The following is a 56335-nucleotide window of genomic DNA, read 5'->3' on the forward strand; positions in this document are numbered from 1 at the left end:
CTGGCGGTGGCGACCAATTGCGGTCAGATCAAGACCGGCTCACTGGCGCGCTCCGACCGGCTGGCCAAGTACAACCAACTGATCCGCATCGAGGAAACGCTGGGCGAAACCGCAAAATACGCCGGAACATCCATCCTGCGCGGATAAAACCTGGACCTGCAGAACACCAAAGCTCCAGGCAGATCCGGGGGCTTTCTTTTGCCCGGTCGCGGCTGCGCAATGCGCTATTGAGGAATCGGGAAACCGTTTGAACGGGGCCGTTCAGCGTGCCGCCGCGTCACAGAAAAACTTGATCAGGATCAAGGACCTGATAGTGCCTGAAGGGGCAGATATTGTGCACATCTTTTAAAGAAAGGAAGCGCGAATGACCCCCTTTGCAAAATCTCTGTTTGCGGCGGTTGCCACACTTGCTCTGTTGGGCGCCTGTACTAAGGAAAATACCTATCCGGTCACCGGCGAACAATGCGGTCCCGAAGATCCGGTCAAGACATTGGATGCAGCGGATTGTTACGTCCCGCCTGCCGGTGTCTAAACGGTAAGCGACGGTCGAATCGGATCTGTCACCCAAGCACCCGGCTCATGAGCATATAGCGGTCCCGTGCTTTGAACCCGCTGCGCAGATATAGTTTCTGCGCAGCGGCGTCTTCGCGGTCGACCTCAAGATGGACCGCCTTGATCCCTCCGGTCGCAAGCGCCTTTGGCAGCTCCAGAAGCGTTTCACTGGCGATGCCACGCCGCCGGACCGCCGGGCGGATATAGATCTCATCCACGAACGCATCCATGCCACCGAATTCCACCGACCAGCCGAAGGTCAGGATGATATAGCCCAGCGGTGCGCGGGCCGGGCCGATCAGGTAGATACAGCCATGGGGAATTCCCTCGAGCAGCGGCAGCAGCGCTGACTGGCGCCGTTCCTCGTCCTGTTCGATGCCCATTTCGGCATGAAAGGCGGCGACAAGGCCCATGAGCCGGGCCAGATCTTCGGGCTGGGCGAGGCGGAGTTGCGCGCTCATGTCAGTGGCTCCAATGCTGTGTGTGCCCCGCTGCGGTGCTGCCTCGAAATACCGTCGAGGAGGGCGTTCTGACCCGGTATGGGGCGTAAGGCAAGGCGGGATTGTAGGCTCATAGTCGGGACAGGCGGTCGATCAGCAGGTCAAAGAACCCGTCCGCGTCGATATCACCCATGAACCTTGTGTTGGGCGTGCGATCTGTGACACCCCACCAATCTGCCACTGTCATGCCCAGGGTCAGATCCGACTGCGTTTCGATTTCCACATTGATATGGCGACCCGAGAACAGTTCAGGGCGTATCAGATAGGCCGTTACACAGGGATCGTGCAGAGGCGCGCCTTCGGAGCCGTATTTTTCGCGGTCGAACCGTTCGAAAAAGTCAGTCATCTCGGCGACGGCGTGCCCGACTTTGCTGTCCAGCGCGCGAAAGGCGTCGTTACGGTGTTTTGTGACAAGAGCGTCATGGGTGACGTCCAACGGCATCATCACGATTGGAATGTTGGATTTGAACACAATATCAGCGGCTTCGGGGTCGACATAAATGTTAAATTCGGCGGCCGGCGTAATGTTGCCCACCTCAAAATAGGCGCCGCCCATCAAGACGATCTCCTGCACCTGCGGGATTATGTCGGGGGCCTTCTGAAAAGCCGAGGCGATATTGGTCAGCGGCCCAAGCGGGCAGAGCGTCACGGTGCCCGGGTCTTCGCGGCGCAGCGTGTCGATGATGAAGTCGACCGCATGGCCGTCGGACAATGGCATTGTCGGGTCAGGCAGGACGGGTCCGTCGAGGCCGGTCTTGCCATGCACATGTTCGGCTGTGACCAGCTTGCGTCTGAGAGGCGCGTCGCAGCCCGCATAAACCGGCATGTCCGGACGGCCTGCCAACTCACAAACAATGCGGGCGTTTTTGGCGGTCAGGTGCAGTGGGACATTGCCTGCAACTGCGGTAATGCCCAACACATCGATCTCGTCAGGGCTGGCCAGCGCCAGCAAGATTGCAACCGCGTCGTCCTGACCGGGATCGGTGTCGATGATGATCTTTCGGGCGGTCATTGGTGGCTCCTGTCAGGCGCGGCGGGACAGTCGCATCCGGGCTGTGTCCTGTCCAGAGGGTGTCTGCGGCACAAGCCGGGAACCGCCATCAGGCTTTTTGCTGTGCCGCCTGTTTTTCCTGCTCTTTGACCTCGTCCCAGAGCGCGTCCATCTCGGCCAATTCGCTCTCGGACGGGGTCTTGCCGCGTTGGGCCAGCCGCTCCTCGACGGCTGCAAAGCGGCGGGTGAACTTGGCATTGGTGCGGCGCAGGGCGGCCTCGGGTTCGATCCCCAGATGGCGGCCCAGATTGACCATCACAAACAGAAGATCGCCGAACTCGTCTTCCAGCGCGTCCGCATCCTTGGCATCGCGGGCTTCTTCCAGTTCGGCGGCCTCTTCGGTGATCTTGGCCAGCACATGGCTGGCATCGGGCCAGTCAAACCCCACGCGGGCGGCGCGTTTCTGCAGCTTATGGGCGCGCAGCAGCGCGGGCAGGTTGGAGGCAACGCCGTCCAGCGCGCCTTTCTGCGCCTTGCCAGCACGCTCGGCGGCTTTGATCGTCTCCCAGTCCAGGGTCTGCTGTTCGGCGGATTTGTCGCGGGATTCGTCACCGAAGACATGCGGGTGTCGGTCGACCATCTTGTCGGACATGGTGCGCACCACGTCCTGAAAGGCGAAATGCCCCGCCTCGCTGGCCATCTGCGCGTGAAAGACGGACTGGAACAACAGATCGCCCAGCTCGCCCTTCAACTCGTCCCAGGCTTCGCGTTCGATGGCATCGGCGACCTCATAGGCCTCTTCGATCGTGTAAGGGGCGATGGTGGCGAAATCCTGTTCGATATCCCAGGGGCAGCCGGTTTTGGGGTCGCGCAGGCGGCGCATGATTTCAAGCAGGCGCTCGATCCCGGCATCGCTGTTGTTGATCAATGTGTTTTCTGTCATTGCGACGGCCCCCGTTCCGGTGTCTGATGCATCAATTCCCGACGTTGACGCAGGAGTCCACCCCATGCCCGTTGTAAACCGCATTGCCGAGTATGCGCGTGACATGACGGCGTGGCGTCAGCATCTGCACCGCATCCCGGAACTGGGGCTGGACTGCCCCAAGACCTCGGCCTTTGTGGCAGAGAAGCTGCGCGCGTTCGGGGTGGATGAGTTGCATGAAGGCTTCGCGCGCACCGGGATCGTCGCAATCATCAACGGGCGCGGTGACGGGCCGACCATCGGCTTGCGCGCCGATATGGACGGGTTGCCGATCTCCGAGGCGACCGGGCTGGAATATACCTCGGAACATGAGGGGCGGATGCATGCCTGCGGTCATGACGGCCATACCACCATGTTGCTGGGCGCGGCCCGCTATCTGGCCGAGACGCGCAATTTCTCGGGCCGCGTAGCGCTGATCTTTCAACCTGCCGAAGAGGCGGGCGGCGGAGCCGAGATCATGGTGCAGGAGGGCATTCTGGACCGGTTCGACATCGCGCAGGTCTACGCGCTGCACAACGCGCCGGGTTTCGGCGAAGGTGGGTTTTATACCACCCCGGGTCCGATCATGGCGGCGGTGGATACGTTCCATGTGCATGTGCAGGGCGTGGGTGGCCATGGCGCCATGCCACATGAGACCCGCGACCCGGTGATGGCCGCCTGTGGCATCGCCCAGGCTTTCCAAACGATTGTCAGCCGCAACCACTATGCTCTGGACGATCTTGTGGTCTCGGTGACGCAGATCCATGCCGGGACGGTGGACAACGTGATCCCCGATACCGCCTTTCTGAACGGCACGATCCGCACCTTCGACCCGGCGGTTCAGAAAATGGTGAAGAAGCGGATGGAGCAGATCGTGGCGGGGCAGGCAGCCAGCTATGGCGTCGAGGCGAGGCTGGACTATGAGATCGGCTATCCCGCGACCATCAACGATCCCGACAAGACGCGGTTTGCTACCGCTGTTGCGGGTGAGGTCGCTGGCGCAGCCCGCGTCATTGCGGATAAGGGGCGTGAGATGGGGGCCGAAGATTTTTCCTATATGCTGCAGGCCCGGCCCGGCGCCTATCTGTTTCTGGGCCAGGGCGAGAGCGCGGGGCTGCACCATCCCGAATACAATTTCAACGATCAAGTGGCTCCGATCGGGGCGTCGTTCTTTGCCCGCCTGGTCGAAACGGCGCAACCCGCCGCGTAACACGCAGATCGTTGACGTAACCAAGAAGGGCGCCCGAGCATGGCACTGGAAGATGCAAAAAATCAGGTGGATGAGGCCTTTACCCGTACCGATCTGCGCGGGCCGTCCTTTGAGAACACCTTTGGCGGTGCGACTTCGTTCCTGCGGCGCAAATACACCAAGGACCTGCGCGGCGTCGATATCGCGGTCACCGGCGTCCCCTTCGATCAGGCGGCGACCAACCGGCCCGGCACGCGGCTGGGTCCGCGCGCGATCCGTGAGGCGAGCGCACTGCAATCGCCCGATGCGCCTTATGGCTGGCCCTTTGATGCGCTGAGCGAGATGGCCATCGTCGATTATGGCGATGTGGCTTTTGACTATGCCAATGTGCCCGCCTTTCCCGACACAGTGAGCGATCATATCCGGGGCATTCTGGAGGCGGACGTGGCCTCGGTCACGCTGGGGGGCGATCACTATATCAGCTTTCCGATCCTCAAGGCCTATGCCGAGACTTATGGGCCGATGTCTTTGTTGCAATTCGATGCGCATACCGACACATGGGCCGATGACGACATGGCGCGTGTGGATCATGGCACCATGTTCTACAAGGCGGTGAAATCGGGGCTGGTGGACCCAGCGCGATCGGTTCAGGTGGGGATCAGAACCACCAATGACGACACGCTGGGCGTGAACATCATCGACGCACGCGAGGTCTATGAGGCCGGGCCTGCCGCCACGGCGCAAAAGATCAAGGAGATCCTGGGTAACCACCCGGTTTATCTGAGCTTCGACATCGACGGGCTGGACCCGGCCTTTGCACCGGGCACCGGAACGCCGGTCTGGGGCGGTCTGACCTCGATCCAGGCCTCGATCATCCTGCGCGACATTGCCGGGATCAACATCAAGGGCGGCGATGTAGTCGAGGTCTCGCCCCCCTTCGACACCACCGGGGCCACGGCCATCGCCGGCGCCCATATCGCCACCGAGATCATCTGCCTGCTGGGGTGGAACAAGTTCAGATGAAGGGCGCTCAGCGCAGCGCTATCGGCGCTTTAACTCCGTTCGATATGTCGGTGTTCGACCCGATCTGGTGGGGTCTTAACTTTTGGTTAGTCATAATTCCGGTATTCGCCGTACTCGGTGGGCAGACCGGGTGGGAGCAGCAAAGAGCATGACCGAATTCAACCAACCTATAAGTGGCAACGATCTGGCCCGGTTTTCCGGACCGAACACCTTCATGCGTCTGCCGCAGGCGACCAACCTGGACGGGCTGGATGTGGCGGTGCTGGGCATTCCAATGGATATCGGCACCTCGTGGCGGTCCGGCACCCGGTTCGGGCCCAAGCAGGTCCGCGCCGAAAGCGCGATGATCCGGCCCTATAACATGGCGACGGGGGCGGCGCCCTTCGACAGTCTGCAGATCGCCGATATCGGTGATCTGGCGATCAACACGTTTTCGCTGGCCGACAGTCTGAGGATCATCAGGGAAAGCTATGCCGCGATCCTAACCAATGATGTGATCCCGGTGGCGATGGGTGGCGATCACTCGATCACCTTGCCGATCCTGCGCGCGATCGCGGCGAAACACGGCCCCGTGGCGCTGGTGCATGTGGATGCCCATGCCGACGTGAATGACGATATGTTCGGCGAACGCGAGACCCATGGCACCGTTTTCCGCCGCGCCTATGAAGAGGGGTTGATCCAGCCCGACCGGACCTATCAGATCGGCATTCGCGGCTCGGGATATGCCGCGACGGATTTCACCGAGGCGCAGGGCTGGGGGTTCCGGCAATTCCCGGCCTGGGACCTCTGGCACAAGAGCCTGGCACCGCTGGGGGGAGAGATCCGCCGAGAAATCGGAGATCGTCCGGTCTATGTCACCTATGATATCGACAGCCTCGACCCGGCCTATGCGCCCGGCACCGGCACACCCGAGATCGGCGGGCTGACCACCCCGCAGGCGCTGGAGCTGATCCATGCGCTGAGCGGGGCCAATATTGTCGGCTGCGATCTGGTCGAGGTCTCGCCGCCCTATGATCCCTCGGGCAATACCGCACTGACTGCGGCAAATCTACTCTATGAACTGATTTGCGTTCTGCCCGGTGTCGCCGCGCGCTAGGCTGGTTGCAGTCAACAAGGGGCAGAAACAGGCGTGGGACGGTTCGCGATGTTGGTATGGGTGCTGCTGGTGGCAGTTGTGGTGGTGTTGGGCTATGTCCGGCTGGCCCCATCGGCTGTTCCGCAGTGGCATGTTGCACCTATCGGTGACAGTGATGCGGATACGCGCGGCAGCGTGCTGCGGGTTCTCAAGGCCGGGCCGAATGCGCTCAAGCAATTCGATCAGGTTGCCCGTGCCGATCCGGGCACCACGGTGCTGGCCGGGTCGGTCGATGAACAGATGATCACCTATATCACGCGCAGCAATGTGTTCGGTTTTCCCGACTACACCACAGCGCAACAGCAAGGCGAGTTACTGCGCATCCATGGCCGGCTGCGCTTTGGCAGATCGGATTTTGGCGTGAACCGCGCGCGGGTCGAGGGCTGGATCGCGCAGATGCCGTCAGGAGGATAGGCAGCCCTTCTGAACCTCGCGCCACATCGGCACATTTAGTGACATCTGGCATTGCGCCATGAACATTCGGCCATCGACCTGCATGCAGATGGTCTGGCCCAGCTCAATCCGGGACCCGCTCTTGTCGGTGCAATAACAGTCCTGAACCTTGCCGCCGGGGCCTGTAACATCGGCCAGAACCGGGCTCGCGATCAGCAGAAAAACAAGTAAGTGTCGTGTCATGCCTCAAAGCCTAGCACAGTCTAGCCCCTTGACCAAAGCCCCGCGATATCGGACACCGCCGGGATGGTTCCTGAAGAACGACTAGAACAGATTACCCAGAGGTTTCAGTACCTCGAGGCGGCGATGGCCGATGGCGCGGCTGGTGGCGATATCGCCCGGCTGGCCAAGGAATATTCCGACCTGAGACCGGTGGTGGAACAGATCGCCGCCTGGCGCCAGATCCTCGCCGATCTGGCCGAGGCCGAAGCCATGCTGTCGGACCCCGACATGAAGGAACTGGCCGAAGAGGAACTGCCCGCCTTGCGCGAACAGCTGCCGCAGGCCGAACACGCATTGCAATTGGCGCTGCTGCCTCGCGACGAGGCCGATGCGCGTGCCGCGATGCTGGAAATCCGGCCCGGCACCGGTGGCGATGAGGCGGCTTTGTTCGCAGGGGACCTCCTGCGCATGTATCAGCGCTACTCTGAGGGGCGCGGCTGGAAATTTGAGATTGTCGAGGAGCAGGCCACTGAACTTGGCGGCATCAAGGATGTCGTGGTGCATATCAAGGGCGAGAATGTCTTTGCCCGGATGAAATACGAATCCGGCGTGCACCGGGTGCAGCGGGTGCCCAGCACCGAAAGCGGAGGGCGTATCCATACTTCGGCGGCTACCGTGGCAGTGCTGCCCGAGGCCGAGGATGTGGATGTGCAGATCGACGCGGGCGATCTGCGGATCGACACGATGCGCAGTTCAGGGGCAGGAGGCCAGCATGTGAACACCACCGATTCCGCCGTACGGATTACTCATCTTCCCAGCGGCATCGTAGTCACCAGCTCTGAAAAATCCCAGCATCGCAACCGCGAAATCGCGATGCAGGTACTCAAAACCCGGCTCTATGATCTGGAACGCCAGCGGATCGACAGCGAACGGTCGGCCGACCGTGCCAGCCAGGTGGGATCGGGCGACCGCTCCGAACGTATCCGCACCTATAACTTCCCGCAGGGTCGCATGACCGATCATCGGATCAACCTCACGCTCTACAAGCTGGATCAGGTGGTGCAGGGCGATCTGGACGAAGTGATCGATGCACTGACCGCTGACGATCAGGCGCGGCTGCTGGCCGAGATGGGCCAATGACCACCGCACAGACAGCCGCGCAGGCGATGGTCGCTGCTACAGCGCGGTTGCGTGCCGCCGGCGTACCCGACCCGGCCCGCGATGCGCGGGTCCTGCTGGCCCATGCCGCCAGGATCGAGGCCAGTCGCGTGACGCTCATTGCGCCCGAGGATCTGGCCCCCGAGATTGCCGAGCGCTACGACCACCTGATCGCCCTGCGCGCCATCCGGGTGCCGGTCTCGCATCTGTTGGGCGAGCGGGAATTCTACGGCCGCCGCTTCAAGCTAAGCCGTGATGTGCTGGATCCGCGCCCCGAGACCGAAACCCTGATCGAAGTGGCGCTGTCGCTGCCCTTCGACCGGGTTCTGGATCTGGGTGTTGGCTCGGGGTGCATTCTGGTGACCCTGCTGGCCGAACACCGCAACGCCACCGGGATCGGTGTCGACCTGAGCGAGGCCGCCTGCCTGCAGGCCAGTGCCAATGCGGTTCTGCACCGGGTCGAGGATCGCGCCGATATCCGCCGCTCTGACTGGTTCGGCGCGGTTGACGGCACCTTCGATCTGATCGTCGCCAACCCACCTTATATCGCGCTGGACGAGATGCCCGGTCTGGCCGCCGAAGTGCGCGAGCACGAGCCGGAAATGGCGCTGACCGATGGCAGCGACGGGCTGGAGGCCTATCGCCGGATTGCTGCCTCGGCCTGCGATTTTCTGCAGCCGCAAGGCCGCCTGATCCTGGAAATTGGCGCGACGCAGGCAGAGGCGGTCAGCGCGCTGGTGCAAGCCGCGGGGCTGGCGCAGGTGCAGGTGATCCGCGACCTGTCCGGCCATGACCGCGTCATTCTGGCGCAGAATCCCGCATGAACCCGTCTCTCTTCAGCGTCAATTGGCCATATGCTTCGCAAAATACCGTTTTTTTCGGTCTGCCCTCTTGTTTGTGGCGACAGGACGTGTTTACTCAGAAGTGTCGCAGCGGATGAGGCATTAGGCTCGCCCGCGACATTAAGCCCAAAAAGTCGATACCCGGCGTATGTGGTCGCATGAAGCGGAGAACAGGGTGATCGACATTCGAAAGACAAGGCTGACTAAAACAAAATGAGATCGTCCAAATCCCGTTCGCGGTCCAAGAACAACCGTAACCGGCCCTCTGGTGGCAACGTTGTCAATCGTGTGTTTGACAGCTCCGGTCCCGAAGGCAAGGTGCGCGGTACACCGCAACAGATCATTGACAAATACAACCAGCTGGCTCGCGATGCGCAGCTTGCGAATGATCGCGTCGCCACCGAGAATTTCCAGCAGCATGCGGAACACTACCTGCGTCTGCTAAGCGAGGCGCAGCGCGAAATGGATGCGCGGCGCGAAGAGCAGGAACGCCAGAACCGCGAACGTCAGGCTGAACGCGACCGCGAGCGTGCCGAGCGTCAGGAACGCGAATCGGCGGCAACCGCGCCTGCAGCTCCTGCGTCTGATCCGGCCGAGGCCCCGCAACCCGATGTTCTGGATATTGCGGGTGATGACGAGAGCAGCGAAAGCGGTCTGGTCGAAACTCCGGAAAGCAAGCCCAAGAAACCGGCGCGCCGGCCCCGCGCCCGCAAGCCGAAAACCACCGACAGCACCGATGCCACTCCCGCTGCCGACTCTGGCGACGCGCCCGAAGCGGCAGAGTAGAGCTCTGGTAAACGAAATTGGACGCCCGCGAGCGGTGGGCGTTCTTTTGGAATTTGGGCTGGGGTTGGGCGCGAATGCGCGCTCAGGACAGAAAGAATGCAGCCAGCGCGCCGGTCAGCCCGAAAGCGCAGGCAAATATCACCAGTTCAAGCACCGGAAACCCGGTGCCGGTATCATCGATCTTCCGTGAAGATGCGGCGCTTGCCGAGGCAAATTGACGGTTTGCAGAGCGAACGGTTTTCATAACGGGCCTCACACACAAAAAAAGAAATTGACCAACAGGGTTGCGAGCATAGCCGATCGGCTAGGCGTGGACTGTGATTTTGTTCACTTCTGTAATTCTGGCGGCTGAATTGGCAATTTTTTGTGATCAATGTACGCCTCGTGGGCGTCATTGTTTCGTAGATATGAGCAATTGGTGCGGAAAGGGGGGCTCAGGACGTCGCGATCTGACGGGCCAGGTTACAGAATGCCTCAAGCGAGACCTGTTCGGCGCGCTCGGTTGGATTGATTCCCGCGGCCAGCAGACGTTCCTCAATATCAGGGCTAACGCCCTTGAGTGCGGCGCGCAGCATTTTGCGACGCTGGTTGAAGGCGGCGGCGACCACGCGGCTCAGCACGTTTGCATCGGCCGGGTAGCGCGGCGCGGGCAGGGCGGTCAGATGAACCACCGCGCTGGAGACTTTCGGCGGCGGGGTGAAGGCGCCTGGTGGCAGCGACAGCACGATCCGCGCCTCGGCGCGCCATTGGGCAAGAATGGCAAGCCGCCCATAGGCCTTGCTGCCGGGTCGGGCCACGATGCGTTCGGCAACCTCGCGCTGGAACATCAGCGTCAGGCTTTGCCAGAAGGGCGGCCAGTCATTTGGTGTCAGCCAGCGCACCAGCAATTCGGTGCCAATATTGTAGGGCAGGTTGGCCGCGACTCGAATCGGCGGCGTCAGATGGGTCAGCGGGTCGATCTCGAGAGCGTCGCCATTGAGGATGTCCAGCCGTCCGGGATAGGCGGCGGCGATCTCTTGCAGTGCCGGGATGCAGCGCGTGTCCTTTTCCACCGCCAGCACACGGCGCGCGCCTTCGGACAGCAGGCCGCGAGTCAGACCGCCGGGACCGGGGCCGATTTCAAGCACGTCACATTGCGACAAGTCCCCCGCTTGCCGGGCGATCTTGGCGGTCAGGTTCAGGTCCAGCAGAAAGTTCTGGCCCAGTGATTTGCGCGCAGACAACTGATGACTCGCGATGACCTCGCGCAGAGGGGGCAGGCTATCAATAGCGCTCATTGGGGTGGGCCTTGGCGTGTCAGGGCCATGCGCTGCGCCAGTTTTAGCGCCTCGATCAGGCTGGAGGGATTGGCGATGCCTTTCCCCGCGATGTCGAAGGCGGTGCCGTGATCGGGCGAGGTGCGGATGAAGGGCAGGCCGAGGGTGACATTCACGCCCCGGTCGAAATCCAGCGTCTTGATCGGGATCAGTGCCTGATCGTGATACATCGCGATGGCGGCGTCATAGTGCGCGCGTGCGGCGGCGTGGAACATTGTATCGGCCGGATGCGGTCCGGTGATGCGTAGACCTTCGTCCTGCATCTGCGCGATCAGTGGCACGATCCAATCCAGCTCTTCCTGCCCCATCGCGCCGCCTTCGCCCGCATGTGGGTTGAGACCGGCGACGGCGATCCTGGGTTGCGCGATGCCGAATTGATCCCTGAGGCCTTGCGCAGTAATATTGACGGTCTCGCGCAGCAGGTCGGGAGTAAGGGCCGTGGGTACCTGCGCGAGCGGGATGTGGATCGTGGCGGGCACGACGCGCAGCGCTTCGCTGGCCAGCATCATCACCACCCGGTCAACCTCGCCCAGAGCCGCAAGAAATTCGGTATGGCCGGGATAGGCGAACCCGGCACCGTCGATCAGCGCCTTTTTGTGGATCGGTGCGGTACACAGCGCCGAGGCGTGCCCCGAGCGCACCAGTTCGACGCCCGCTTCAATGGCCGAGATAACGCCCTCGGCGTTGCGCGGGTCGGGTTGGCCGGGGGTGGCGTCGCCCGCAAGGGACAGCGGCAGAACTGGCAGAGCCGAGGCCGAGATCGCCCCGGCGGTGGCCGGGTCGGCGACGGTCACCACCGGCGCACCGGCAGGCAGGTGGCGCGGATCACCGATCCAGACAAAGGGGCAGGTGTCGCGCAGGGCTTGCCATGCGCTCAGCGCGATCTCCGGTCCGATCCCAGCCGGTTCGCCGCAGCTGAGCGCGATGGGCAGGTTGGTCATTGCTCGACGATTACCGCGTCGGCGCGCAGCTGTTCCAGCAGGCTGGCGGCAAAGGCATTCAGGCGCTGTTCGGTCAGGGCGCGGGCCACATCCTCGCGCGAGGCATCGTCGCCCAGATCGCGGGTCCGGCTGCAGAGCATGAGCAGCACCAGCGTCTGGCCGTTGTTGCGGGTCAACGTGGTCGAAACCTCATCCGGGTCAAGCTTGGCCAGTTCCAGCGCGATATCCTTCGGAATTTCCGAGGGCTTTGCGCTCTTGCGGTCCAGCACGGTTTCTGGCTGACCTTTGGCAATGCCGTAGAGGTCATCACAATTGTCAATCCGGTCCGCGATTTCGGCGGCCTTCGACAGCGCTTCGGGAGTGCGGCCGCCGGGAATGAAATAGGTGGCATAGTCGATCGTCGCGTAGCGCGGGGCGCTGGCGGCGACTTCTTGAATGCCGCGCATTTGAAACAGGGCGATGGCGTTGGGCAGCGGGATCGGAGAGGTAATGTCACCCGGTGCCAGAGCCAGGATCGAAGGCTGCAATGCCGGTGGGATCTGGGTGATCGGCAGCCAGTCAAGGCGGCCGCCATTGTCGCGGGTGTCAGAGGCGGAATATTGCGCCGCGGCGGATGAAAAGGCGTCATATCCTTTGACCTGCGATATCTCCGCCGCCAGGTCTTCGGCCTGGGCAAGGGTTTGCGGGGTGATCGGAATGATCACCTCGGACATCAGCACCCGCAACCCGCCACTCCCGCCGGCCTGACCCAGGGCGCGGTCTATCTCCTGCTGGGTGGGACGGGCCTGTGACAGGTAACGGGCCTGAACATAATCACGCCAGGCCAGTTGGCTGCGGACAAAGTCGCGCAGTGTTTCCTGCGAGATTCCAACATCGTTCAGCGCCTTGATGAACTCTTCGCTGGTTAGATCGGCCCGGCTGGCAAATTCGTCGATTCCAAGTTGCACGTCCTCGGGCGCCACCTCCATTCCGGCCTCGCTGATCACCTGCTGCCGCAGACGGTCGTCAATCAGCGCTTCGCGCGCGTCTGTTTCGGGATCGCCGGGCAGGTTGAGGATGTCCATGAACATGATGCGCTGCTCAAGCTCGAAATTCGTGATGATCTCCTGATTGACGCGGATTGCAGGAGAGAACAGGCCCTGCGCCTGTACCGCACCCTGCGTTAGGATCACGCTCAGCGTCAGGCCCGTGCCGAGCGCAAGAGGTCTTGTCAGCCGTTTCAGGATTTTCTGCATGATCGCCTGTATTCTTTGCTTGCGCCTTCGACGGCAAATCCGTCCAGAGAAAGCGAGATTCCGAAATCCGTGGAAGGTTCCACGCTGGTTGAGGATGTATAGCGGCGGCTCAGGGAAATGTTAATGGTGAGGCATTCGTTCTTGTAGATCGCCCCGATCCCGGTCCGCACCGCACGCGAGTCTTGGATGTCATAGCGCAGATCCGCCAGCGCTCGCCAGTTCGGGTCGACTTGATAGCCGCCGTCGAACCACACCTCGGACACCGCCATGTCGCGGTCTTCCTGCGGGTCGCGCCCAAGCCAGAGATAGGTGCTGCTGAAGTTCAGCCGGTCGCTGAACCAGTCCGCCCGCACTTCGGCCTTGTCGAAATTGAGTTCCCCGCTCAGGATACCGCGCGTGGTCAGGGCCAGACCGTTATTCATACGGATCTGCCCGGCCAGCAGTATATCCGACGACGTGCCCTGTAGCCCCGATGTCTTGGTGAAGTTCGGGTTTGCGTATTGCCGGAAGACCTGACCGATTGTGGCATAGGCCTGCCAGCCAGCCGGATCGTAGCGGGCCCAGTTCAGGCCATAGACGAAGGTTGCGCCATCCTCGCGAACATCCGGTGCCGGAAAGCGCGACAGGCGCAGCAAGTCGCCCTGGTCGAACTCGACGAAGCCGCTTTCCTCATTTGGTACGTCAGAGTTGGTTACATTGGTCCAGCCCAGCTGTGCGATCGGCTCAAGATATTGTGTCGCGCCGTTCTTTTCCTGCCGGGTCATCGGATAACGCAGAGTGAGCGCCGCGCGGGGCGTGGCACGCAGGACGTTGTCGGGATTGACGTCGTCGTCGAAAAACTTGAACCCATCTACAGATGTGCCCAGATGCAGCTCGGTGCGCAACCCCTGTCCAAGGATCCAGTAGCGATCCCATGCTACATCGGCTGTCGCGCGGGCCAGATCACGGCCGACAACTTCCTCCTCGGTATCAATGCGGTGTGCATGGCCCTCGAAACCCAGGAGAAGTTCGCCACCAATTCGGTCGGGAAAATAGCGGCGTTGATAGTCCAGGTCGAAAATCTGTGCGCCGGATTCATCGTCTACCTCGTCATCCCGCAACGATTTGTAGTGGATAAACCGGCCTAGAAACGCCTCGTCGCGGGTGGTGCGCTCCAGTGCGATCTGGCTGCGCAGGCGGTCGTAATCGGGAAGGCCGTAATCCAGCAGATAGCCGTCATCGGACACGGTTTTGATATCAAATCCGAGGCGGTAGCCGTTTTTCAGCGCGAAGATCCCATCGGCAAAAAGATAGCCCCGGTCTTCGCCCTTCAGGATGTCGTCGCGGGTGAAGGCACCGTTGATGTTGATGCGGCCGCGCCGGAAGGCCTGCCGGTAGCGGAAGCCCAGCGTCGTGGTTTTCGACGACAGATAGGGAGTCAGCGTCAGGTCCCGGTGATCGCCGAGCTTGAAGAAATAGGGCACGCGCACCCCAACCCCCAATTGTGAGGTGGACCGGATCGACGGAACCAGAAACCCGTTTGCGCGTTTCAGGGTTGGGTCGGGCAGGCGCAGCGCCGGAAAATAGAAAATCGGCACATCCAGAACCCGGAACTGTGCGCCTTCGAAATAGAGCTGACGCTCGGCCTGATCGTGGGTCACTTTCTGCGCCCGGATCTGCCAGAGCGGCGGGCGGCCATCCTCGCAGACATGACACGAGGTCACCGCGGTCTTGTAAAGCTGCGTATAGCGGCCACCGACGCGGGTCATTTGCAGCGAGGCCAATTGCACCTGCTGTTCGAACACCATGCGGGCGCCGCGCAGCAGGCCGTTCTGCAACCCCTGATCCATTTCGGCGGCGTCGGCCAGAATGGTGATCTCGCCGCCCTGATCGATGCGGATGGGTCCTTCGATCGACAGGGTGCCGCTTTCGCGGTCGAAGGTGATCTTTTGTGCCCGCAGGCGCACCTCACCCTGATATGCCTCGACATTGCCTTCGGCGATCAACTGGCGTTCCGGAGTGATGAAGACCTGGTCAGCAACCAGCAGCGCCGGGGTTTGTTCTTGCGTCTGGGACCCGGGGGGCAGGGAGGTGCTCTGCGCCTGGGCGGCGGGTGCCGCGGCGAGGCAGGCAAGCAACAGAGCGAGGGGCAGTCGGGGCATTATCCGTCCTCTGCATGAAGCAGCAGACCCAGCGCCAGCATGATTGCGGCGGCTGGCGGGGCCCAGGCGGCGAGCGCCGCGGGGATCTGCCCGTTTTCACCCAGCACCTGGGCGAAGTTGCGAATGAAATAGAGCGTGAAGCCCAGCAGCACCGAAGCCAGAACCGCGACGCCGGTGCCGCCAAAGCGCGTATGTCGCATAGTGAAGGCGGCGCCGATCAGGACCATCGAGATCAGGAAGAGCGGCCGGGCCAGTTCGACCTGGAACCAGACCTCGTGCCGTTTGGTTGAAAACCCGGCCTTGCCCAACTGGCGGATCATCTCGGGCAGATCGTAGATCGAAATGCTTTGCCGCCGTCCAATACTGTCGCGGATGCGCTCTTCTGTCAGGGTCGTCCCGATCTCAAGCTCGTCATGGTAGGCGGCATTGGTTTCGGGGTTGATCCCCTCGATCAGCGGCCAGACCTTTGCGTTGCGCAGGATCCATTCTTCACCAACTAGCTGGGCGCTTTCGGTATTGATCTGCCGCAGCGGCCCGCCGTCGGGGGCATAGGTCAGGATGGTAACGCCCAGCAAGGTGCGGCTGTCTTCTTCGAAGCCGGTCGCGTGGATGACGGATTGGCCGCGATCGTCGCCCTGGCGCAGCCACAGGCCCTCGCCGCTCAGCGACAGAACAGAGGGGCCGCCATTGCGATAAGTGTCGCCCAAAATTTGCACCCGTTCGGACGTGGCCGCCACGATCGGGTTAAGGGTCGACACTGCAAGCCCTCCGATACAGGCCGCAACCAGCACGGGCGCGACCAGCACCCGCAGCCCCGACCGACCGGTGGCGCGTGCCACCACCAGTTCGGAACTGCGCGCTAGACCAACAAACAGTACGATTGTCGACAATATCATCAGCAGGGGCAGGATTTCGCTGATCGCGGCAGGGGCGCTCAGCAGGGTCAGGGTGACAATCTTGCCAAAGCCGACATCGTCCCCCTCAAACCGGCGCAGCTGTTCGATCAGGTCGATCAGCAGGATCAGGGTCAGAAAGACCATTCCGATCACCAAAAACCCCTGCACGAAGCGGCGAGCGAAATAACGGTCAAGAATCATGTTGGCTGCCCTCCGCCTTGGCGCGATCTGCGCAGGATGACCGATAGCGGCCGCGATCCGAACTGCAGAAACAGGCAAGCAATGGCGATCCCCAGCACGGTTGGCAGATAGATCAGTGGCCAGAGGCTGGCATCCTGCAGCACTGCATCCGACACCACCCCGCGCAGCACCTCGAGGCAGACGAGGATCAGAAACGCCAACAGCGCCTGCTGCCAAACGCCGAACCGCGAGAATCCGCCCAGCATCAGCGTGGCATAACCGATCATCGTCACCGCAATGCACACCAGCGCCCGGGCAAAGCGCAGATGCAGCTCTTCGGAGACCTTGCCCGCGCTGAGCCCGTCCTTTTCCTCGATCCCCTCGGGATCGCGAATCATCTCACTCGTCGGGATGGCACGTATGCTGCGGCGCTGGCTTTCGCTGCGGCGGATCAGGCTGGTGATGTCATAGGAGAAATCGGAGAAGGCGGTCGAGGACAGGGTGTTGCCGGCGTGGTCGAGCCGCAGCGCCAGCCCGTCCACCATGATCAGGTTGGCATTGTCGCCATCGCGCACCAGAAAGGCCTTGGCTCCGGTATAGATGGTGCTTTCCGCCGAATCGCGGCGATCTGACAGGAACACGTCGTTCAGCGTGCCGTCCGGGTCGATCTGCCGGATATAGAAGGTGACGCCATCGGCGGGATGCAGGAAGCTGCCCTCGGTCAGCAGGCGCGCGGTGACATTTCGAGCCACCTCGGATTGGCGCATCTCAAGCTGCTTGATCGAGGTGGGCAGCAGCAGATGGGTCAGCAGGCTCATCATCAGGGCGGTCACGAGGCCAAAAGCGATGGCGGGCCGCGCCAGTCGCCACGGGCCGGATCCGGTGGCCTGCATTACCGTCAATTCGCTGTCATTCTTGAGCCGGTTGGTGACATAGACCGCTGCTGCGAACGCCGCCAGCGGCAGCACCATGCGGATGAGGTTGGGCAGGGCAAGGGCGGTGAACTCCAGAAACACCAGCGCCGACTGGCCATCGCTGATCAGCTTGTCGAATAGCGATACCGCCCGGTTGATCCAGAAGACGGCAACCAGAATCAGGGCGAAAAACCCGAAGAAGAGCAGAAATTGCGACAGCACATATCTGTCGTATCGTGTCACTGCGATCCCCTCGAACCTGCCAATAGTTTCTTTTCGCCGGACATTAGATCAAATGAGGCGCCGGGAAAACTGCTATCTGGTCAAGGGGGGGGCATCGCGTTACCTCTTGGGGCAATTGACATCAAGGAGCCGCAGATGAGCAGCCTGATCCCGATCCATTTCCAGCCCACCGATCTCGACACCATCGCCGAAGCTACAGGGCGGGTGGTCATCATCGTGCCTCCCGAAGGCAAGCTGGACCCGGCGGCACGGCGCGCCAACCGGCTGACAAAAGGTGGCGTGGCACGTCTTGTTGAAAGCGAGAAGTTCGGAAAGGCCAAACCCGGCCAGGTGATCACGCTGGCCTGGCCCGCGGGTATGCAGGCCGAAGCGCTGGATGTGCTGGTCCTGCCGCGCCGTCCGTCCGTGGTCGAGGCGCGCAAGGCAGGTGCCGCACTTGCCAAGGCCAAGGGCACGGCGTCGATGCAGATCATGGCGGGCGGCCAGAACAAGGCCGAGGAACTGGCGCTTGGCATCGCCCTGCGCAGCTACGGTTTCGACGCGCACAAAACAGCCGATGCTGAGGATCGGGGTGATGTATTGATCGCGCATTCCAAATCCGATGAGGTTGCAGAGGCCGCAGCTCCGCTGCTGGCGATTGCCGAGGGTGTGCACATGACCCGCGATCTCATCAACGAACCGGCCAATGTGCTGACCACCACGGAATTCGCCGACCGCGTCAGCGCCCTGAGCGAGCTTGGCGTCGAGGTCGAAATTCTCGAAGAGGATAAGCTGGCCAAGCTTGGTATGCGCACGCTGCTCTGCGTCGGGCAGGGGTCCGATAGCCCGTCGAAAGTGGCGGTGATGCAATGGAAAGGCGGTGCTAAGGATGACGCGCCGCTGGCGCTGGTCGGCAAGGGCGTGGTGTTCGACACCGGGGGCATCTCGCTCAAGCCGTCGGCAGGCATGGAAGACATGACCATGGATATGGGCGGTGCGGGCGTTGTCGCGGGCACCATGAAAGCACTGGCCCTGCGCAAGGCCAAGGCAAATGTGGTGGGCCTGATCGGCCTGGTGGAAAACATGCCCTCGGGCAATGCAACACGTCCCGGCGACGTCGTCACCTCGATGAAGGGCGACACGGTCGAGGTGATCAATACCGACGCCGAGGGCCGCCTCGTTCTGTGTGACGTGATGTGGTACGCGCAGGAGCGGTTCAAACCGGCGGGCATGATCGATCTGGCGACATTGACCGGCGCGATTATTATCGGGTTGGGACATGAGAATGCCGGTGTGTTCTCCAACAATGACGAGCTGTGCAATGGCTTCCTCAAGGCGGCTGGCGCCGAGAATGAAGGCGCCTGGCGGATGCCGCTGGGCAAGGCCTATGACGATCTGCTGAAATCCCGGATTGCCGATATGAAGAATATCGGCGGTCGCCCGGCGGGCTCGATCACCGCCGCGCAATTCCTGGCCCGGTTCGTGAAAGAGGAAACGCCGTGGATTCACCTCGACATCGCCGGGGTCGCCTCGGTCAAGGGAGAGACGGCTTATGCACCCAAGGGTGCGACCGGCTGGGGTGTGATGGCGCTCAACCGTCTGATACGGGACAAGTTCGAGCAGGGCTGAGATGGGGGCCGTCTATTTCTATCACCTGACCCGGCACCCGCTGGAACAGACGCTGCCGGTGCTGCTGGACAAGGCCCGCGGTGCGGGCTGGCGGGTTGCGGTGCGCGGAACGGATCCGGGGCGGCTGGACTGGCTGGATGAGCGGCTTTGGCTTGGACCCGAAGAGGAGTTCCTGCCGCATGGCCGCGCGGGCGGGCCGCATGACGCGGCCCAACCCATCCTGCTGACTGACAGCGCCGAGGCCGTCAACGATCCAGCCTGCATCATGGCGATTGACGGGGCAGAGATCACGCCCAAGGAAATCGAGGCGCTGGAACGGGTCTGCATCCTGTTTGACGGCAACGACCCCGAGGCCGTGCAATGTGCGCGGGGGCAGTGGAAAGCCCTGACTGAAGCCGGCTGCGCAGCGCAATACTGGTCCGAGGAATCGGGTCGGTGGGAGAAGAATGCGGAGAGCGCAGGATAATCGGTTTGGGCCTGTCTTGAGGCCAGCCAGACCTCGTCTTGCGGACAACACAAACCTTCGCCATCAGATGAGTGTTAGCGTGTTTGCTCTGCCCGAGGATATGTGTGGAAGATGGGGCATACTTGGCTGGTCAAAAAAACGAGCGCTTCTGTTGATGATCCAACATGGACTCCCTGAAGAATATCGGTATGCAGTCTGGCAGAGCGATTTGGGCAATGGGAACATCTGATGAAAAGCGATGATGGCAAGCATAAGGTGAGTGTCAGCTACCACACCAACGTTCGAACCGACGTCTTGCATCTTTGCGATAAAAAACCCGGACGAATTCTGGATGTCGGCGGAGGTATCGGAGCCACGGCGGTATTTATAAAAGAGCATTTAGGCGGCGAATTCGTGGCTTTGATCGACAGGGCGGATGGATCACCAGAAGAGTCGGTTGATTTGTTTGTTCCAGGAGAAATTGAAGATCCACGCGTTTGGGATAAGTTGGACGAAGCTGGCGGCACGTTCGATACTATTCTGTGCCTGGATGTTCTGGAACATTTGGTAGACCCGTGGTCGGTCGTCCAAAAATGCTCGGAACGTCTGAGCGCGGGTGGGACCTTGATCGTCAGCGTTCCGAATGCACGATACCACGGATTAACCTTTCCGCTGTTCTTCAAAGGGCGGTTTCGATTACAGAATAGCGGCATTTTGGATCGGACACATCTGAGGTGGTTCGTCAAACAAACCGCCAGGGAACTTGTGACATGTGGCGGGCTTGAACTGGAAGACTGTTCAGGAGGCTGGTACCTGAACAGATCGCGCCCTTGGGAACGGCTAGCAAAATTTGGAATCGCACCCGGCTTTCTTTTCCTGAACTATTACCTCAAAGCGCGACGCAGCAGTTGAAGTCATGCGCCCTCAACCTGCCCACTTCGAGGAAGCCGCAGTCTCAGGACTTCTATTCAACGCGCGCCCTTTTCTTCGAAACTTTGTCAGCTGATAGATCCAAAACCCACTGATCGAGGACAGACAAATCCATGCCCAGCGCCAGCGACAAACCCTCGCGAAACCGAGTGACATTGCGCACGGCCACAAGACCGTTCAGACACGCCATTCGGCGTGCGTTAGCGAGGCTTTGGCCGGGATCAAAATCCAAGCTCATTCTTCAGGAGGTTTATGCTTCTGCCGATCGAAGCTTCCAACCGGGCCACGATTTTGAAGAGGTCGATCCGTCAATCGGTGATGGTAAGACACCCAACACGAAAGTCATCGCGTTCTATCTGCCGCAATTCCATGAGTTCGAGGAAAATAACAAGAACTGGGGGGCCGGGTTCACTGAGTGGACAAATCTCTCTAGAAATATCCCACGGTATCGCGGTCACATCGCCCCGAGAATACCGCGCGATCTCGGGTTTTATGATCTTACCCAGGGAGACATTCAGAAGCGACAGGTTCGCATGGCGCGCAATGCCGGGATATATGGATTCTGCTATTACTACTATCGGTTCGACGGACAGCCGTTCATGGATGCACCTATTGAGCGTATGCTGGCGGACAAGGACGTCGATTTCCCGTTCAGCCTGATGTGGTGCAATGAGACCTGGACTCGGGCTTGGATCGGGAAAGAACGATCGATCATTGCTGAACAGAAATACAGCGACGACCTGACTTCCGAACTGGTTGACGATCTTGCACGGTTCTTTCGTGATCCGCGATACATCCGTATTCAGGATCGACCGCTTTTCACGATTTATCGTCCGAGCTTTATGCCAGAGGCTTCAGAACAGATTTTGCGCATCAGAACGTTATTGCGCGAACGCTACGATATCGATGTCTTGCTGACGATGGCCGAAACCGATGCCGCTGTGGACCCAAGGCCCTACGGGCTGGATGGTGCGATCGAATTCACTGCCAACAAATACAACAAACAACTTACCAAAGCCCTGAATCCGAAACAAATATTCGATGCAAATTGCGTATCAGCGATTTTCGATTATGACGAATTGATCAAGCTATCGCTTGCCGAGCCCGATCCTGATTATCCGGTGGTGCGTTCTGTCATGCCGCACTGGGACAAAAACCCGCGACAACCAGGTCGGGGCCATGTGATACATGGCTCAACACCGAAAAAGTTCGAGGAGTGGACAGCAAAGCTTGCGGCCAAAAGCGAAACAAACCCGTTTTTTGGCGAGCGGATGCTGTTCGTGAATGCGTGGAACGAGTGGGCGGAAAGCGCTTATCTCGAGCCCGACACCCACTTCGGCGGCGCATATCTAAACAGCGTGGCGCGTGCTGTTTTCAGGTCCAAGTGACGAGACTGCCAGTTTTTACAATCAAAAGTGGATTGAAGAACTGTTGTTGCTCTTTCAGACATCAACTCGCGCACAATGTCAGCCTGGGCTCGAACCGGACAATCGCCGCCAGCGCCCGCAAACTTCCGTTCCTTGAACCCTAATGACACAATGTCGCTCTAGCGCTGCAGGATCAGCGCGCCGTTGGTGATCTGAACGCTGGGCCAGCGTTGCAGATAGTCCATACCCAGCAGCGACTGATCCATTTCGCCCTCATTGATCCAGGCGGTCAGGTTGCTGTCGGTGAACCCGTCCAGCCCGATGCTCTCAAGTTCGACAGGTGCTGTGCGCACCTCACCATTGGCGGTCATGGCGCGGCCGAAATAGTTCAACGCGTCGGTGTCGATTCCCACCCGGTCCGCGTCGCGCTGGGTCAGCACCACCTGACTGGCGCCGGTATCGACCAGGAAATCCACCGGTTTGCCGTTGACCATCAGTTGCAGGTAATAATGCCCGTCCGGCGCGCGGGGGACCGAGATGCCGCTGTCGCTGACGCTCATGCGCAGGCCCGGATCGACGCTGCCACGAATATCCTCCCACAGCCCGTAGGCGGCGATCACGCCGATGAAAATAAACGCCCATGCCGCAATCTGTTGCAGGGTCCTGTTCATGCCCTGCCGGTTCTGGGTGAAGAACCAGAACAGCAAAACCGCCCCGAGCAGGGACAGATAAGCAAGCCGGGCAATGTTGTCGCCGTCCATGCGCGCCACCTAACACTCTGATACAGGGTCGATATAGGCGTTCAACCCGCGAAACCAAAGTCCCTCAGACCATCAAGGATGAACTGCACCGCAAGCGCGGCCAGCAACATGCCCAAGAGCCGCGTGACCACGTTCAGGCCGGTCTTGCCCAGCAGCCGGCCCAGAAGGTGGGAATTGAGGTTGAACACCAGCAGGATCGCCATCACTACCAGCATCACCGCAACTACCGCCGCAAGCCCCTCGATCCCAGGGTTCTGCCCCGCCAGAAGGATGATCGAGGCAATGGCGCCGGGGCCCGCGATCAGCGGGATGGCGAGGGGAAAGATCGACGGATCCGGGTGCTCCTCTTCCTCGGCGCTATTCTCGCGACGTTTGGTGCGCCGTTCGAACAGCATATCCATGGCGGTCAGGAACAGCAGCGCACCTCCCGCTACCCGGAAGGCAGACATCGAGATGCCCACGAAACCCAACAGCGCCTCGCCAAAGGCCGCGAACAGTATCAGGATCAGCGACGCGGTGATGCAGGCGCGGATCGCGATGCGCCGCTTGGTCTGCAGATCCATCTCATGGGTGATCGCCAGAAAGATAGAGGTCTGCGCGGGCGGGTCAATCACCACAAAAAGCGTGGTGAAGGCTGCGATCAGAAAAGCCATGTCGATCATTGGGCCGAGTCCTTTTGCAAGTCTGTCAGTATCGTCAGCGCCCGGTCCGCCATGTCGGCGGGCACATAGACATGGTCATGGTGATAGGCCGCAACCACATTGGCCGGAATGTTGGCATGCGCCAGCGCGGTGGAAACAGCGGCGGTCAGCCCGACACCTTCGAGCGAGGAGTTGACCTGCAGGGTGATGCAGCGCATCGGCACCACTTGCGCCGGGGCTGCAGCCATGGGTACGATCAGAGACAGCCCCTCAGGTTCGGCATGGCTGGCGATGGTACCGTCCGGCCATGGCGTGTCAGCGGGCCAGGCGACAAAGGCGAACTCGCCCGCCATCATCACCGGATTCATGCCCGCGATCATCGCATTGGTTCCCTTGACCCGTTCGCTCATGACACCGCCTCGGCTGATTCCAGTCGCTCGGCGGCCTTGATCCACAGCGCCTCGGCCCGTTCCATCGCCTCAACCACTTCGGTGAATTTGCGGTTCCAGACTTCAAGATCGCCGACCCTGTCATCCTCGTAAAGCGTAGGATCAGCCAGTTTCACGGACAGCTTGTCATGCATGTCACTCAGCTTGCCGACGCGCTCTTCGCATTTGCGAACCTCCATACGCAGCGCCAGAATGGCGTCGCGAGAGGGGCGTTTGGGCTTGGCGACGCGAGGCTGTTTCCGTGTGGGTTTCTCGCGCGCCAGCAGCATGGTGCGATAGGCGTCCAGATCACCCTCAAACGGCTTCACTGTCCCGTCCGAGACCAGCCACAATCGATCTGCCACCAGACCCAGCAGATGCATGTCGTGGCTGACCAGAATGACCGCACCGGTATAGGCGGTCAGCGCCTCGACCAAGGCTTCGCGGCTTTCGATATCCAGGTGGTTGGTGGGTTCGTCCAGGATCAGCATATGAGGTGCGTCGAGGGTGGCCAGCAGCAGGCTGAGCCGTGCCTTTTGCCCACCCGATAGCCGCCCGACCAGCGTTTCCGCCTGATCCGCGTTCAGGCCAAAGCCCGAAAGCCGTGCGCGCCATTTGCCGGGCGCCTCACCGGGACGCAAGCGGCGCAGGTGATCCAGCGGGCTTTCGTCCACGCGCAGTTCATCGACCTGATGCTGGGCGAAATAGCCCACGCGCAATTTGCCTGCCCTTGTGGTCTTGCCCGCCATCAGCGGCAGGCGGTCAGCCAGCAGTTTCGAGAGAGTCGATTTGCCCTGACCGTTCTTGCCCAACAGCGCGATCCGGTCGTCCTGATCGATTCGCAGATCCAGCCGTCGCAATACCTCTGTCTCACCATAACCCGTCACGCCGCCTTCGAGCGTCACGATGGGCGGCGACAACTCTTCGGGTTCGGGAAAGCTGAAAGCCCGCAGCGCGGCCTCCTGCGGGGTCGAGATCAGCTGAATACGCTCGATCATCTTCAGCCGTGATTGCGCCTGAACCGCCTTGGAGGCCTTGTAGCGGAACCGGTCCACAAAGCTTTGCAGATGGGCGATGCGGGCCTTGGACTTGGCGTTTTCCGCCTGTGCCGCGGCCAGCCGCTCAGCCCGGCGTTCGGCGAATTTATCGTAAGGAACAGCGTAGTAGGTGAGCTTGCGGTCTTCCAGGTGCAGGATCGCACCCACCGCGCGGTTCAACAGGCCCCGGTCGTGGCTGATGATGATGACCGTATGCGGGTATCTTGCCAGATAGCTTTCCAGCCACAGCGCGCCTTCGAGGTCGAGATAGTTAGTCGGCTCGTCCAGCAGCAGCAGATCGGGTTGCGCAAAGAGAACAGCGGCCAGCGCCACCCGCATCCGCCAGCCGCCCGAGAAATCAGAGCAGGGGCGCAGTTGATCCGCGTCGTCGAATCCCAGCCCCTTGAGGATCGAGGCGGCGCGCGCTTCGGCTGACCAGGCGTCGATATCCGCCAGCCGGGTCTGGATATCGGCGATGCGGGCGGGGTCCTGCGCGGTGTCTGATTCCGCCATCAGCGCGCTGCGCTCGGTATCGGCGGCCAGAACGGTGTCGACCAGTGAGACATCGGAGGAGGGCGCTTCCTGCGCCACCCCGCCGATGCGGGCCTGACGCGGGATCGAGATGCGCCCTGATTCCAGCGCAAGCTCACCCCGGATAAGCCGGAACAGCGTGGTCTTGCCGGTGCCGTTGCGCCCGACCAGACCGACCTTGTGGCCGGTGGGAATGGTGGCGCTGGCGCCGTCAAAAAGCGGCCGTCCCTCGACCGCATAGGATATGTCTTCGATCCGTAGCATGACCGGCTCTTAACAGAGCGCTTGGGTAGCCGCCAGCGGGTAGGGGTGGTCAAGGTGCAGACCCCGTGCTACCGGCAGGTCATGGCCGCAACCCGCACTGCACCGCATCTGATCACGCTGGTTCTTGCGACGGCGATCTCGGTGCTGTCGGTCAACATGTTCCTGCCCTCACTGCCGCATATGAGCGTGGCATTTGGCGCGGATTACGCAGTGGTCAACATGTCGGTCGCTGGCTACCTGCTGGTCTCGGCAGTGATGCAACTGGGGGTCGGGCCGCTCTCGGACCGTTTCGGGCGGCGTCCGGCGATGCTGGTTTCCACACTGATCTTTGCCGTGGCCTCGGTCGGCTGTGCGCTGGCGGAAACGATCGAGGTCTTTCTGATCTTTCGCATGATCCAGGCCATGGTGGTCGCTGGTCAGGTGGTGTCGCGCGCCGCCATCCGCGATATGTATCCCCCCAACGAGGCGGCCAGCAAGCTGGGCTATGTCACCATGGCGATGGCACTGGCACCGATGCTGGGGCCGATGCTGGGCGGCGTGCTGGAAATGCTGTTCGGCTGGCGTGCCTCGTTCTGGCTTTATTCGATCCTTGGGTTCGGTCTGCTGGCGCTGCTTTGGTTCGATTTTGGCGAGACCAATACCACGCCGTCCGCAACCTTTGGCGCGCAGATCCGGCAATACCCCGAGTTGTTCGCATCGCGCCGGTTCTGGGGCTATAGCCTGTGCGCGGCCTTCTCGATCGGCGGGTTTTACGCCTTCATCACCGGTGCGCCGCTGGTGGCGGCGGCCTGGTTCGATCTAAGCCCGGCGCTGCTGGGGCTTGGCATCGGGATCATCACCGCGGGCTTCATGGTGGGCAATTTCGTCACCGGTCTGATCGCCGCGCGCACAAAGCTCATCTGGATGATCATCGCCGGTCGCGTGGTGGCAACCATCGGGCCGCTTGGCGGGCTGATCCTGTTTTTCGCCGGGCAGGGCACCGTCTGGATCTTCTTCGGCGCTGCAGTGTTCGTGGGGTTCGGCAATGGGCTGACCGTGGCCAACGCCACTGTCGGACTGATGTCGGTGCGCCCGCATCTGGCTGGCAGCGCCTCGGGCCTGTCGGGTGCATTGGTGGTGGTGCTGGGCGCGGTGCTGACCTCGGCCACCGGGATCATTGTCGCTCCTGAGACAGCGCCTTTCACCGTTTTGGGAATGATGCTGGGGTCAAGCGCGCTGGGGCTCTTGTCAGCGCTATACGTATTGCGGGTCGATCAGCGCGACCCGTTGCCGGACGTGACCTGAGCCGGCTTGCATCATTGCACTTTTCACGCGCGGTCTCCCGTGTTAGGCGGCGCGCGGAATAGTCCGGCGCGCTTGCGCCGTCAGAGCAAGGAGAGCCGCACATGGCACTGGAACGCACTTTTTCGATCATCAAGCCCGATGCAACCCGCCGCAACCTGACCGGCAAGATCAATGCCAAGTTCGAAGACGCGGGCCTGCGTGTTGTTGCGCAAAAGCGCATCCACATGACCAAGGCGCAAGCTGGCAAGTTCTACGAAGTGCATGCCGAGCGTCCGTTCTATGACGAACTGTGCGAGTTCATGTCCTCGGCCCCGGTGGTCGTGCAGGTTCTGGAAGGCGAGGGCGCCATTGCTAAGAACCGCGAAGTCATGGGCGCCACCAACCCCGCAGACGCAGCCCCCGGCACCATCCGCGCCGAGTTTGCGGAATCGGTCGGCGAGAACTCGGTCCACGGTTCGGACGCGCCGGAAACCGCCGCGGTTGAGATCGCCTATTTCTTCTCGGGTATCGAACTGGTCGGCTAACCCGGCTTTTCGATCACCCCAATCGCATCAAGGGCCGCTTCGAAATCGGAGCGGCCTTTGTCATATGAACTGGCCACCAGCGCATCAAAGCGCGTGCGCAGCTCGGCCTTTTCCTTGCCCTTGCAGTCGTTCCAAGGACGGCCCTGCAAGGCCATGACCAGCACGTAGTAGCCGATGAAATGCGGCCGCGAGCCTGATTGTAGCAACCGCGCATAGGCCGCATCAGCCCCAAGTTCGCGCAGCTCTTCGGCGCTGTGAATGCCTGCGCGTGTGCAGGCTTCCTCGTAAGCGGGACCAAGGTTGCGGATCGAGGAGATGGGGTTCGACATGGGCCGACCTTATTTTGGCGCGGCGGTCATGTCACGTGTAACTGTCGCGCGGAAATTTCACCGAAATTCCCTGATCTCGCCATATCTCATGTTCACATTTAGGGCGAGTTGGAAGTACAAGCTTTGCGTTAGTGTTGACTAAGAATGTGCCGTTGTCGGCACCTGCGAATGTTCTGGAGCAGTAGTAGTAATGGGTAAGACCGTTTACACCCCGTCCTCGTCCGAGGTTTTCGATCCGTGGTTATATAATTCTCATTGGGACGTCAGAGAACAGGGCGCGAACACACCTGTTTGGCCAATACCGACGCTGCGCGAATTGAGTTTTAGCTTTCCGGACGCTTTTGCGGTAAGGCGGGCGTTTGACTACGATCCGGACTTTGCCGGATTGAGACCTGCTACTACAAATGTGCAGTTGGGTGTTGCAAAGGCATTTTCCGAAATTGCCGGATTCACCGACATCTCGATTTATGAAAGCGGCAGTACCAAAGCCCCGATACAGATCGCCATGGATCCGTCTATTGACGGAGGGTACGCGCTGTTGCCGGGCGAAGAACAACTGGCAGGCAATATTTCGCTTGGCACGCTGGTTGTAGACCCGGTGGCCGGAAATGAAGCTCATCTCATCATCATGCATGAGATAGGTCATGCGATGGGTCTGGATCATGGCCATGAATATCCGGAATTTGTGGCAAGTGGCTTCGACAGTCTGGAATACACGGTCGTCACCTATACGGACTATGTTGGAGACACCGATACCCACTCCTATGACACCGGACATATAGACTGGCCACAATCCTTCATGCAGCTCGACATCGCGGCGATGCAGTTCCTGTATGGCGCGAATTATGCAAGCTCCGGCGAGCTCTGGAGCGGTGACACGACCTATGGCTTCAACCCCAATTCCGGCGAGATGTCGATCAACGGACAGGGGCAGGGTGCCCCTGCGGGCAATCGGATCTTTCGCACAATCTGGGATGGTCACGGCAATGACACCTATGACCTGAGCAACTATTCGACCCATCTTCGGGTCGACCTGAGCCCCGGCGCGTTCTCGACGTTTTCCCAAGCGCAGCTGTCCGATCTCGACCGATATTCGAGCGATCCCGACCGGATCGCAACAGGCAATGTGGCAAATGCGCGACTGGTCGATGGCGACACCCGCGCACTGATCGAAAATGTCCGTGGTGGCGGTGGAAACGATGTCATCAAGGGGAACCAAGCGAACAACCAACTGGACGGCGGCGCGGGGCATGACGTTCTGGACGGAAGAGACGGCAATGACAGGCTGACCGGCGGCCTTGGCAATGACAGGCTTTACGGTGCCGACGATCACGACCGGCTTACGGGTGGTGACGGGCGGGACAGCCTCTATGGCAGTTTCGGCAACGACAGCTTGCAAGGCAATGACGGCAACGACGTGATTTTGGGTAGCTGGGGTAGGGACGCCCTAGCCGGGGGCAACGGAAACGACCAGCTTTTGGGGCATCAGGGCTGGGATTCGCTTTATGGTGGCGTCGGCAATGACACGCTGCAGGGCGGCGACGGCAATGACGTGCTTTATGGCGGGTCCGGGAACGACGTACTTGCATGCGGCAACGGAAACGATTGGGTGTCCGGGCTGCAGGGGCGGGATCACCTCTATGGCGGTAGCGGCGACGATACGTTGCTGGGCGGCGATGATGACGACGTTGTGCTGGCTGGCTTCGGCAAGGACGAACTGTTTGGCGGCGCTGGAAATGACAGGCTTGCGGGCCTGCCAGGGCAAGACACGCTCAAAGGTGGTGCCGGGGACGATGTCCTCGTCGGAGGGCTCGGCGCCGACCAGCTCTATGGGGGCCTTGGCGCGGATCGTTTCCAGTTCATCTCAACTTCTGACAGCAACACCGAAATGGGTGTCGACAGTATCCACTATTTCCAGTCCGGAATCGATGTGATTGACCTGTCGGAGCTGTTCGACGGTCCGGCCACGCTGAGGCAGGGCGACATTTTCGCGCCCGGCGTGGCTTCGGTCCGCACATATGTCGATGTGGGTATCACAATTGTCGAAGCGGATACCAATGGCGACGGCGGCGCGGATTTCAGATTGGAGCTGACAAAGAGCTTGCAACTGTCCGAAGCGGATTTCCTGCTGTAACCTGACCCGATCGATACGGATCGCGCGGAGCGGGGTAGAAGTTGGAGCCGACCAGAGCTGATATCGAAGTTTTCGATCTGGCCAAAGCGCCAGAGGCCTTCCTGCGCGATCCGTTCGTTTTCTATGACGCGCTGCTTGCGCATGCGCCGGTTCTGCCGCAACCCGATGGCTCGGTCCTGATCAGCCGCCACACGGATCTGGACCGCATCTATCGCGACACGGCGCTTTATTCGTCGGACAAGAAAGCGGCGTTTGGTCCGAAATTCGGGGCAGGTTCGCCGCTGTTTGAGCATCACACCACCTCGCTGGTCTTCTCTGATCCGCCGCTGCACACACGGGTGCGGCGGATCATGACCTCGGCGCTGACCCCGCGCGCAATCGCGAAGATGGAGCCGGGGCTGATCGAGACGGTGGATCACCTGCTGGACGGGATGGCAGGGAAGGATCAAGTTGACCTGATCGAGGATTTCGCCGCCACGATCCCGATCCAGATCATCGGCAACCTGCTGGACGTACCGCTGGCGGAACGCGCACCGCTGCGCGACTGGTCGCTGGCCATTCTGGGCGCGCTGGAGCCCAGCCTGACCGACAATCAACTGGCGCGCGGCAACAGGGCAGTAGAGGCGTTCAAAACCTATCTGGCCGACCTTGTCGCGCGGCGCCGGGCCGATCCGGGCGATCCGGAAACGGATGTGCTGACACGGCTGATCCGGGGTGAGGGGGCGGATGCGCAATTGTCCGAGACGGAATTGCTGCAGAACTGCATTTTCATTCTGAATGCCGGCCATGAGACCACGACCAACCTGATCGGCAATGGCCTGGCACTGTTTCACGATAATCCCGATCAGCGTGCGCGCCTGCTGACAGAGCCTGACCTGCTGCCCTCTGCCGTCGAAGAGGTGTTGAGGTACCGCTCGCCCAACCAGTTCGGCAATCGCGAGACCGCCGCCGTTATCGAGATCGAAGGTCAGGTGATTCCGGCGGGCACCAACTTGCATCTGTGCATCGGGGCGGCCAATCGCGACCCGGCTGTGTTCGAGCACCCGACGCGGTTCGACATCACGCGCAAGCCGAACCGGCATCTGGCCTTTGCGGGCGGGCCGCATGTCTGTGTCGGGCTGACCCTCGCGCGCCTTGAAGGCCGGGTGGCGATGGGTCGGTTCCTGCGGCGCTTTCCAGACTATCACCTGTTGCCGGGGCGGGTGCGGGGCGGTCGGATACGATTTCGCGGCTATGCCAACCTGCCTGCGGTGACGGGCTGACGGCGCATTACGACCCGGAGACGCGGGAGAAGCTCAATTCGGCAACCAATCCCGGCTCTGCATTGGCAAGTGCCAGCGCACCGCCATGCAGCCGCGCGATGGCCGCAACCAGCGCCAGACCCAGACCGGCATTCTTCTCGGTGCGGCTGGGGTCGAGAGTGACAAAGGGCTGCGCCAGTTTTTCCAGATCCGCCTCGGCCACACCGGGTCCGGCATCCCGGACGCCAAGCGTCACTTGATCGGCCCCGTCCGCGACGGTGATCTCGATTTCCGAGCCCTCCGGCGCATAGCGCAGAGCGTTTTCCAGCAGGTTCGACAGCGCCTGCGCGATCAGTGTCCGATGGCCGCGCACCTGCGTGGCGGTACCCGCCTCGGCGATTGTGATCCCCTTATCCAAGGCGACGGGTTCGTAGAACTCCATCACGTCATGAACCAGCTGAGTCAGGTCCAGCGGCTCGAACTCTTCGCGGCCCAGGCCCGCTTCGGCGCGCGAAATTTCGGTCAGTTGCGAGAATACCCGCAGCAGGTGGTCGACCTCGCCCATGGCGCGGGCAGCATCAATTTCGCGCTCTTCCGGGGTGCGCTCCGCCGAGGTCAGAAATTCAACCCGCTGGCGCAAGCGCGACAGCGGTGAGCGGAGGTCATGGGCGATCGAATTGGTGGTCATGCGCAGATTGCCGATCAGTTGCTCGATCCGGTCCAGCATGTCGTTGAGCGTGGCGGCCATACGCTCGAACTCGTCGTCCGAGCCGCGCAGCGGTATCCGCCGGGACAGATCACCCGACATGATCTCATCCGCGGTGCGGGTGATGTCGGCGAGCCGAGAGAAGACCAGCCGCGTCAACAGCCAGCCCGTCAGCAGGCTGAGCGCGACCGAGGCCAGTAGGGCCAGCCCTACCGATTGCAACAGCACCTGATCGAATTTGCTCGCTTCGGTCGTGTAGCGCCCGACGAGCAACCTTTCACCACGACGCAGGCGGATCGAGGCCGCCGCGACCGGCAGGGTCTGGGTGGTATCGGGGCGTTGCAGGGTCAGTTCGACCCAGCCGCTGCCGGGCTCGACCGCCTCGGGCCACTGGCTGAGATTGCCGGCCAGAACGCGACCATCGGCGCTGGTCAGCAGATAGATCGCGTCGCGTTCGGCGGCGTTCACGGTCCGGCGTTTGATCGCCGTGATCAGACCGATCATGCCCAGCCGTTCGTATTCATCGGCAAGCCCCGCTAGTTCGGCGGTCACGACACTGCGGGTCTCGCTTGAGATGGTGCGATTGGCGTTGACATAGACCAGCGCCAGCACCGCCGCCGTCAGGATGGTGCTGAGCGCGATGCTGGCCAGGGCCAGCCGGGTGCGCGCATTGCGAAAGACCGACAGGGATTCAGCCATCGCGCATGATATACCCCGCGCCCCGCACGGTTTCGATCAGTGGGATGTCTGCCCCTTCATCAATCTGGCGGCGCAGTTTCGAGATATGCACATCCACGATGTTGGTATTGGGGTCGAAGTGATAGTCCCAGACGCCTTCCAGCAGCATGGTGCGCGAAATGACCCGGTTCTGGCGGCGCAGGAAGAACTCCAAGATCTGGAACTCGCGTGGGGTCAGGGTGATGTCGCGACCGTCGCGGGTGACCTTGCGCTTGAGCAGGTCCATCTCGAGATCGCGGCAGGTGAGCGTCGCGGTCTCTTCGGTATCCTGCGGGCGGCGCAACAGCGCCTCGATCCGGGCGTGAAGTTCCTGAAACGAGAACGGCTTGACCAGATAGTCATCGGCCCCGGCACGCAGTCCTTTGACGCGCTCGTCCACCGCGCTCATGGCGGTCAGCATCAGAACCGGGGTCTGCAGGCCTGCAGCGCGGATGGATTTGGTCAGCGAAAGCCCGTCGAGACCGGGCATCATCCGATCGACGATCACCACGTCGAACCCGCCATCGGTCGCGTGGTAGAGCCCCTCGCGCCCGTCTTCGGCGGTTTCGACCGCAAAGCCTTCTTCGGCGAAGCCTTTGGCAACAAAATCACGGGTTTCCGCATCATCTTCGACAATCAGTACGCGTCTGCTCATGGGTTCAATCCTGTGCTTGGGAAAAGGTATAGGCCGGGTTTCATCGGATTGCACGCACCGGGCGCTTCTTGGGGCGCCCGGCAGGACCGGCAGGTCGGGGACAGAAGTGACCCGCCGGACCTAACGCGCTTGCACCTCCCCAGGCAGCGCGTCGTTCTTGGGGTGGGATCGTCTTACGCGATCCGCACCGGAACAAAGATCTGGCTGCCCGAGCGGTTGATCAGCAACAGCGCCGGATCGGTCTTTTCCGATTGCAGCGCGCTAATCAGCGCCTCGGGCGTCTCGATCTCCTGGTCGCCCAGGCGGACGATCACATCACCCGCGCGCAGTCCCGCCTCAGCCGCGGGGCTGTCTGGGGCCAGCGACTTGATGACAACGCCGTTCACGTCCTCACCGACGCCGATCTCGGCCCGTGCGGCCTGATCCAATGGGGCCACCGTGACGCCCAGTTTCGGGTCGTCTGCCTTGTCGGTGAGAACATCTGCTGCGCTGGCGCTGTCCTGATGCGCACCCAGCGTGACCGTCATGGTCTGTTCGTTGCCGTCGCGGATCAGGGTGATCTCGCTGGCTTTGCCGCTTTGGGTGCCGCCCACCAGACGGGGCAGGTCGGAGCTGTCATCGACAGCGCCGCCATTGAAGCCGGTGATGATGTCGCCGGTCTTCAGGATGCCCTCGGACGGGCTGCCCTTGACCACATCCGACACCAACGCGCCATGTGCGGTTTCCAGCCCCATCGCTGCGGCGATCTCGGGGTTCACGTTCTGGATGGACACACCCAGCCAGCCGCGATCCACCTGGCCGTCATCGACAAGGTCAGCCACGATGTCCTCGACGATATTCGAGGTCACGGCGAAGCCCAGACCAACAGAGCCGCCCGAGGGTGAATAGATGGCCGAGTTCACGCCGACTACTTCGCCTTCCATGTTGAAAAGCGGCCCGCCCGAGTTCCCCTTGTTGATCGCGGCATCGGTCTGCAGGAACTCCGCGTAAGGACCGGCCGAGATGTTGCGGCCCTTGGCCGAGATGATGCCGGTGGTCACGGTCGAGCTCAGCCCGAACGGGTTACCCACGGCCACCACGTCCTCGCCGACGCGGATGACTTCGCTGTCGCCGAATATCACCGCCTGCAGCGGCTCGTCGACCACGATCTTGAGCACGGCCAGATCGGTCAGCGGGTCGGTCCCGACCACTTCGGCATCGTATTCACGGTCGTCGCTCAGCCGCACGGTGATGCTGTCGGCGTCTTCGACCACATGATGGTTGGTCACGATCAGCCCGTCTTCTTCAAGCACAAAGCCCGAGCCGAGACCGCTGCGCGGCCCGGGGGAGGGCATCGGTGTGCCACCGAACGAGCCTTCGGGCAAACCGAAGCGCTTGAAGAATTCATCGAAACGGGGATCGGTCGCGCCGGGATTCGGCGCGTTGGCAGGTTGCGGCTGGGCCTTCTGCTTGGCCAGAATGGTCACCACCGAGGGCGACACTTCGTCGACCAGATCGGCCAGGGCCGCGTCAGCGGCGGCAGGGAGCGCCGCACCGGTCAGCAGCAGCGCGCTCAAGGCCGAAGCGCCAGCCCATTTGGAAAGGTTGGAAGGTAAGCCGGAATGGCTGCGATCACTCATGGTAGTCTCCTGTATAGGCGCCGGTTCAATCCGGGTCCGACCTTGAAATAGGCAAGGTGCCTTTCGGGATTCTTTTGGGGACATGAAGATTTCTTAATACGCGTTAAGATTGGCCTCATCTGCCGCCGATCGGACCAACCCAAAAGCTTCCGGTCCGTTCCCCTGTTGCGGTCCGGATATTGAAAGCGTCAGCATCATCAGCGCTGCGGCTGCCCGGATCTGTGGTGATGGAAGCTGACGTGCAGGTCAGCCGAATCGCGGGGCTTCAAATTCCGATTGTTCCTGAAAAGAGAAAAATACCCTGCTTTATCAGATCATTGGTTCGACCAATTTGGGGGATTGGGGCGAAAAAAAGGCATCACATTGCTATGTGCGGTTCGGTTGAGTTGGAGATGGAGTTGTTCTCATTACGGCGACAAACGCACCCCTGGTCCGGGGCGTATTGCTGCCCGCTGCAGCCTTGCGAAACAGGCATGAAGGGCAGGTTGTCACCCTGGGTATCAGGAAACAGTGATCAACCAAAGGGCGAGGAGGTTTCGGTCACCGCACGACTTAAACTTCGTACCTGAGATGTTTGGAAAAAATTTATGTGACATTTTTCCTTTTTTGAGCGCGCGCTCTTCGCTATCCATGAAACAGCCCGACTGGGGGGCGGTTTGAGTTGGTCACGGGGGCGACCGCACAAAAACGCATCGGAAGATGCAAGAGGGGGGCGCGACGTCGCAAGCGGTATTTTTTCGCCGTGTGACGAGTGCTTGACCGGTATGCCGAGAGGTGTGCCGGATGTTAATTGGTATCGTTGTATACCCCTTTTGTTCGCTTTCGTCGTTGCGTGCGGCGTTGGATCGGGTCGGGCTGTCCTGCGGATGGGCGAGGTCTCTGAGTGTTGGAGGCCAGCATAACCTATTGCGGAGACGAATATGACGCGCAGTCGCAACATCTCAGGCACGGAAAGGATCGCGGGACTGCCGCGTGACACTTCCGGCATGGGTGCGTCTTGCGGTCTTGTGGGTAAGGTTTCATCGCAAACAAACAGTCTTGGCCGGATTCGGGGAAACCCGAATGGGGAGGCCGGGGTGTCGCATCGTGCTGGGGGTATTGGCACGGTGCTTGGCACCTCGACCACCTTTTCGTTGGGGACCGGTATAGGGCACATTGTTTGCGGGGGTATGGAATCCGGGCAAAGGGGAATGCAGCACGGTGTCATTGCACCCAATGACACCAGAGATGAAGGACGTGTTACGAGCAACAGTAGAAATGCCGTTTTGAGTGGTGTGGGGACCGTAAAGAGTGTCATCGGAGAGGGGGACAGCCTTGCGGCTGTCGCTGGTGACTATGGTGTTCGAGCTGGGGGCGCAACTGACACAACTTTCATGAGGTGCCGGGCCGGAGAGGATGTTGGCGGGCAGTATGCCCGTTCGGCAACGCTCTCCGGCCCGGTGTCGCATTTTGTGAGGCCGGGCCGTGTTGCTGGTCGGCCTGTGATTAACGATGGTTCAGAATAGTGTCTGAGGATGGCGGAACTGGTGCCTGTATTGCCAGCATCTGCGACCCCGCCCTGAACATGGTTGAGTTGTGAAAGTGAGTATCGTGTGTCCTGTTTTACACCCGGAACCCTGATTGCCACGCCCAAGGGCGAGCGAAGGGTCGAAGAATTGCATGCCGGCGACCGCGTGGTGACTCGCGACAATGGTATTCGGACACTGTCTTGGACCGGTCGGCGGCGGGTCTGGCCACATCAGATGGCCAGGGCCGAACATCTGCAACCCGTTCTGATTCGTGCGGGGGCGCTGGATTTCGATCTGCCCGAACGCGACATGCTGGTCAGTCCGAACCACCGGGTACTGGTCGCCAACGACCGGACCGCGCTTTATTTCGAAGAGAGCGAGGCGCTGGCAGCGGCCAAGTTTCTGACCGGTCTGGTCGGTATCTCGCGGGCCGAGATGTCCGAGGTCAGCTATATCCATATCGCCTTTGACACCCATGAGGTGGTGTTGTCGGACGGCGCCTGGAGCGAATGCTTTCAGCCCGCCGACCCGTCCCGCACCGGGGTTGGGGGCGGCAACGCGCAGCGCAACGAGCTTTATGAGCTGTTTCCGGCACTCAAAACCCGCCAAAGTGCCGCTCCGGTCCGTGCGCCCGCTACGGGCGACGGGCCCGATCTGCGCCTCATGACCTGATCCGAGGCGTCATTGGCAGGCCAGCCAATCCGACCAATCCTTTTCCGTATCCAGATCTCGGCGCGCATTGTTGCCGGGCAAGGGCACGCAAACGGTTCGCTCTGCGTGTAACCGGGCCACGCTCTGCGCGCCCGCATCCCCGGTTAGGGTCAGGAGTTCGGGAAATAGTGCACGGGAAAAGATCACGGGATGACCGGGTTTTCCGGCCTCGGTCGCGCCGCGCCAGATCAGGGTATCAGATTTTAGATCAACGGCTTGAAGGACATCTCCCAGGTTACTTTCGGTTATATCCGGCAGATCGGCCAGCAGCACCATCGCCGCAGGTGCAGACGGTGGCAGAGCGGAAACTGCGCGGCGCAGGCTCGCATTCATCCCTTCTGCCGCATCGGGTACGGGAATGATGTGGGCATCAAGTCCCGCAAGTGCTCCATGGCGCGGATGCGGGGCGGGTGGCAGGGCGACATAAAGCGGCCCGATGCCGAGCGCGCGGCGGGCCGTGCGCCGCAACAGGGGTTCACCGTCGATGTGGCGCATCAGCTTGTCGGCGCCAGCCATGCGGCTCGAGGCCCCGGCGGCCAGCAGGATGATCGGGATCGTGGTCATATCGCCACCATGGCCACCGCGTGCGGCTTTGTCACCCGCGAAGGCGGGTGCCGTCGGGATCAAAGAGCGGCCGCTTCAGAACCCGCGCCTTGCACATCTGCCCGAGTATCTCGATCTCGACCGCGAGACCGGCTGCAACACGCTCGCTGGGCAAGAAACCCAGGGCAATGGATGTCTCAGCATGATGCGAATAGCCGCCAGAAGTGCAGAACCCGACCACCGCACCCTCCAGCCAGATCGGCTCATAGCCGTGCACATCGGCATCCTGCGCCGCGACCTCAAAAGCGCATAAACGGCGCGCAGGGCCGGCTTTACGTTCGGTTTCTGCAGCGGTTCTGCCTATGTAATCAGCATCTTTCCCAAAAGAGATAAACCGATCCAACCCGGTTTCCGCCGCCGTGTAATCGGGCGAAAACTCGGCCATCCACGAGCCGAAGAACCGGTCCAGCCGCAGGCTCATCATCGCGCGCATCCCGAAGGGTGTGATGCCGTGATCCTGTCCCGCCTGCCACAGCGTCCACCAGAGCTGCCGTTGGGCCATCGGGTCGCAATAGATTTCGTAGCCCAGATCGCCGGTATAGCTGACGCGCTGTACGATGCAGTCCGTCATGCCAATCACCATGCGTCGCACATCGAGAAAGCGCAGGCTGGTCACGTCATCGCGGGTGCAGGCGGCAAGAACGTCGCGCGCGCGCGGACCCGCAATCTGAAAGCCGTTGCAGGTATCAGTTATATTATCGATGTTTACGCCGTCCATTTCATGTTGCCGGAACCAGCGCATGTGAAACGCCTGCGCGCCATAGGAGGCGGTCAGCCGGAAGTCACGTTCATTCAGGCAGGAAATCGTGAAATCCCCGATCAGCCTGCCTTTCGGTGACAGCATAGGGGTCAGCGACAGGCGGCCGGGTTGCGGAACGCGCCCCGCCATGATCCGGTCGAGCCAGGCCCGTGCGCCGTCGCCCCTTATCCTGTATTTGCCAAAATTGTGGACCTCGTTGATGCCGACGCCCGCGCGCACGGCGCGCACCTCGCGGGCTGTTGCGTCAAATGCGTCCGAGCGGCGGAAAGACGGGGTTTCATAAGCCGGTTCTGCACCTTGGGCGAAGTAATTCGCCACCTCCAGCCCGTATTGCTGGCCCCAGACCGCGCCGAGATCGCTGAAGATATCGTACATTGGCGTGGTGCGGTTGGGGCGTGCGGCGGGCAGTTCCTCGTTCGGGTAGGAGACTGAGAAGCGTTTCTGGTAATTCTCGATCACCTTGGGCCGCGTATAACCGGGGCTGATCCAGTCGCCGAAACGGGCCACATCCATGGCGAAAATATCGCGCTCGGGCTCGCCCTCGATCATCCACTGCGCCAGTGACAGACCCACGCCGCCGCCTTGGCTGAAACCGGCCATCACACCGCAGGCCGACCAATAGTTGCGCATCCCCGGCACCGGGCCGACCAGAGGGTTGCCGTCGGGCGCGAAGGTAAAGGGCCCGTGGATCACCGATTTCACTCCGGCCTCGGCCAAAACAGGGAAACGTTTATACGCAAATTCAATGCTATCGGTGATCTTGTCAAAGTTATCCGGCAGCAGCTCATGACCGAATTCCCAGGGCGTGCCATCCACCGCCCAGGGCTTGCAGGGCTGTTCATAAAACCCGATGCACAGGCCCCGGCCTTCCTGACGCAGATAACTTTCGCCCGCCGGGTCCATCACATGGGGATGCTCGCCGCCACCATCGACGATCGCTTCGATTTCAGGGATGTTATCTGTGACGATGTATTGGTGCTCCATCGGGTGCAGCGGGAAGTAGATGCCCGCCATGGCACCAACCTCGCGCGCCCAGAGGCCACCGGCATTCACCACATGTTCGGCATTGATCGTGCCCTTGTCGGTGACCACATGCCAGCTGCCATCGGGGCGCTGGTTGGTCTCGCGCACCATGCAGTGGGTCTCGATCGAGGCGCCGCCCATGCGCGCAGCCTTGGCATAGGCATGGGTGGTGCCCGATGGGTCCAGATGCCCATCCAGCGGATCATAAAGCGCGCCGAGAATACCATCCATGTTGGTAACGGGCGCGATCTTCCGGATTTCATCGGGTCCGACGATCTCGGTTTCCAGCCCCATGAAGCGGTGCTTGGCCCGTTCGGCCAGCAGCATGTCGAACCGGTCCTGATTGTCGGCCAGGGTCACCCCGCCTACATGGTGCAGCCCGCAGGACATGCCGGTGATCTCTTCGAGTTCCTTGTAGAGCCGAATGGTATAGCCTTGCAGCGCGGCCATGTTGGTATCGCCGTTCAGCGTGTGAAACCCGCCTGCCGCGTGCCATGTGGACCCGGAGGTCAACTCAGAGCGTTCCAGCAGCATCACATCCGACCAGCCCAGCTTGGTCAGGTGATAGAGAACGGAACAGCCGACGACGCCGCCGCCAATTACGGCCACTCTGGTGGTGGTTTTCATGCACTAATCTCCAGTCTTTGAGGTCAGTTTGGGCGGCGTTGATCTCACGGGCTGTCCGGATTGCGACATCACCGTGTCGTGTCGGTCAGTCCGCGCACCACGAAGCCATCTCGGACGATTGCTGTTTCAGCCACAACACATCGAAGCCGGCGATGACCCGGTGGCCGCGTTCGAACAGCGCCGCGGCCTGCGTCGCGTTCAGCGCAGCGCCACCCAGGGGCAGTCCGGCGCGCAGCGCGGCCTCTTCGATGATCTGTTGCGCGCGCAGGTAATCGGGGTGGTCGAACTGGCCGCTGACTCCAAGTGAGGTGGTCAAGTCAAACGCGGCCACCACCAGCAGGTCGATCCCGTCGACCGCGCAGATCGCATCGATATTCTCGACCGCTTCGGTGGTTTCGATAAGCAGGCAGCAGACCAGATGATCCTCGATCTCCTCGCGATAACCGGTCAGGGAGGTGCCCCAGCGGGACTGCGCGATGAACGGCCCGAACCCGCGAGTGCCGCGCGGTGGGTACCGCAGGCTGGCAACGGCGACACGGGCATCCTCGGCATCGCGGATCAACGGAAAGACGATCCCTTCGGCCCCCATATCGAGCACGCGCTTGACCTGTGCGGTATCATTTTCGGCGACACGTACCAGCGGGGCGCACTCAGTTCCGGCGGTGGCTGCGATCATCGCGTGGCAGCTGCCATGATCCACTGCGCCATGTTCCATGTCGATCATCACGAAATCCATCCCCGATGCCGCCAGGGCCTGGGTCACGATTGCGGACGGGATGGTGCAGATCGCGGATGTGAGCCGGCGCGCGGGATCGCTGAGTCTCCGTTTCAGGCTTGGCATAAGGGGTCCTCCTTGCGCCAAACTGACCCAAGCGGGTCCGCGTGACCACTGAATTCGCGTTAATGGAGGTTCAGCTCGCCAGGCGCAGGGGGCGGATCTTCAGCTCGGTCACCCGGTTGCCTTCGCGCGCGGTAACCTCGAAGCGGAAATCGTGGAACGCAAAGACCTGGCCCACGATGGGGATCATCTGCGCCTCGTGGATGACCAGACCGGCGACGGTATTGGCCTCTTCGTCGGGCAGATGCCAATCGGTGGCGCGGTTCAGGTCGCGGATCGTCATCGCGCCCTCGACCAGATACTGGCCGTCTTCGGCCTTCTGGATCTGGATCTCTTCATCCAGGTCGAACTCGTCGGTGATCTCGCCGACGATCTCTTCCAGGATATCCTCCAGCGTGATCAGCCCGCGCAGCGAGCCGTATTCGTCCACCACCAGCGCAAAGTGGCTGCGCATGCGTAGAAACTCGCGCATCTGGTCGTCCAGCGTCGTGGTCTCAGGCACAAAATAGGGATCGTTTGAAACCTTCGAGATGTCGAAATCGCGTAGCTGATCCGTATTGCCACCCGCGCCGCCGACCTGCGCATACATGGCGCGGAACAAATCCTTGGCATGGACCACGCCGATGATGTTCTCGGGCTCATCGCGAAAGACGGGCAGGCGGGTATGGGGGCTTTGCAGGCATTGCTCAAGGATCGCCTCGGGCTCGGCGGCGGCGTCGATCATCTCGATATTCGAGCGGTGCAGCATGATCTCTTCGACCGCCCGGTCGTTGAGATCGAGCGCGCCCAGAATGCGGTCGCGATCCTCTTTCTCGACCACGCCTTCGGAATGGCCCAGCTGCAGCGCACCGGCAATCTCCTCGCGTACTGCAAGGATGCGGCTATTGGGGTCGATCTGCACCCCGAACAGCCGCAGCACGCCGCGCACCAGCAGCCTCACGGCGCTGACAACCGGGGCAAACAGGGTGACGACGATGCTGATCGGGCGCGATATCAGCGCGGCGGCCTCTTCGGCATTGGTGATCGCATAGGTCTTGGGCAGCACCTCGGCAAAAATCAGCACCAGCAAGGTCATCACCAGCGTGGCCAGCGCTACGCCGCTTTCGCCGAAGATCCGGGTGAACAGCGCCGTGGCGAGCGAGGCGGCAAGGATATTGACCAAGTTATTGCCCAGCAGCACCGAGCCGATCAGCCGTTCGCTGTCATCGGTGATTTCGAGCGCCCGCTGCGCCCCGCGCGAGCCTCTGTCGGCCTGCGCACGCAGCTTGCCGCGCGAGGCAGCGGTCAACGCGGTTTCGGAGCCGGAGAAGAAGCCGGAAAGAATGAGAAGAAACAGAATTGCGCCAGAGGTGATCCAGAATGCGCTGTCGATCACTGAAGGGGTCGGGTCCATCGGTCCTTGACTATCATATATACCTGCCCGTTATGGGCACCATGTTCTGCTCGTTCAAGAGCTTAACGCGGTTTCTTCGAGAGGGGGTGGTGATCCAGCACCAGCTCGGTCAGCCGTTCATCCAGAACATGGGTGTAGATTTCGGTGGTGGCGACGTCCGCGTGGCCCAGCAGCGTCTGGATCGACCGCAGGTCGGCGCCGTTGGCCAGTAGGTGGGTGGCAAAGGCGTGGCGCAGCGTGTGTGGCGTGACTTTTGCGGGGGACACGCCGCCCGCCACAGCCAGTTCCTTGATCAACAGGTAGAAACGGTGCCGGGTCAGATGCCCCAGCTTGCCGCGCGACGGGAACAGGAAAAGCGAGCGGGGTCTGCCCTTGGTGGCGCCCGCGTCCTCGGTCTCGTCGCGCAGGGTCAGCCAGACGGCGAGCGCTTCGCGGGCGGGTGGGGACAGCGGCACCATGCGTTCCTTGCCGCCCTTGCCCCGGATCAGCAGCATGCGCGGATCGCCGCGTGCGGCAGAGACCGGCAGCGACACCAGTTCGGTCACCCGCATGCCGGTCGCATAGAGGAGTTCCATCAGGCAGGTGTTGCGCACGCGGTCGGCTTTGCCGCGCCCGGTCTCGCGGGCGGCGGCCAGCAGCCTGTCGACCTCGACCACCTCCAGCGTCTTGGGCAACGATTTCTGTCGTCCCGGACCGCGGATCTGAATGGCCGGGTTGTCACTGCGCCAGCTTTCCTCGAACGCGAACCGATAGAGCTGTTTGATCGCCGACAGCCGCCGGGCGCGGGTGGCGCGCGACAGACCCTCGGCATCGCAATCGATCAGATAGGCCTCGACCTGCTCGCGTTCTGTCTGGGCGAAATCGAGTTTATTGCGGGTCAGCCAGCCGGAAAAATCCTGTAAATCACGCCCATAGGCCAGCAGTGTGTTGGTGGCGGCCCCCAGTTCCGCAGCTTGTGCTTCGAGAAAGCTGGATATCCAGAGGTCCTGTGTCTGCGGCGCCGTCATGGTCACCCCCGATCCAGCAGCATCAGCTGCAGGCCCGCTTGCCGTGCGGTGTCTTCCAGGCCCACCGTGCGGAACAGCGCGATCGCCGCCGTCAGATCGGCAGTGTTGCCGTTGGCGCCGTCCTCGAACAGGATCATCGCCTCGAGAATGGCCTCACCCAATCGTCCGCCATTGATCATGTCCTGCAATTCGGGGCGCAGCGGCGGCGTTGCGAACCCCTCGGCGATAGCCTGACCCGTGGTGTCCGGCGCGGTCAGATCGCGCGGATTGCCATTGGCAAGCGCTACCAGAAACAGCGAGGCCGCCGCCCCGTCCGAAGCCGGTGGCCGTGCCCCCGCAAGCAGCGCAATCTCCCAGGTCAGGCGCGTGGCATCGGGGTCGGTCAGTGCGATCTGGCCCAGTTGCTCGGAGAACAGTTCGGCAAAGGGAACTTCAAGCTGGACCTCGCGCATGGCGGACCAGGCAGCGGGCAGGGTTTTGGTCACCGCCTCGGGGCTGCCGCTTTGCAGGGCTTTGTCGAACCGTCGCAGGGCGTCCACCCGGTCCCAGACCCCGCCCGAGGCCGAGGCTTTGCGTTCGGTATATAGCCCCAGCAGATGGTTCGGCGTCAGCGCGCCGATTCTTGTCAGCCGCTCGGCGGCTTCCAGTTGCGCCTTCCAACCGGCCACATCGCGCAAGTCGGCGGTGGCAAAGGCGCGCGGCATCGGCGCGGTCGGCAACCGCTCTCCGATCGTTTCATAGAGGCGGAATGTCAGCGGGTCGGGCACATCGGGCCGGGGCAGAGGTGGTGCGCCCTCGAACAGGTCGGGGCTGAGGAACCGGTCCATCAGGTCTAGCCGTTCAGGTTCAAGCAGCTCAAGCGCATGGGCGGCCTCCAGCGTCACGGCGGCGGTCGGCCAGTCGCCTCGGCGCGCCTGACAGAAGATCAGCGCGCCATAGCCGGGCGACAGATGGGGCGCTGCGGCCAGCACCTCGCAGCTGCGATCCTCATCGCCAGTCAGCAGTGTCGCATCGAACCAACGCCGAAAGCGGTCGGCATTCCGGGTCGCCCCGGCCACCTGCGCCAGGTTCTGCGCCGGATCGGTCGCGCCCAGATCCAGCAACCGGTCGAGCCGGGCGAGTAGCAGGATCTCTTCGGCGCCGGTACCTGCGGGGGCCGTCGCTTCGGTCAGCAGCAGCGAATAGAGAAGTTTCTGCATCGCAGGCGCGTTGCGCACCGGCACCTGCGCGATCAGTTGCGCCAGTCGCACGGGATCGCTGCCGCGCCACAGGTCCACCGGAAGGCCGGTCACCGCAGACGGCACCAGCCCGATTGCGGGGCTGGGCGTATCCAGTGGGCGTACCGCGATCTCGGGCTGCCGCCCCACTGTGGTCACGGGCGGTTCCATCAGCACCGTGCCCGGAAGCATCACCGACGGCGGGTCGTTCAGCCACTCGATCGCGGATAGTGGATGTTGCGCCGATGCCAACACCGGCAGCGCGGCAAGGGCCAGCGCAAGTCTATTTCGCATCCAGTGTCACCGGTTGTCGCACCTCGCTCTGCGGGGCGCTGAAATCCACACCGAAGAACGGACCAAGATAGGCATAGCCAATCAACCCGAGGAAACACAGGCAGATCACGTAAACCAAGAATTTTATCAGACGCCCCATAGCCGTACTGCCTCTTTTCGTCGTTTTGCCGCAAGTTATACCTAGCCTTTTTCACAAGATCACGTCATTCAAGGGCAAATGAGCGAAATTGAGCACAACCTGGCCAAATCTCCTTTGCATGGCGTATGGCGGCTGCACAAGACGGTAGTCATGGTCGGCATGATGGGCGCCGGAAAAACCGCTGTGGGCCGGGCGCTTGCGCAGCGTCTTGCAGTCCCCTTCCTGGACAGCGACGCCGAGATCGAATCAGCCGCCAACATGACAATACCCGAAATTTTCGCTCGTGATGGCGAGGCGTTCTTTCGCACCAAGGAAAGCCAGGTGATCAGCCGGCTTCTGGAGGAAGAGCGCGGGATACTTTCGACCGGGGGCGGCGCGTTCTTGTCCGAGGCCAACCGCGCGATGATTTCCGCGCGCGGCGTGTCGGTCTGGTTGAATGCCGAGCTTGGCGTGCTGTGGAACCGGGTAAAGCATAAAGATACCCGCCCGCTGCTCAGAACAGGCGATCCGCGCGCGACGCTGGCCGCCCTTTATCAGGTGCGGGTACCGCTTTATGCCAAGTCGGACCTGAGCGTGGCGTCGGATGGCGATGCTGCGATCGAACAGATGGTGGATCGGGTGATCGGGGTGCTAGAGACCCGACCCGACGTGTTGGAACTGAACTGAATGCAAGAAACGGTTTATGTGGACCTGGGCGACCGGTCCTATGATGTTGTGATCGGCCCGGACCTGCTGGCAAAGGCAGGCGCGCGGATCGCGCCGATGCTGCGGCGGCCGCGTGTGGCGGTGGTCTCGGACGATCAGGTGGCGGCGCTGCATCTTGAAGGGTTGCGCGCCGGATTGGCTGCGGCGGGGATCGAGATGGTCTCGCTGGAGCTGCCCGCCGGAGAGGCAACCAAGAGCTGGCCGCATTTCGAACGCACGGTAGAATGGCTGCTGGGTGAGAAGGTCGAGCGCAACGATGTGGTCGTGGCACTGGGCGGCGGTGTGATCGGCGATCTGGTGGGTTTTGCGGCAGCGGTGCTGCGCCGGGGCGTGCGGTTCGTGCAGATCCCGACCTCGCTGCTGGCGCAGGTGGACAGTTCTGTCGGCGGCAAGACCGGTATCAACGCACCGCAGGGCAAGAACCTGATCGGTGCCTTTCACCAACCCGCGCTGGTGCTGGCCGATACTTCGGTCCTGCAGACCCTGACACCACGTGATTTCATCGCCGGTTATGGTGAGGTGGTAAAATATGGTCTGTTGGGGGATGCGGCGTTCTTCGAATGGCTTGAGGTCAACGGACCGGCCCTGTCGGCGGGCGACATGGGCGCACGGGTGCAGTCGGTGACGCGTTCGGTGCAGATGAAGGCCGATATCGTGGCCCGTGACGAGACCGAGCAGGGCGACCGCGCGCTGCTCAACCTTGGCCACACCTTCTGCCACGCGCTGGAGGCGGCCACCGGCTATTCCAACCGGTTGTTGCATGGCGAGGGCGTTGCCATCGGCTGCGCGCTGGCCTTTGAGTTGTCGGCGCGGCTGGGGCTGTGCGCGCAGGAGGATCCCAGCCGGGTCCGCGCGCATCTCAAGGCGATGGGGATGAAAACCGATCTGGCCGATATTCCCGGCGATCTGCCCGGGGCCGAGGCGCTGCTGGACTTGATGGCTCAGGACAAGAAGGTGATCGACGGTCAGCTGCGTTTCATTCTGGCGCGCGGCATCGGTCAGGCCTTTGTCACCTCGGACGTGCCCGCCGACGCGGTGCGTTTGGTGATTGAAGATGCTCTTGCAAGCCGTTGAAAAAATTCACCTGCCTCGAATCACCATCAGCTCGCCCACATTCTCGCGGGTGATATAGCCCAGCATGATGCCGTTGCTGGCGCAGACGGCAACCGCCGGGGCGCCTTCATGCAGCGCGGCAAGCACGGTGTCCAGCTTGGCGGTCAGAGCAACCCGGGGAATGTTCCGTTCCATCACCGAACTGGCCGGGGTCGTGCGGGGCTGATCGCCCGCCAGCGCGGCAAATAGCCCGGCGCGGGTCACAAAGCCCAGCAACGCGCCTGTTGTGTCGACCACCGGGAACTCGTGCTGCGTGGTTCGTATCACTGCCTGGGCTGCCGAATTCAGGGTATCTTCGGGTGTCAGCGTCTCGAAGCTGGTGATCATTGCGTCACGCGCCACCAATCGACGCGAGACCGCACGCATGGCGACATCCTGACTTTCCGCACCGGCCGCAAAAAAAACGAAGACCGCGATCAGCACCATGACCGGGCTGCCTGCGCTGAGCCCATAAAACCCCAGAGCGATGGCCAGACCCTGCCCGGTGAGCGCCGCCACCCGCGTGGCCATTGCCCGGTCCATCCACAAGCTCAGAACCGCGCGGAACACCCGCCCGCCATCCATCGGAAAGGCCGGGATCATGTTGAACACCGCAAGAAACAGGTTCACAAGCGCCAGACGGCTCCAGAAACCGGAACTGAGGCTTTCGACCCCGCTGAGCGTATCGGGTCCGATCCGCGCGCCTAGCAGGAACAGCAGCGCGAAGATCACCACATTCACTGCCGGTCCGGCCAGGGCCACTGCGATTTCTTCGCCCGGTTTTTCGGGCATCCGCTCCAGCCGGGCCAGACCGCCGATCGGCAGCAGGGTGATGTCGGGGGTGCGGATGCCATAGCGCCGGGCCATCAGTGCATGGCCGAATTCATGGGCCACAACGCAGGCGAACAGTGCCAGAACGAACAGGATGTTCCAGGCGGCGCCAAACGCGCCGCCGCTGTCATAAGCCGAAAGCCCGACCCAGGCGATCAGCAGAAAGAACGTGACATGAACCCTGAGTTCCGATCCCAGTAGACGGCCTATCGGGAAGGACCAAGTCACCTTTGTCGGGTCCTAGAACGGGATCTCGTCATCGTCGATCCCGCCGGAGGCCGGGGCAGGGGCGCTTCCGCCACCGCCGCGCGAACCGCCATAGCTGTCGCCCTGCGGCCCGCTGTCATAGCCACCGCCGTAACCGCCGCCTTGGCCACCACCACCGCCACCACCACCGCCGCCTTCGCCACGGCCATCCAGCATGGTCAGTGTCGAGCCAAAGCCCTGCAACACAACTTCAGTCGAATACCGGTCCTGACCGGATTGATCCTGCCATTTGCGGGTCTGCAACTGGCCCTCGATATAGACTTTCGATCCCTTGCGCAGATATTGCTCGGCAACGCGGACCAGGCCTTCGTTGAAGATCGCGACCGAGTGCCATTCGGTCCGCTCGCGCCGTTCACCGGTATTGCGGTCTTTCCAGTTTTCAGACGTGGCAATGCGCAGATTGCAGACCTTGCCGCCGTTCTGGAATGACCGAACCTCGGGGTCGCGGCCCAGATTTCCGATAAGAATGACTTTGTTGACCGAGCCTGCCATGGCTTTCCCCATCTGTTGTTTTGTCTTGGTGTCGCGAATCTGCGCGATCCGTCCCGGTGACCCTATACGGACCGCAGCAGGCTTAAAATACCATATACAGACGTTGCAATCTTCCAAGGTCACACCCTTGGCTGCCGACAGGGCGGATGCCTTCCAATTTCCTTTGGAATATGTATAGTCCCGCGTCGAGGTGTAGTTGACGGGCAGTGAGTATGCGCAGGTTTGTATCGGGACTTGTTGTTGTGTGTGTTGTGTTGTCGGCAGTGCCGGCGGCGGCGGACATGTTCGGAACCAAGAACCGCAGAGACCTGTTCAAGAACCAGGCGAAGTTTCTCGATTCGCGCGGCGCCAGCCAGTACGAGAACTCGGTCCGTCTGCGCCCGCCCTCGGCGCATAGCAGTTTCGACAAGCGCTATACCGGCAAGTATCGCGGCCAGTACACCGCCATGGCGCGCGATGCCGCGCGGCGCTACAATGTCCCGGAAGAGCTGTTTCTGCGTCTCGTGCAGCAGGAAAGCAACTGGAACCCGCGGGCCAAGTCGCACAAGGGCGCTCTGGGCCTTGCGCAGCTGATGCCCCAAACAGCGCGCTCGCTTGGTGTGAACCCGCATGATCCTTATGAGAACCTCGATGGCGGCGCGCGCTACCTGTCGATCCAGTTCCGCGAGTTCAAATCCTGGCGTCTGGCGCTGGCCGCGTACAATGCAGGGCCGAAAGCGGTGCAAAAACATGGTGGCGTGCCACCTTATAAAGAAACCAAGAATTACGTAAAAAAGATCTGGGGCGGGTGACGCAAGTTTGCGTTGAATCAAATCCTGATTAAAATTATCTGGTATGCCGAAGCCAATGATCCAGCGCTTCGGAGGCCACTCAAATGCGACCGCTCTTCCTTGCTGCGCTCTTCGGCCTTGCCGCCGGGGCAGTTCACGCCGACCCTCCCGACAGGCTCGAGGCGTTTGGAGAGGCGCTGTTCTTCGACATCAACCTGTCGGCCAACCGGACCCAGTCCTGCGCCACCTGCCATGATCCCGCGGCGGGCTTTGCCGATCCGCGCGAAACCGGTCTGGGCCGGGCCGTGTCGCTGGGCGATGACGGGCACTCGCTGGGCGACCGCAACGCGCCAACTGCCACTTATGCGGCACTTGTACCGGGCCTGCACCGCACCAAGGATGGCGTCTGGGTCGGGGGGCTGTTCTGGGACGGGCGCGCCGCCACGCTGGAGGATCAGGCCGGCGGACCACCGCTGAATCCGATCGAGATGGGTATGCGCGACAAGGCTGCGGTTGTGGCGCGACTGGTCGAAAACCCTGACTACGTGAGTGCAATGCGCGGCCTGTTCGGCGATACAGTGTTTGATGATACGGATGCGGCCTATGCGGCGATGACCTCGGCCATCGCCGCCTTTGAACGTACCGAAATCTTCGCACCCTTCGACAGCAAGTATGACCGGTTTCTCAAGGGGGAATACCAACTCACCCAGAACGAAGAACTGGGCCGTCTGCTGTTCTTTTCGGAGCAATTCAGCAACTGCAACCAGTGCCACAAGCTCAAGCGCAGCGAGATCGACCCGGGCGAGACCTTTACCAACCACGAATACCACAATGTCGGCGTGCCCACCCATACGGCGGTGCGCGCCCATAACGGTGTGCCCGCTGATCTGGCCGATGCCGGGCTGTTGGCCAATCCGACGATTGACGACCCGGCGCAAGAGGGCAAGTTTCGCGTGCCCACGTTGCGCAATGTCGCGGTGACCGGGCCTTACATGCACAATGGCGTCTTCGAGGATCTGCGCACGGTTGTGCTGTTCTACAACAAATACAACACCAAGGCGGCGGCCCGGCAGGTCAACCCGGAAACTGGCGCGCCGTGGCGTGATCCCGAGGTGGCGCCGACACTCTCGATCAAGGAATTAACCGACGCGCCTGCGCTGGACGATCAGCGCATTGATGCACTGGTGGCGTTCCTGAAAACCCTGACCGATGCGCAGTACGAACATCTGGTCGAGCCTGAGGAAAGTATGCAGTGCGGCAGTGCGTGCCAGAGCCCGCCGCAGCAGTAGGACCGTGGTGTCAGAGCTGCGCCACGGAGAGCGCGGGCCGGGTAACTGGATTGGCGGCGCGCTGTTTGATCCATTCAAAGACGAGATTTGGTCCGCGCCGCGTGCTGGAATGATCGCGCGACATGACGTAGCCGGCATTGCTGACCACCACATCCTCGGTGGCTTGCACCAACAGGTTCTGCTGGATCAGCCCGTCCACCAGACCCAGCCATCCCAGCGCAACGCCGTTCCCGGCAATCGCTGATTGGGTGACCATGTCGTAATTGTTGAAACTGATATAGTTTTTGGACCGCGCGCCCGAGATCCCCAGCCCTTCGAACCATCCCTGCCATGTCTGCCAATGGGCCGATGGCGGCTTGGACAGGCTGAGCAACTGCAGGTCCAGCAGATCCGCGACAGAGGGGATCGGGCCATTCCGAGCCAGAAAATCCGGGCTGCAGACGGCGGCGACCCGCTCGCGCAGCAGTGCGACCTCTCCTTTGCCGATCGTGCTGAAGGACTGGACGTGGATATTGATATCCCAGTCCTCGGCGCTTTTGTCGGGTGGGGATTGCGAGGCCAGGATTTGGATCTCGATCTCGTCGCCCAGCTCGTCGCGCAGGTCCGACAATTGCGGCAGCAACCAGAAGGTTGCGAATGCAAAATCCGCCGAGATGCGCACCCGCGGTTTTGACTTGCGCTCCAGCAAGTCGGCAACCGAGGCGCCCATCTGCGTCATGGCGGGTCGAACCACTTTCAGCAGGCGCGCGCCTTCGTTGGTCAGGGTGACGCCGCGATGCTCGCGATTGAACAGGGCGACGCCCAGCTCAACCTCTAACCCCTTGATCTTCTGCGAAATGGCGGATTGCGTCACCCCCAGCGCCTCGGCCGCGCCCGAGAGGTTTCCGAACCGTGCGACCAGCTCGAACGCATGCAGCGCGACCAGCGAATGGCCAAGTTTCCTATTAACTCTGCTAATGTCAGTCATAAACAATTTACTACTGCAAAAGGGTACCCGACTGTCAATAAAATCCGCTGATGTGAAGAATTTGCGTCAACTCAACAACGCGAACAAAAAACAGCGAACAGAACAGGGAAGTTACATGTCAATCAAACCACCCTTAACAGACCTGCCAATCGGCGTGGCCGATGAAGGTTTTTATCGGGGTTTCAGCCACATCGTCACCATTTCGTCCAAGCTGGCGATCGGTGGCCTTGTGATCTGGGCCATCGCGTTTCCCGAGCAGTCGGGCGCTGTCCTGAACTCGATCAACGCGTTCATCCTGGCGTCGTTCGGCGCGTGGTATATCTGGACCGTGGCGCTTTTTGTTCTGTGCTGTCTCGCCTTTGCGATCTGGCCGACGGCAGGCAGGCTGAAGCTGGGGCTCGATAGCGATCAACCAGAGTTTTCGAATTTCTCGTGGTTCTCCATGATGTTCGGGGCCGGGATCGGGGTGGGGATGCTGACCTGGGCCGTGGCCGAACCGATGTATCACTGGACCAACAACCCCGAGGTCATTCAGGGCATTACCGAAGGCAGTACCGAAGGCAATATCCGGATGGCCTATAAGTGGTCCTTTCTGCACTGGGGGCTTGGGGCCTGGGCTTGTTATGCGCTTGCCGGTCTGGCGCTGGGTTTCTTCGCCTATCGTCGTGGTCTGCCCCTGACCATGCGGTCGTCGTTGACGCCGCTCTTTGGCGCGCGCCTTTCAGGGTCTCTGGGCCATATCGTTGACATCGTCGCCGTAGTCGCGACCATCCTTGGCGTGGCGCAGACGCTTGGTTTCGGCGTCGAGCAGTTCGTTGCCGGCCTGACCCGGATCGGGATCGGCGGGCTGACCAATGCCGAAGGCACCGCCAACACCGCCGGTGTGCTGATCGCCATCGTGGTCATCATGGCCGCCTCGACCGCCTCGGCGCTGTCGGGAGTTGGCAAGGGCATCAAGTGGCTGTCGAACATCAACATGGTGCTCAGCATCGCGCTGCTTGCGTTTTTCCTGGTCTTCGGCTCGACCTTCTTCGGGCTGCAGGCGCTGTTCCTGGGACTGTGGGATTACATGATCGCATTGCCGGACATGATGTTCCGTGTCTGGTCGGGTGACGGCAACCCTGACAGCATTGCCTCGAAGCTGGAAGGCTGGCAGGGTGGCTGGTCGGTGTTCTACTGGGCCTGGTGGATTGCGTTCGCTCCGTTTGTGGGCCTGTTCCTGGCGCGTATCTCGAAGGGTCGGACCATTCGCGAATTCGTGTTAGGCGCGATGATCGTACCGTCACTGATGTGCTTTGTCTGGTTCACATGGGCTGGTGGCACCGCGATTGATCTGGAACTGAATGGCGCGGATGGCATCATCAAGGGCGCGCCGGATGGCGATAAGATCTTTGCCATGGTGCAGTACATGCTTGCACCGTTCCTCGGCTGGGCCATGTCGGTGATGATCGTTGTTCTGCTGATGACGTATCTGGTGACCACAGCAGACAGTGCCGTTCTGATCGTAAACACCATCAATGCCGCTGGCGACGAAGGTCCAAAAGCCCGTCCGCACATCATCTTCTGGGGTGTTGCGCTTGGGGCCGTGGTGGCAGCATTGCTGCTGGTGGGGGGGCTGAAGGCGATCCAGACCGCGATGGTGATCGGGGCCTTGCCGTTCTCGGTGGTGATGGTCCTGCAGTGCTTTGCACTGATCAAGGCGATCTACAATGACGGCAAGCGCGAAAGGGCCGGGATCCCAACAACAATGTCACAAGAGCCTGCTGAATAGGCCATGAGGTCAAACTGTCGCTGCCGAGTCCTGACGGCGGTGGCTAAGAAAGGGCTGGGCCAATTGGCCCAGCCCTTTCATTTTGTTCTTGCGATATCTCTTATTCGGCGGCGATCTTGATGACCGGCTGCATCCGCGCCAGCACCTCGTCGGACAAGTGGCATTTGACCTGATGCCCATCCGCCAGAGTCTTGACCGACGGCACATCCTTTTCGCACAGACCACCGCTGACTTCGGATTTCCAGCGGCAGCGGGTCTGGAACGGGCAGCCCGGCGGCGGGTTCATGGCCGAGGGGATGTCACCCTCCAGCACGATATGTTCCTTCTCGATCGAAGTGTCGGCGATGGGAACCGCGCTTAGCAGCGCCTCGGTATAGGGGTGGTAGGGCGGGCTGAAGACCTGATCGGTCGAGCCCAGTTCGACCACATGACCCAGATACATCACCATCACCCGGTCGCTGAGATAGCGTACGATGGACAGGTCATGGCTGATGAACAGCAGCGTGGTCTTATGCTCGCGCTGGATTTCCATCAGCAGGTCGGTCACCGCCGCCTGCACCGACACATCTAGCGCCGAGACCGGCTCATCCGCCACCACGATCCGTGCGTCGCCTGCAAAGGCGCGGGCAATGCCGACACGCTGTTTCTGGCCGCCCGACAGTTGCCGCGGCATCCGGTCGGCAAAGGCGCGGGGCAGTTTCACCAAGTCAAGCAATTCCAGCATGCGCTTCTTGCGCTCGGCCTCAGAGTTGCCGATTCCGAAAATCTCCAGCGCCCGGATGATCTGCCGCCCCACGGTCATCGAGGGGTTGAGCGTGTCGAACGGGTTTTGGAACACCATTTGCACTTCTGAGACGGTCTTGGTGTCGCGTTCTTCGATGGGCACGCTTTCGATATTGCGGTTGTCGAGCAGGATCTGCCCGTCCGTGGCCGTCTCTAACCCCATCAGCACCTTGGCAAAGGTCGACTTGCCGCAACCGGATTCGCCCACAATGGCCAGCGTCTCGGATTCGCGGGCCTCAAAGCTCAGCGTCTCGTTGGCCTTGACCACTTTGGTCTGCCCGCCGCCGAACAGCGCATTGGCGGCCACTTCGTAATATTTCTTGAGATTATCCATCTTCAGAACAACATCACCAACCTCACCCTTTTCCTTCTGCTCACCCAAGGTGATCGGCGCGTTCCAGTCGATCTCTTTGTATTTCAGACAGCGCGTATGATGCCGGTCATTGCCGGGCACCGCCTCCATCACGATGTCCTGTTTGTCGCAGCGGCCTTCTTCGAAATAGTCGCAACGCGGGCCAAAATTGCAGCCCGATGGACGCTCATGGGGCAGGGGGAAGTTGCCCGGAATGGCCACCAGAGGACGCGCGTTTTTGTCAGCGCCCGGCAGCGGGATCGAGCGGAACAGCGCCTGCGTGTAAGGGTGCTGCATCTCGTCGAACACATCCTTGATCGAGCCGCGCTCAACCGCTTCGCCGGAATACATCACGCAGAGCCGGTCGCAGGTTTCCAAAACCAGCCCCAGATTGTGGCTGATGAACAGCATCGAAGTGCCGTATTTCTTGCCCAGATCACGGACCAGTTCGACCACCGCCGCCTCGACCGTCACATCAAGCGCCGTTGTCGGCTCATCCAGGATCAATAGTGCGGGTTTCGACATCAGCGCCATGGCAATGACAATCCGCTGCTGCTGCCCACCCGAAAGCTGATGCGGGAACGAGTTCAGCATCCGTTCGGGATCTGGCAGGCGCACATCGGTGACCACCTCCAGTGCTCGGGCGTAAGCCTCTTCCTTGCTCACGCCTTCGTGGATCATCGGCACTTCCATCAGTTGCTTGCCGATCTTCATGGCCGGGTTTAGTGACGCCATCGGCTCCTGATAGATCATCGCGATTTCATTGCCACGAATGTCGCGCAGCTCTTCAGGGCTCATCTGGGCCAGATCGCGGCCCTTGAACTTGATCGTGCCGCCAACGACACGTCCATTCTTGCCCAGATCCTGCATCACGCCCAGTGCCACGGTGGATTTGCCGCAACCGGATTCGCCTACCAGACCGACGGCCTCGCCGGGCTGTACCGTGACCGAGAAATCCATCACCGCCGGAATTTCGCGCAACCGAGTGAAGAAGGAAATCGACAGCTTGTCGATCTCCAGAATGGGCCCGTCATATTCCGCAAGTTTGTTCATCTTGTCATCTCCTCGCGAGAGTCAGGGGAACCCCTTCATCTGGCTAAAATCGGTTTGGGGACCGGGGTCAGCACCCCCGGTCCGCCCTTTCCATCAGTCCTTCAGGCTTTCTTCCCGCAACCCGTCCGCGAGCAGGTTCAGTCCAAGAACCATGGTCAGCAGCGCCAGCGCAGGGGGCAGAGCTGGGTGCAGGTAAACAGAGAGCAGCTTGCGCCCCTCATTGATGGTCGAGCCCCAATCCGGGCTTTCCGGCGGCAGACCTAGGCCAAAGAAACCCAGGGTTCCCAGAAGGATCGTGGTGTAGCCGATACGCAGGCAGAAATCGACGATCAGCGGCCCACGCGCATTGGGAAGGATCTCCCATAGCATGATGTACCACGGGCCTTCGCCGCGGGTCTGCGCGGCGGCCACATAATCGCGCGTCTTGATGTCCAGCGTCAGGCCACGCACGATGCGGAACACCGTGGGCGAGTTGACGAAGACCACCGAGACGAACACCACCAACACACCGCCGGGAATATCGAACAGATCCAGAATGCCGGGGATTCCCGGTATCCAATAGGTGTCGGTTGCTACGATCGCGCCGTCATTGGAAATCAGCGACAGATATAGCCAGATGGCAACTCCAAGCACGCCTATCAGCAGTGGTGTCCGGAACTTCGGCTGTGTGTAGAACCGCGAGTTGAGTAGCACCGCCAGAAACACGATGGGAAAGACGAACAGCACCGTCGCCATGTAACTTGGCACACCGGTTGCCACGATCTCGGGCGTGACCAGCAGGTAGAACAGCAAGATCACCGGGAAGGCCAGGATCAGGTTCGACAAGAAGGACAGGAGCGTATCCAGCCGCCCGCCATAATAGCCCGCGGGCAGGCCCAGCGTGATCCCCACCATGAAGGCAAAGACTGTCGCCAGAGGTGCGATCTGCACCACGATCCAGGCCCCTTTGACCATCCGGCTGAACACGTCACGCGCCAGATTGTCGCCGCCCAGCAGATACCAGC

53 protein-coding genes and 1 pseudogene (1 of these 54 cut by a window edge) are annotated in these 56335 nt (G+C 61.4%); 23 read left to right on the forward strand and 31 right to left on the reverse strand.

From position 1 onward, the window contains the following. Nucleotides 1–147: pseudogene (gene eno, locus AB1E33_RS00005) on the forward strand (phosphopyruvate hydratase); the annotation flags it as partial. A gap of 217 nt (nt 148–364) precedes the next feature. Continuing rightward, nucleotides 365–532, forward strand: a complete 168-nt coding sequence (locus AB1E33_RS00010) for a hypothetical protein (protein WP_372575206.1) — start codon at nt 365–367, stop codon at nt 530–532. A 28-nt stretch (nt 533–560) separates the two neighbouring features. On the opposite strand, the gene AB1E33_RS00015 is transcribed toward AB1E33_RS00010, so the two are convergent. The 3 genes from AB1E33_RS00015 to mazG form a co-directional block, all read right to left on the reverse strand. Then, complete coding sequence (locus AB1E33_RS00015; RefSeq protein WP_372575207.1) at nt 561–1013, reverse strand: GNAT family N-acetyltransferase; 453 nt, start codon at nt 1011–1013, stop codon at nt 561–563. A gap of 109 nt (nt 1014–1122) precedes the next feature. Further along, nucleotides 1123–2064, reverse strand: coding sequence for a nucleoside hydrolase (locus tag AB1E33_RS00020; RefSeq protein ID WP_372575208.1), 942 nt, complete (start codon nt 2062–2064; stop codon nt 1123–1125). 88 nt (nt 2065–2152) lie between these two features. Beyond that, nucleotides 2153–2986, reverse strand: a complete 834-nt coding sequence (gene mazG, locus AB1E33_RS00025) for a nucleoside triphosphate pyrophosphohydrolase (RefSeq protein ID WP_372575209.1) — start codon at nt 2984–2986, stop codon at nt 2153–2155. Nucleotides 2987–3050: 64 nt separating this feature from the next. Here mazG and AB1E33_RS00030 point away from each other — a divergent pair, with 64 nt between their 5' ends. The 4 genes from AB1E33_RS00030 to AB1E33_RS00045 all read left to right on the forward strand — a co-directional run bounded on the left by AB1E33_RS00030 (nt 3051) and on the right by AB1E33_RS00045 (nt 6765). Next, a complete protein-coding gene (locus AB1E33_RS00030) occupies nt 3051–4214 on the forward strand; it encodes a M20 aminoacylase family protein (protein WP_372575210.1) in 1164 nt (387 codons plus the stop codon). A gap of 39 nt (nt 4215–4253) precedes the next feature. Beyond that, nucleotides 4254–5216 carry an agmatinase gene (gene speB / locus AB1E33_RS00035; protein ID WP_372575211.1) on the forward strand — a complete coding sequence of 321 codons (963 nt, stop codon included), beginning with the start codon at nt 4254–4256 and terminating at the stop codon, nt 5214–5216. Nucleotides 5217–5364: 148 nt separating this feature from the next. Beyond that, complete coding sequence (gene speB, locus AB1E33_RS00040) at nt 5365–6312, forward strand: agmatinase (RefSeq protein ID WP_372575212.1); 948 nt, start codon at nt 5365–5367, stop codon at nt 6310–6312. 48 nt (nt 6313–6360) lie between these two features. Then, a complete protein-coding gene (locus AB1E33_RS00045) occupies nt 6361–6765 on the forward strand; it encodes a DUF1499 domain-containing protein (RefSeq protein ID WP_372575213.1) in 405 nt (134 codons plus the stop codon). Here AB1E33_RS00045 and AB1E33_RS00050 read toward each other — a convergent pair. After that, nucleotides 6754–6987, reverse strand: coding sequence for a hypothetical protein (locus AB1E33_RS00050; RefSeq protein ID WP_372575214.1), 234 nt, complete (start codon nt 6985–6987; stop codon nt 6754–6756). The genes AB1E33_RS00045 and AB1E33_RS00050 overlap by 12 nt on opposite strands. 63 nt (nt 6988–7050) lie before the next feature. Between AB1E33_RS00050 and prfA the strand changes: the two genes are divergently transcribed. The 3 genes from prfA to AB1E33_RS00065 all read left to right on the forward strand — a co-directional run bounded on the left by prfA (nt 7051) and on the right by AB1E33_RS00065 (nt 9752). Next, a complete protein-coding gene (gene prfA, locus AB1E33_RS00055; RefSeq protein WP_372575215.1) occupies nt 7051–8106 on the forward strand; it encodes a peptide chain release factor 1 in 1056 nt (351 codons plus the stop codon). Next, a complete protein-coding gene (prmC, locus tag AB1E33_RS00060) occupies nt 8103–8948 on the forward strand; it encodes a peptide chain release factor N(5)-glutamine methyltransferase (RefSeq protein ID WP_372575216.1) in 846 nt (281 codons plus the stop codon). The genes prfA and prmC overlap by 4 nt, the downstream gene beginning before the upstream one ends. Before the next feature lie 231 nt (nt 8949–9179). Further along, a complete protein-coding gene (locus AB1E33_RS00065; protein WP_372575217.1) occupies nt 9180–9752 on the forward strand; it encodes a DUF4167 domain-containing protein in 573 nt (190 codons plus the stop codon). Between the two features lie 82 nt (nt 9753–9834). Here AB1E33_RS00065 and AB1E33_RS00070 read toward each other — a convergent pair whose 3' ends face one another. The 7 genes from AB1E33_RS00070 to lptF all read right to left on the reverse strand — a co-directional run bounded on the left by AB1E33_RS00070 (nt 9835) and on the right by lptF (nt 17618). Beyond that, nucleotides 9835–9996, reverse strand: coding sequence for a hypothetical protein (locus tag AB1E33_RS00070; RefSeq protein WP_372575218.1), 162 nt, complete (start codon nt 9994–9996; stop codon nt 9835–9837). A gap of 190 nt (nt 9997–10186) precedes the next feature. Beyond that, the gene (rsmA, locus tag AB1E33_RS00075; protein WP_372575219.1) at nt 10187–11029 is read right to left on the reverse strand and encodes a 16S rRNA (adenine(1518)-N(6)/adenine(1519)-N(6))-dimethyltransferase RsmA; all 843 of its coding nucleotides are present in this window, start codon (nt 11027–11029) and stop codon (nt 10187–10189) included. Beyond that, the gene (gene pdxA / locus AB1E33_RS00080) at nt 11026–12009 is read right to left on the reverse strand and encodes a 4-hydroxythreonine-4-phosphate dehydrogenase PdxA (RefSeq protein ID WP_372575220.1); all 984 of its coding nucleotides are present in this window, start codon (nt 12007–12009) and stop codon (nt 11026–11028) included. Before pdxA ends, rsmA begins: the two co-directional genes overlap by 4 nt. Then, complete coding sequence (locus tag AB1E33_RS00085; RefSeq protein WP_372575221.1) at nt 12006–13244, reverse strand: peptidylprolyl isomerase; 1239 nt, start codon at nt 13242–13244, stop codon at nt 12006–12008. The genes pdxA and AB1E33_RS00085 overlap by 4 nt, the downstream gene beginning before the upstream one ends. Next, nucleotides 13229–15385, reverse strand: coding sequence for an LPS-assembly protein LptD (locus AB1E33_RS00090; RefSeq protein ID WP_372575222.1), 2157 nt, complete (start codon nt 15383–15385; stop codon nt 13229–13231). Before AB1E33_RS00090 ends, AB1E33_RS00085 begins: the two co-directional genes overlap by 16 nt. Continuing rightward, a complete protein-coding gene (gene lptG / locus AB1E33_RS00095) occupies nt 15385–16482 on the reverse strand; it encodes an LPS export ABC transporter permease LptG (RefSeq protein ID WP_372575223.1) in 1098 nt (365 codons plus the stop codon). Before lptG ends, AB1E33_RS00090 begins: the two co-directional genes overlap by 1 nt. Beyond that, nucleotides 16479–17618: an LPS export ABC transporter permease LptF gene (gene lptF, locus AB1E33_RS00100; protein ID WP_372575224.1), complete on the reverse strand. Its 1140-nt coding sequence runs from the start codon at nt 17616–17618 to the stop codon at nt 16479–16481. Before lptF ends, lptG begins: the two co-directional genes overlap by 4 nt. A 135-nt stretch (nt 17619–17753) precedes the next feature. Here lptF and AB1E33_RS00105 point away from each other — a divergent pair, with 135 nt between their 5' ends. The 4 genes from AB1E33_RS00105 (at nt 17754) to AB1E33_RS00120 (ending at nt 21989) form a co-directional block, all read left to right on the forward strand. Then, complete coding sequence (locus tag AB1E33_RS00105) at nt 17754–19226, forward strand: leucyl aminopeptidase (RefSeq protein ID WP_372575225.1); 1473 nt, start codon at nt 17754–17756, stop codon at nt 19224–19226. Nucleotide 19227: 1 nt separating this feature from the next. Beyond that, nucleotides 19228–19692: a DNA polymerase III subunit chi gene (locus AB1E33_RS00110; protein WP_372575226.1), complete on the forward strand. Its 465-nt coding sequence runs from the start codon at nt 19228–19230 to the stop codon at nt 19690–19692. Nucleotides 19693–19920: 228 nt separating this feature from the next. After that, complete coding sequence (locus AB1E33_RS00115; RefSeq protein WP_372575227.1) at nt 19921–20583, forward strand: class I SAM-dependent methyltransferase; 663 nt, start codon at nt 19921–19923, stop codon at nt 20581–20583. Nucleotides 20584–20714: 131 nt separating this feature from the next. Then, complete coding sequence (locus AB1E33_RS00120; protein ID WP_372575228.1) at nt 20715–21989, forward strand: glycoside hydrolase family 99-like domain-containing protein; 1275 nt, start codon at nt 20715–20717, stop codon at nt 21987–21989. Nucleotides 21990–22147: 158 nt separating this feature from the next. Here the strand turns inward: AB1E33_RS00120 and AB1E33_RS00125 are convergent, their stop codons facing one another. From AB1E33_RS00125 to AB1E33_RS00140, 4 genes are read right to left on the reverse strand one after another with little or no spacing between them, the layout of a single operon-like run. Beyond that, the gene (locus AB1E33_RS00125) at nt 22148–22729 is read right to left on the reverse strand and encodes a retropepsin-like aspartic protease family protein (RefSeq protein ID WP_372575229.1); all 582 of its coding nucleotides are present in this window, start codon (nt 22727–22729) and stop codon (nt 22148–22150) included. A 41-nt stretch (nt 22730–22770) separates the two neighbouring features. Further along, a complete protein-coding gene (locus tag AB1E33_RS00130) occupies nt 22771–23391 on the reverse strand; it encodes a MarC family protein (protein WP_372575230.1) in 621 nt (206 codons plus the stop codon). After that, entirely contained in the window at nt 23388–23780 is a 393-nt protein-coding gene (locus AB1E33_RS00135; protein WP_372575231.1) for an ACT domain-containing protein, read from the reverse strand. Before AB1E33_RS00135 ends, AB1E33_RS00130 begins: the two co-directional genes overlap by 4 nt. Then, nucleotides 23777–25630 (reverse strand): ABC-F family ATP-binding cassette domain-containing protein, encoded by a 1854-nt coding sequence (locus tag AB1E33_RS00140; protein WP_372575232.1) that lies wholly within the window; start codon nt 25628–25630, stop codon nt 23777–23779. Before AB1E33_RS00140 ends, AB1E33_RS00135 begins: the two co-directional genes overlap by 4 nt. 81 nt (nt 25631–25711) lie before the next feature. On the opposite strand from AB1E33_RS00140, the gene AB1E33_RS00145 reads away from it, so the two are divergent. Both AB1E33_RS00145 and ndk read left to right on the forward strand, forming a co-directional pair. Then, the gene (locus AB1E33_RS00145; protein WP_372575941.1) at nt 25712–26914 is read left to right on the forward strand and encodes a multidrug effflux MFS transporter; all 1203 of its coding nucleotides are present in this window, start codon (nt 25712–25714) and stop codon (nt 26912–26914) included. Nucleotides 26915–27015: 101 nt separating this feature from the next. Next, nucleotides 27016–27438 carry a nucleoside-diphosphate kinase gene (gene ndk, locus AB1E33_RS00150; RefSeq protein WP_372575233.1) on the forward strand — a complete coding sequence of 141 codons (423 nt, stop codon included), beginning with the start codon at nt 27016–27018 and terminating at the stop codon, nt 27436–27438. Here ndk and AB1E33_RS00155 read toward each other — a convergent pair. Next, nucleotides 27435–27767, reverse strand: a complete 333-nt coding sequence (locus AB1E33_RS00155) for a TfoX/Sxy family protein (protein WP_372575234.1) — start codon at nt 27765–27767, stop codon at nt 27435–27437. The two genes, ndk and AB1E33_RS00155, sit on opposite strands and share 4 nt — an antisense overlap. A 190-nt stretch (nt 27768–27957) precedes the next feature. Between AB1E33_RS00155 and AB1E33_RS00160 the strand changes: the two genes are divergently transcribed. Then, nucleotides 27958–29901, forward strand: coding sequence for a M10 family metallopeptidase C-terminal domain-containing protein (locus AB1E33_RS00160; protein ID WP_372575235.1), 1944 nt, complete (start codon nt 27958–27960; stop codon nt 29899–29901). 41 nt (nt 29902–29942) lie between these two features. Next, nucleotides 29943–31163, forward strand: coding sequence for a cytochrome P450 (locus tag AB1E33_RS00165; protein WP_372575236.1), 1221 nt, complete (start codon nt 29943–29945; stop codon nt 31161–31163). Between the two features lie 7 nt (nt 31164–31170). Here the strand turns inward: AB1E33_RS00165 and AB1E33_RS00170 are convergent, their stop codons facing one another. The 3 genes from AB1E33_RS00170 to AB1E33_RS00180 form a co-directional block, all read right to left on the reverse strand. Continuing rightward, the gene (locus AB1E33_RS00170) at nt 31171–32547 is read right to left on the reverse strand and encodes a sensor histidine kinase (protein ID WP_372575237.1); all 1377 of its coding nucleotides are present in this window, start codon (nt 32545–32547) and stop codon (nt 31171–31173) included. Further along, complete coding sequence (locus AB1E33_RS00175; protein ID WP_372575238.1) at nt 32540–33220, reverse strand: response regulator transcription factor; 681 nt, start codon at nt 33218–33220, stop codon at nt 32540–32542. Before AB1E33_RS00175 ends, AB1E33_RS00170 begins: the two co-directional genes overlap by 8 nt. Nucleotides 33221–33393: 173 nt before the next feature. Continuing rightward, nucleotides 33394–34839, reverse strand: coding sequence for a Do family serine endopeptidase (locus AB1E33_RS00180; protein ID WP_372575239.1), 1446 nt, complete (start codon nt 34837–34839; stop codon nt 33394–33396). A gap of 1592 nt (nt 34840–36431) precedes the next feature. Between AB1E33_RS00180 and AB1E33_RS00185 the strand changes: the two genes are divergently transcribed. Further along, entirely contained in the window at nt 36432–37019 is a 588-nt protein-coding gene (locus tag AB1E33_RS00185; RefSeq protein ID WP_372575240.1) for a Hint domain-containing protein, read from the forward strand. A gap of 9 nt (nt 37020–37028) precedes the next feature. Here AB1E33_RS00185 and AB1E33_RS00190 read toward each other — a convergent pair whose 3' ends face one another. From AB1E33_RS00190 to AB1E33_RS00220, 7 genes are all read right to left on the reverse strand, one after another. Further along, the gene (locus tag AB1E33_RS00190; protein ID WP_372575241.1) at nt 37029–37685 is read right to left on the reverse strand and encodes a nucleotidyltransferase family protein; all 657 of its coding nucleotides are present in this window, start codon (nt 37683–37685) and stop codon (nt 37029–37031) included. Next, on the reverse strand, nt 37654–40071 hold the full coding sequence (locus tag AB1E33_RS00195) for a GcvT family protein (protein ID WP_372575242.1): 2418 nt from the start codon (nt 40069–40071) through the stop codon (nt 37654–37656). The genes AB1E33_RS00190 and AB1E33_RS00195 overlap by 32 nt, the downstream gene beginning before the upstream one ends. Nucleotides 40072–40156: 85 nt before the next feature. Next, nucleotides 40157–40912 (reverse strand): HpcH/HpaI aldolase family protein, encoded by a 756-nt coding sequence (locus tag AB1E33_RS00200; protein WP_372575243.1) that lies wholly within the window; start codon nt 40910–40912, stop codon nt 40157–40159. Between the two features lie 70 nt (nt 40913–40982). Beyond that, on the reverse strand, nt 40983–42302 hold the full coding sequence (locus AB1E33_RS00205; protein ID WP_372575244.1) for an HlyC/CorC family transporter: 1320 nt from the start codon (nt 42300–42302) through the stop codon (nt 40983–40985). Nucleotides 42303–42364: 62 nt separating this feature from the next. Next, nucleotides 42365–43309 carry a tyrosine recombinase gene (locus tag AB1E33_RS00210; RefSeq protein ID WP_372575245.1) on the reverse strand — a complete coding sequence of 315 codons (945 nt, stop codon included), beginning with the start codon at nt 43307–43309 and terminating at the stop codon, nt 42365–42367. 2 nt (nt 43310–43311) lie between these two features. After that, nucleotides 43312–44820 (reverse strand): hypothetical protein, encoded by a 1509-nt coding sequence (locus tag AB1E33_RS00215; RefSeq protein WP_372575246.1) that lies wholly within the window; start codon nt 44818–44820, stop codon nt 43312–43314. Beyond that, nucleotides 44810–44959 carry a hypothetical protein gene (locus AB1E33_RS00220; RefSeq protein ID WP_372575247.1) on the reverse strand — a complete coding sequence of 50 codons (150 nt, stop codon included), beginning with the start codon at nt 44957–44959 and terminating at the stop codon, nt 44810–44812. The genes AB1E33_RS00215 and AB1E33_RS00220 overlap by 11 nt, the downstream gene beginning before the upstream one ends. Nucleotides 44960–45037: 78 nt before the next feature. Here AB1E33_RS00220 and AB1E33_RS00225 point away from each other — a divergent pair, with 78 nt between their 5' ends. Both AB1E33_RS00225 and aroB read left to right on the forward strand, forming a co-directional pair. Beyond that, on the forward strand, nt 45038–45625 hold the full coding sequence (locus tag AB1E33_RS00225) for a shikimate kinase (RefSeq protein ID WP_372575248.1): 588 nt from the start codon (nt 45038–45040) through the stop codon (nt 45623–45625). Further along, nucleotides 45626–46738, forward strand: a complete 1113-nt coding sequence (aroB, locus tag AB1E33_RS00230) for a 3-dehydroquinate synthase (protein WP_372575249.1) — start codon at nt 45626–45628, stop codon at nt 46736–46738. It begins immediately after the preceding gene. A gap of 6 nt (nt 46739–46744) precedes the next feature. Here aroB and AB1E33_RS00235 read toward each other — a convergent pair whose 3' ends face one another. Further along, a complete protein-coding gene (locus AB1E33_RS00235; RefSeq protein ID WP_372575250.1) occupies nt 46745–47815 on the reverse strand; it encodes a site-2 protease family protein in 1071 nt (356 codons plus the stop codon). Nucleotides 47816–47827: 12 nt separating this feature from the next. Then, entirely contained in the window at nt 47828–48346 is a 519-nt protein-coding gene (gene ssb / locus AB1E33_RS00240; protein WP_372575251.1) for a single-stranded DNA-binding protein, read from the reverse strand. Between the two features lie 212 nt (nt 48347–48558). On the opposite strand from ssb, the gene AB1E33_RS00245 reads away from it, so the two are divergent. Next, nucleotides 48559–49137 carry a lytic transglycosylase domain-containing protein gene (locus tag AB1E33_RS00245; protein WP_372575252.1) on the forward strand — a complete coding sequence of 193 codons (579 nt, stop codon included), beginning with the start codon at nt 48559–48561 and terminating at the stop codon, nt 49135–49137. 83 nt (nt 49138–49220) lie between these two features. Next, nucleotides 49221–50405 carry a cytochrome-c peroxidase gene (locus tag AB1E33_RS00250; protein ID WP_372575253.1) on the forward strand — a complete coding sequence of 395 codons (1185 nt, stop codon included), beginning with the start codon at nt 49221–49223 and terminating at the stop codon, nt 50403–50405. Nucleotides 50406–50415: 10 nt separating this feature from the next. Here the strand turns inward: AB1E33_RS00250 and AB1E33_RS00255 are convergent, their stop codons facing one another. Beyond that, nucleotides 50416–51372 carry a LysR family transcriptional regulator gene (locus AB1E33_RS00255; RefSeq protein ID WP_372575254.1) on the reverse strand — a complete coding sequence of 319 codons (957 nt, stop codon included), beginning with the start codon at nt 51370–51372 and terminating at the stop codon, nt 50416–50418. Nucleotides 51373–51487: 115 nt separating this feature from the next. Here AB1E33_RS00255 and AB1E33_RS00260 point away from each other — a divergent pair, with 115 nt between their 5' ends. Next, nucleotides 51488–53143 (forward strand): BCCT family transporter, encoded by a 1656-nt coding sequence (locus AB1E33_RS00260; protein WP_372575255.1) that lies wholly within the window; start codon nt 51488–51490, stop codon nt 53141–53143. Nucleotides 53144–53243: 100 nt separating this feature from the next. Here the strand turns inward: AB1E33_RS00260 and AB1E33_RS00265 are convergent, their stop codons facing one another. Beyond that, the gene (locus AB1E33_RS00265; RefSeq protein WP_372575256.1) at nt 53244–55331 is read right to left on the reverse strand and encodes a dipeptide ABC transporter ATP-binding protein; all 2088 of its coding nucleotides are present in this window, start codon (nt 55329–55331) and stop codon (nt 53244–53246) included. 93 nt (nt 55332–55424) lie between these two features. Next, nucleotides 55425–56335 carry the 3' portion of an ABC transporter permease gene (locus AB1E33_RS00270; protein ID WP_372575257.1) on the reverse strand. 304 nt of this gene lie beyond the right edge of the window, so only the last 911 of its 1215 coding nucleotides appear in the window; its start codon lies beyond the right edge, outside the window; it ends in the stop codon at nt 55425–55427.

The sequence above is a fragment of the Ruegeria hyattellae genome (assembly GCF_041537925.1).
Classification (GTDB): domain Bacteria; phylum Pseudomonadota; class Alphaproteobacteria; order Rhodobacterales; family Rhodobacteraceae; genus Ruegeria_C.

What these genes read in the sequence shown, in the direction of transcription:
- AB1E33_RS00210 (WP_372575245.1), bottom strand. Translation starts at nt 43,309, where the DNA reads ATGACGGCGCCGCAGACACAGGACCTCTGGATATCCAGCTTTCTCGAA.
- AB1E33_RS00245 (WP_372575252.1), top strand. Translation starts at nt 48,559, where the DNA reads ATGCGCAGGTTTGTATCGGGACTTGTTGTTGTGTGTGTTGTGTTGTCG.
- AB1E33_RS00140 (WP_372575232.1), bottom strand. Translation starts at nt 25,630, where the DNA reads ATGCTACGGATCGAAGACATATCCTATGCGGTCGAGGGACGGCCGCTT.
- AB1E33_RS00085 (WP_372575221.1), bottom strand. Translation starts at nt 13,244, where the DNA reads ATGCAGAAAATCCTGAAACGGCTGACAAGACCTCTTGCGCTCGGCACG.
- AB1E33_RS00065 (WP_372575217.1), top strand. Translation starts at nt 9,180, where the DNA reads ATGAGATCGTCCAAATCCCGTTCGCGGTCCAAGAACAACCGTAACCGG.
- AB1E33_RS00145 (WP_372575941.1), top strand. Translation starts at nt 25,712, where the DNA reads ATGGCCGCAACCCGCACTGCACCGCATCTGATCACGCTGGTTCTTGCG.
- ndk (WP_372575233.1), top strand. Translation starts at nt 27,016, where the DNA reads ATGGCACTGGAACGCACTTTTTCGATCATCAAGCCCGATGCAACCCGC.
- AB1E33_RS00170 (WP_372575237.1), bottom strand. Translation starts at nt 32,547, where the DNA reads ATGGCTGAATCCCTGTCGGTCTTTCGCAATGCGCGCACCCGGCTGGCC.
- AB1E33_RS00180 (WP_372575239.1), bottom strand. Translation starts at nt 34,839, where the DNA reads ATGAGTGATCGCAGCCATTCCGGCTTACCTTCCAACCTTTCCAAATGG.
- AB1E33_RS00110 (WP_372575226.1), top strand. Translation starts at nt 19,228, where the DNA reads ATGGGGGCCGTCTATTTCTATCACCTGACCCGGCACCCGCTGGAACAG.
- AB1E33_RS00195 (WP_372575242.1), bottom strand. Translation starts at nt 40,071, where the DNA reads ATGAAAACCACCACCAGAGTGGCCGTAATTGGCGGCGGCGTCGTCGGC.
- AB1E33_RS00010 (WP_372575206.1), top strand. Translation starts at nt 365, where the DNA reads ATGACCCCCTTTGCAAAATCTCTGTTTGCGGCGGTTGCCACACTTGCT.
- AB1E33_RS00260 (WP_372575255.1), top strand. Translation starts at nt 51,488, where the DNA reads ATGTCAATCAAACCACCCTTAACAGACCTGCCAATCGGCGTGGCCGAT.
- prmC (WP_372575216.1), top strand. Translation starts at nt 8,103, where the DNA reads ATGACCACCGCACAGACAGCCGCGCAGGCGATGGTCGCTGCTACAGCG.
- rsmA (WP_372575219.1), bottom strand. Translation starts at nt 11,029, where the DNA reads ATGAGCGCTATTGATAGCCTGCCCCCTCTGCGCGAGGTCATCGCGAGT.
- AB1E33_RS00225 (WP_372575248.1), top strand. Translation starts at nt 45,038, where the DNA reads ATGAGCGAAATTGAGCACAACCTGGCCAAATCTCCTTTGCATGGCGTA.
- AB1E33_RS00120 (WP_372575228.1), top strand. Translation starts at nt 20,715, where the DNA reads ATGCCCAGCGCCAGCGACAAACCCTCGCGAAACCGAGTGACATTGCGC.
- AB1E33_RS00030 (WP_372575210.1), top strand. Translation starts at nt 3,051, where the DNA reads ATGCCCGTTGTAAACCGCATTGCCGAGTATGCGCGTGACATGACGGCG.
- AB1E33_RS00105 (WP_372575225.1), top strand. Translation starts at nt 17,754, where the DNA reads ATGAGCAGCCTGATCCCGATCCATTTCCAGCCCACCGATCTCGACACC.
- AB1E33_RS00250 (WP_372575253.1), top strand. Translation starts at nt 49,221, where the DNA reads ATGCGACCGCTCTTCCTTGCTGCGCTCTTCGGCCTTGCCGCCGGGGCA.
- ssb (WP_372575251.1), bottom strand. Translation starts at nt 48,346, where the DNA reads ATGGCAGGCTCGGTCAACAAAGTCATTCTTATCGGAAATCTGGGCCGC.
- AB1E33_RS00135 (WP_372575231.1), bottom strand. Translation starts at nt 23,780, where the DNA reads ATGAGCGAACGGGTCAAGGGAACCAATGCGATGATCGCGGGCATGAAT.
- AB1E33_RS00160 (WP_372575235.1), top strand. Translation starts at nt 27,958, where the DNA reads ATGGGTAAGACCGTTTACACCCCGTCCTCGTCCGAGGTTTTCGATCCG.
- mazG (WP_372575209.1), bottom strand. Translation starts at nt 2,986, where the DNA reads ATGACAGAAAACACATTGATCAACAACAGCGATGCCGGGATCGAGCGC.
- AB1E33_RS00205 (WP_372575244.1), bottom strand. Translation starts at nt 42,302, where the DNA reads ATGGACCCGACCCCTTCAGTGATCGACAGCGCATTCTGGATCACCTCT.
- AB1E33_RS00070 (WP_372575218.1), bottom strand. Translation starts at nt 9,996, where the DNA reads ATGAAAACCGTTCGCTCTGCAAACCGTCAATTTGCCTCGGCAAGCGCC.
- prfA (WP_372575215.1), top strand. Translation starts at nt 7,051, where the DNA reads ATGGTTCCTGAAGAACGACTAGAACAGATTACCCAGAGGTTTCAGTAC.
- AB1E33_RS00090 (WP_372575222.1), bottom strand. Translation starts at nt 15,385, where the DNA reads ATGCCCCGACTGCCCCTCGCTCTGTTGCTTGCCTGCCTCGCCGCGGCA.
- AB1E33_RS00220 (WP_372575247.1), bottom strand. Translation starts at nt 44,959, where the DNA reads ATGGGGCGTCTGATAAAATTCTTGGTTTACGTGATCTGCCTGTGTTTC.
- AB1E33_RS00125 (WP_372575229.1), bottom strand. Translation starts at nt 22,729, where the DNA reads ATGGACGGCGACAACATTGCCCGGCTTGCTTATCTGTCCCTGCTCGGG.
- AB1E33_RS00215 (WP_372575246.1), bottom strand. Translation starts at nt 44,820, where the DNA reads ATGCGAAATAGACTTGCGCTGGCCCTTGCCGCGCTGCCGGTGTTGGCA.
- AB1E33_RS00155 (WP_372575234.1), bottom strand. Translation starts at nt 27,767, where the DNA reads ATGTCGAACCCCATCTCCTCGATCCGCAACCTTGGTCCCGCTTACGAG.
- AB1E33_RS00175 (WP_372575238.1), bottom strand. Translation starts at nt 33,220, where the DNA reads ATGAGCAGACGCGTACTGATTGTCGAAGATGATGCGGAAACCCGTGAT.
- AB1E33_RS00200 (WP_372575243.1), bottom strand. Translation starts at nt 40,912, where the DNA reads ATGCCAAGCCTGAAACGGAGACTCAGCGATCCCGCGCGCCGGCTCACA.
- AB1E33_RS00265 (WP_372575256.1), bottom strand. Translation starts at nt 55,331, where the DNA reads ATGAACAAACTTGCGGAATATGACGGGCCCATTCTGGAGATCGACAAG.
- lptG (WP_372575223.1), bottom strand. Translation starts at nt 16,482, where the DNA reads ATGATTCTTGACCGTTATTTCGCTCGCCGCTTCGTGCAGGGGTTTTTG.
- AB1E33_RS00255 (WP_372575254.1), bottom strand. Translation starts at nt 51,372, where the DNA reads ATGACTGACATTAGCAGAGTTAATAGGAAACTTGGCCATTCGCTGGTC.
- AB1E33_RS00115 (WP_372575227.1), top strand. Translation starts at nt 19,921, where the DNA reads ATGAAAAGCGATGATGGCAAGCATAAGGTGAGTGTCAGCTACCACACC.
- AB1E33_RS00045 (WP_372575213.1), top strand. Translation starts at nt 6,361, where the DNA reads ATGTTGGTATGGGTGCTGCTGGTGGCAGTTGTGGTGGTGTTGGGCTAT.
- aroB (WP_372575249.1), top strand. Translation starts at nt 45,626, where the DNA reads ATGCAAGAAACGGTTTATGTGGACCTGGGCGACCGGTCCTATGATGTT.
- AB1E33_RS00020 (WP_372575208.1), bottom strand. Translation starts at nt 2,064, where the DNA reads ATGACCGCCCGAAAGATCATCATCGACACCGATCCCGGTCAGGACGAC.
- pdxA (WP_372575220.1), bottom strand. Translation starts at nt 12,009, where the DNA reads ATGACCAACCTGCCCATCGCGCTCAGCTGCGGCGAACCGGCTGGGATC.
- AB1E33_RS00130 (WP_372575230.1), bottom strand. Translation starts at nt 23,391, where the DNA reads ATGATCGACATGGCTTTTCTGATCGCAGCCTTCACCACGCTTTTTGTG.
- speB (WP_372575212.1), top strand. Translation starts at nt 5,365, where the DNA reads ATGACCGAATTCAACCAACCTATAAGTGGCAACGATCTGGCCCGGTTT.
- AB1E33_RS00015 (WP_372575207.1), bottom strand. Translation starts at nt 1,013, where the DNA reads ATGAGCGCGCAACTCCGCCTCGCCCAGCCCGAAGATCTGGCCCGGCTC.
- speB (WP_372575211.1), top strand. Translation starts at nt 4,254, where the DNA reads ATGGCACTGGAAGATGCAAAAAATCAGGTGGATGAGGCCTTTACCCGT.
- AB1E33_RS00050 (WP_372575214.1), bottom strand. Translation starts at nt 6,987, where the DNA reads ATGACACGACACTTACTTGTTTTTCTGCTGATCGCGAGCCCGGTTCTG.